This is a genomic window from Streptomyces sp. NPDC048671 (assembly GCF_055587045.1).
Genome location: NZ_JBVJHB010000019.1, coordinates 1 through 57,671, shown reverse-complemented (window position 1 = coordinate 57,671; position 57,671 = coordinate 1). Strand labels below are relative to the sequence as shown.

General features: G+C 71.6%; 40 protein-coding genes, 2 pseudogenes and 1 riboswitch (1 of these 43 running past the window's edge). Of the genes and pseudogenes, 22 read left to right on the top strand and 20 right to left on the bottom strand.

Annotated features, from left to right (window positions below):
- Window positions 1-657, top strand: partial view of a GMC oxidoreductase gene (locus tag ACZ6S6_RS32190; RefSeq protein WP_469708378.1) — the final stretch only. 987 nt of this gene lie to the left of the window's left edge; 657 of the gene's 1,644 nt are visible here — the last part of the coding sequence; its start codon lies beyond the left edge, outside the window; the stop codon is at window positions 655-657.
- Between the two features lie 106 nt (window positions 658-763).
- Here the strand turns inward: ACZ6S6_RS32190 and ACZ6S6_RS32185 are convergent, their stop codons facing one another.
- From ACZ6S6_RS32185 to ACZ6S6_RS32165, 5 genes are all read right to left on the bottom strand, one after another.
- Window positions 764-1,243 (bottom strand): carboxymuconolactone decarboxylase family protein, encoded by a 480-nt coding sequence (locus ACZ6S6_RS32185; RefSeq protein ID WP_362964748.1) that lies wholly within the window; start codon window positions 1,241-1,243, stop codon window positions 764-766.
- On the bottom strand, window positions 1,240-2,319 hold the full coding sequence (locus tag ACZ6S6_RS32180; RefSeq protein WP_362964750.1) for an NAD(P)H-dependent amine dehydrogenase family protein: 1,080 nt from the start codon (window positions 2,317-2,319) through the stop codon (window positions 1,240-1,242). Before ACZ6S6_RS32180 ends, ACZ6S6_RS32185 begins: the two co-directional genes overlap by 4 nt.
- Before the next feature lie 168 nt (window positions 2,320-2,487).
- Entirely contained in the window at window positions 2,488-3,420 is a 933-nt protein-coding gene (locus tag ACZ6S6_RS32175; protein ID WP_469708375.1) for a transglycosylase SLT domain-containing protein, read from the bottom strand.
- A gap of 3 nt (window positions 3,421-3,423) precedes the next feature.
- Window positions 3,424-3,612: riboswitch (cyclic di-AMP (ydaO/yuaA leader) on the bottom strand.
- Window positions 3,613-4,063: 451 nt separating this feature from the next.
- Window positions 4,064-4,612: a heme-binding beta-barrel domain-containing protein gene (locus tag ACZ6S6_RS32170; protein WP_469708374.1), complete on the bottom strand. Its 549-nt coding sequence runs from the start codon at window positions 4,610-4,612 to the stop codon at window positions 4,064-4,066.
- Window positions 4,613-4,751: 139 nt separating this feature from the next.
- Complete coding sequence (locus tag ACZ6S6_RS32165; protein WP_469708372.1) at window positions 4,752-5,837, bottom strand: GH25 family lysozyme; 1,086 nt, start codon at window positions 5,835-5,837, stop codon at window positions 4,752-4,754.
- Window positions 5,838-5,989: 152 nt separating this feature from the next.
- Between ACZ6S6_RS32165 and ACZ6S6_RS32160 the strand changes: the two genes are divergently transcribed.
- Both ACZ6S6_RS32160 and ACZ6S6_RS32155 read left to right on the top strand, forming a co-directional pair.
- Window positions 5,990-6,862 (top strand): peptidoglycan DD-metalloendopeptidase family protein, encoded by an 873-nt coding sequence (locus ACZ6S6_RS32160; protein WP_469708370.1) that lies wholly within the window; start codon window positions 5,990-5,992, stop codon window positions 6,860-6,862.
- A gap of 209 nt (window positions 6,863-7,071) precedes the next feature.
- Window positions 7,072-9,282, top strand: coding sequence for a HelD family protein (locus ACZ6S6_RS32155; protein WP_469708453.1), 2,211 nt, complete (start codon window positions 7,072-7,074; stop codon window positions 9,280-9,282).
- Between the two features lie 124 nt (window positions 9,283-9,406).
- On the opposite strand, the gene ACZ6S6_RS32150 is transcribed toward ACZ6S6_RS32155, so the two are convergent.
- Both ACZ6S6_RS32150 and ACZ6S6_RS32145 read right to left on the bottom strand, forming a co-directional pair.
- Complete coding sequence (locus ACZ6S6_RS32150) at window positions 9,407-10,342, bottom strand: M56 family metallopeptidase (protein ID WP_362956875.1); 936 nt, start codon at window positions 10,340-10,342, stop codon at window positions 9,407-9,409.
- Window positions 10,343-10,345: 3 nt separating this feature from the next.
- Window positions 10,346-10,777: a BlaI/MecI/CopY family transcriptional regulator gene (locus tag ACZ6S6_RS32145; protein ID WP_362956871.1), complete on the bottom strand. Its 432-nt coding sequence runs from the start codon at window positions 10,775-10,777 to the stop codon at window positions 10,346-10,348.
- A gap of 209 nt (window positions 10,778-10,986) precedes the next feature.
- On the opposite strand from ACZ6S6_RS32145, the gene ACZ6S6_RS32140 reads away from it, so the two are divergent.
- The 3 genes from ACZ6S6_RS32140 to ACZ6S6_RS32130 all read left to right on the top strand — a co-directional run bounded on the left by ACZ6S6_RS32140 (window position 10,987) and on the right by ACZ6S6_RS32130 (window position 12,719).
- Window positions 10,987-11,562: a TerD family protein gene (locus tag ACZ6S6_RS32140; RefSeq protein WP_362956868.1), complete on the top strand. Its 576-nt coding sequence runs from the start codon at window positions 10,987-10,989 to the stop codon at window positions 11,560-11,562.
- 46 nt (window positions 11,563-11,608) lie between these two features.
- Entirely contained in the window at window positions 11,609-12,190 is a 582-nt protein-coding gene (locus tag ACZ6S6_RS32135; protein WP_362956865.1) for a TerD family protein, read from the top strand.
- 73 nt (window positions 12,191-12,263) lie between these two features.
- Window positions 12,264-12,719, top strand: coding sequence for a tellurite resistance TerB family protein (locus ACZ6S6_RS32130; protein ID WP_362956862.1), 456 nt, complete (start codon window positions 12,264-12,266; stop codon window positions 12,717-12,719).
- A gap of 240 nt (window positions 12,720-12,959) precedes the next feature.
- On the opposite strand, the pseudogene ACZ6S6_RS32125 reads toward ACZ6S6_RS32130, so the two are convergent.
- Window positions 12,960-13,106, bottom strand: a pseudogene (locus ACZ6S6_RS32125) (acyltransferase family protein); the annotation flags it as partial.
- Between the two features lie 354 nt (window positions 13,107-13,460).
- On the opposite strand from ACZ6S6_RS32125, the gene ACZ6S6_RS32120 reads away from it, so the two are divergent.
- Entirely contained in the window at window positions 13,461-16,742 is a 3,282-nt protein-coding gene (locus ACZ6S6_RS32120; protein ID WP_469708451.1) for a GH92 family glycosyl hydrolase, read from the top strand.
- Between the two features lie 67 nt (window positions 16,743-16,809).
- Here the strand turns inward: ACZ6S6_RS32120 and katG are convergent, their stop codons facing one another.
- The gene (katG, locus tag ACZ6S6_RS32115) at window positions 16,810-19,038 is read right to left on the bottom strand and encodes a catalase/peroxidase HPI (protein ID WP_469708367.1); all 2,229 of its coding nucleotides are present in this window, start codon (window positions 19,036-19,038) and stop codon (window positions 16,810-16,812) included.
- Between the two features lie 339 nt (window positions 19,039-19,377).
- On the opposite strand from katG, the gene ACZ6S6_RS32110 reads away from it, so the two are divergent.
- Window positions 19,378-19,794: a Fur family transcriptional regulator gene (locus ACZ6S6_RS32110; protein WP_469708365.1), complete on the top strand. Its 417-nt coding sequence runs from the start codon at window positions 19,378-19,380 to the stop codon at window positions 19,792-19,794.
- 93 nt (window positions 19,795-19,887) lie between these two features.
- On the opposite strand, the gene asnB is transcribed toward ACZ6S6_RS32110, so the two are convergent.
- Entirely contained in the window at window positions 19,888-21,729 is a 1,842-nt protein-coding gene (asnB, locus tag ACZ6S6_RS32105; protein WP_469708363.1) for an asparagine synthase (glutamine-hydrolyzing), read from the bottom strand.
- Between the two features lie 530 nt (window positions 21,730-22,259).
- Between asnB and ACZ6S6_RS32100 the strand changes: the two genes are divergently transcribed.
- Genes ACZ6S6_RS32100 through ACZ6S6_RS32080 form a run of 5 tightly spaced genes read left to right on the top strand, consistent with a single transcriptional unit; the run spans window position 22,260 to window position 27,870 of the window.
- The gene (locus ACZ6S6_RS32100) at window positions 22,260-23,552 is read left to right on the top strand and encodes a helix-turn-helix domain-containing protein (RefSeq protein ID WP_469708361.1); all 1,293 of its coding nucleotides are present in this window, start codon (window positions 22,260-22,262) and stop codon (window positions 23,550-23,552) included.
- Window positions 23,553-23,566: 14 nt separating this feature from the next.
- Window positions 23,567-24,322, top strand: coding sequence for a toll/interleukin-1 receptor domain-containing protein (locus ACZ6S6_RS32095; protein ID WP_469708359.1), 756 nt, complete (start codon window positions 23,567-23,569; stop codon window positions 24,320-24,322).
- Window positions 24,319-26,319, top strand: coding sequence for a hypothetical protein (locus ACZ6S6_RS32090; RefSeq protein ID WP_469708357.1), 2,001 nt, complete (start codon window positions 24,319-24,321; stop codon window positions 26,317-26,319). Before ACZ6S6_RS32095 ends, ACZ6S6_RS32090 begins: the two co-directional genes overlap by 4 nt.
- A complete protein-coding gene (locus ACZ6S6_RS32085; protein ID WP_469708355.1) occupies window positions 26,316-27,425 on the top strand; it encodes a hypothetical protein in 1,110 nt (369 codons plus the stop codon). Before ACZ6S6_RS32090 ends, ACZ6S6_RS32085 begins: the two co-directional genes overlap by 4 nt.
- The gene (locus ACZ6S6_RS32080; RefSeq protein WP_469708353.1) at window positions 27,415-27,870 is read left to right on the top strand and encodes a hypothetical protein; all 456 of its coding nucleotides are present in this window, start codon (window positions 27,415-27,417) and stop codon (window positions 27,868-27,870) included. Before ACZ6S6_RS32085 ends, ACZ6S6_RS32080 begins: the two co-directional genes overlap by 11 nt.
- Before the next feature lie 4 nt (window positions 27,871-27,874).
- Here the strand turns inward: ACZ6S6_RS32080 and ACZ6S6_RS32075 are convergent, their stop codons facing one another.
- From ACZ6S6_RS32075 to ACZ6S6_RS32040, 8 genes are all read right to left on the bottom strand, one after another.
- Window positions 27,875-29,275, bottom strand: coding sequence for an MDR family MFS transporter (locus ACZ6S6_RS32075; protein ID WP_469708351.1), 1,401 nt, complete (start codon window positions 29,273-29,275; stop codon window positions 27,875-27,877).
- A complete protein-coding gene (locus ACZ6S6_RS32070; RefSeq protein ID WP_469708349.1) occupies window positions 29,272-39,249 on the bottom strand; it encodes an amino acid adenylation domain-containing protein in 9,978 nt (3,325 codons plus the stop codon). Before ACZ6S6_RS32070 ends, ACZ6S6_RS32075 begins: the two co-directional genes overlap by 4 nt.
- 1 nt (window position 39,250) lies before the next feature.
- Window positions 39,251-40,036: an ABC transporter ATP-binding protein gene (locus tag ACZ6S6_RS32065; protein WP_362956836.1), complete on the bottom strand. Its 786-nt coding sequence runs from the start codon at window positions 40,034-40,036 to the stop codon at window positions 39,251-39,253.
- Complete coding sequence (locus tag ACZ6S6_RS32060; RefSeq protein WP_469708449.1) at window positions 40,033-40,974, bottom strand: FecCD family ABC transporter permease; 942 nt, start codon at window positions 40,972-40,974, stop codon at window positions 40,033-40,035. The genes ACZ6S6_RS32065 and ACZ6S6_RS32060 overlap by 4 nt, the downstream gene beginning before the upstream one ends.
- Before the next feature lie 50 nt (window positions 40,975-41,024).
- A complete protein-coding gene (locus ACZ6S6_RS32055) occupies window positions 41,025-42,050 on the bottom strand; it encodes a FecCD family ABC transporter permease (protein ID WP_469708347.1) in 1,026 nt (341 codons plus the stop codon).
- Window positions 42,047-43,045 (bottom strand): ABC transporter substrate-binding protein, encoded by a 999-nt coding sequence (locus tag ACZ6S6_RS32050; RefSeq protein WP_362956830.1) that lies wholly within the window; start codon window positions 43,043-43,045, stop codon window positions 42,047-42,049. Before ACZ6S6_RS32050 ends, ACZ6S6_RS32055 begins: the two co-directional genes overlap by 4 nt.
- Window positions 43,046-43,148: 103 nt before the next feature.
- A complete protein-coding gene (locus tag ACZ6S6_RS32045; RefSeq protein ID WP_469708345.1) occupies window positions 43,149-44,000 on the bottom strand; it encodes a siderophore-interacting protein in 852 nt (283 codons plus the stop codon).
- Window positions 43,997-44,236, bottom strand: a complete 240-nt coding sequence (locus ACZ6S6_RS32040; protein WP_362956824.1) for a phosphopantetheine-binding protein — start codon at window positions 44,234-44,236, stop codon at window positions 43,997-43,999. The genes ACZ6S6_RS32045 and ACZ6S6_RS32040 overlap by 4 nt, the downstream gene beginning before the upstream one ends.
- A 329-nt stretch (window positions 44,237-44,565) precedes the next feature.
- On the opposite strand from ACZ6S6_RS32040, the gene ACZ6S6_RS32035 reads away from it, so the two are divergent.
- From ACZ6S6_RS32035 to ACZ6S6_RS32020, 4 genes are all read left to right on the top strand, one after another.
- The gene (locus tag ACZ6S6_RS32035) at window positions 44,566-45,396 is read left to right on the top strand and encodes a 2,3-dihydro-2,3-dihydroxybenzoate dehydrogenase (protein WP_362956821.1); all 831 of its coding nucleotides are present in this window, start codon (window positions 44,566-44,568) and stop codon (window positions 45,394-45,396) included.
- A 57-nt stretch (window positions 45,397-45,453) separates the two neighbouring features.
- Window positions 45,454-46,659 carry an isochorismate synthase DhbC gene (dhbC, locus tag ACZ6S6_RS32030; RefSeq protein ID WP_362956819.1) on the top strand — a complete coding sequence of 402 codons (1,206 nt, stop codon included), beginning with the start codon at window positions 45,454-45,456 and terminating at the stop codon, window positions 46,657-46,659.
- Complete coding sequence (locus tag ACZ6S6_RS32025) at window positions 46,656-48,281, top strand: (2,3-dihydroxybenzoyl)adenylate synthase (protein ID WP_469708342.1); 1,626 nt, start codon at window positions 46,656-46,658, stop codon at window positions 48,279-48,281. The genes dhbC and ACZ6S6_RS32025 overlap by 4 nt, the downstream gene beginning before the upstream one ends.
- Before the next feature lie 64 nt (window positions 48,282-48,345).
- Window positions 48,346-48,978, top strand: coding sequence for an isochorismatase family protein (locus ACZ6S6_RS32020; protein WP_469708340.1), 633 nt, complete (start codon window positions 48,346-48,348; stop codon window positions 48,976-48,978).
- A 29-nt stretch (window positions 48,979-49,007) separates the two neighbouring features.
- On the opposite strand, the gene ACZ6S6_RS32015 is transcribed toward ACZ6S6_RS32020, so the two are convergent.
- Entirely contained in the window at window positions 49,008-49,919 is a 912-nt protein-coding gene (locus ACZ6S6_RS32015) for an NADP-dependent oxidoreductase (RefSeq protein WP_469708447.1), read from the bottom strand.
- A 301-nt stretch (window positions 49,920-50,220) separates the two neighbouring features.
- Between ACZ6S6_RS32015 and ACZ6S6_RS32010 the strand changes: the two genes are divergently transcribed.
- The 5 genes and pseudogenes from ACZ6S6_RS32010 to ACZ6S6_RS31990 form a co-directional block, all read left to right on the top strand.
- Window positions 50,221-51,477 (top strand): ATP-grasp domain-containing protein, encoded by a 1,257-nt coding sequence (locus ACZ6S6_RS32010; protein ID WP_469708338.1) that lies wholly within the window; start codon window positions 50,221-50,223, stop codon window positions 51,475-51,477.
- Window positions 51,474-52,325: a Rossmann-like domain-containing protein gene (locus tag ACZ6S6_RS32005; RefSeq protein WP_469708336.1), complete on the top strand. Its 852-nt coding sequence runs from the start codon at window positions 51,474-51,476 to the stop codon at window positions 52,323-52,325. The genes ACZ6S6_RS32010 and ACZ6S6_RS32005 overlap by 4 nt, the downstream gene beginning before the upstream one ends.
- Window positions 52,322-53,410, top strand: coding sequence for a PLP-dependent cysteine synthase family protein (locus tag ACZ6S6_RS32000; protein ID WP_362956805.1), 1,089 nt, complete (start codon window positions 52,322-52,324; stop codon window positions 53,408-53,410). The genes ACZ6S6_RS32005 and ACZ6S6_RS32000 overlap by 4 nt, the downstream gene beginning before the upstream one ends.
- Window positions 53,407-54,465 carry an enolase C-terminal domain-like protein gene (locus ACZ6S6_RS31995; protein ID WP_469708333.1) on the top strand — a complete coding sequence of 353 codons (1,059 nt, stop codon included), beginning with the start codon at window positions 53,407-53,409 and terminating at the stop codon, window positions 54,463-54,465. Before ACZ6S6_RS32000 ends, ACZ6S6_RS31995 begins: the two co-directional genes overlap by 4 nt.
- Window positions 54,449-54,891, top strand: a pseudogene (locus tag ACZ6S6_RS31990) (MFS transporter); the annotation flags it as partial. The gene ACZ6S6_RS31995 and the pseudogene ACZ6S6_RS31990, both read left to right, overlap by 17 nt.
- A gap of 29 nt (window positions 54,892-54,920) precedes the next feature.
- On the opposite strand, the gene ACZ6S6_RS31985 reads toward ACZ6S6_RS31990, so the two are convergent.
- Window positions 54,921-57,158 carry a serine/threonine-protein kinase gene (locus ACZ6S6_RS31985; RefSeq protein WP_469708331.1) on the bottom strand — a complete coding sequence of 746 codons (2,238 nt, stop codon included), beginning with the start codon at window positions 57,156-57,158 and terminating at the stop codon, window positions 54,921-54,923.
- Between the last annotated feature and the right edge of the window lie 513 nt (window positions 57,159-57,671).

Sequence of the window (57,671 nt, the reverse complement as noted above, 5' to 3'; positions counted from 1 at the left end):
TTCTTCGCGGCCGGCAGCGTCGGCACGAGCAAACTGCTGACCGAGCTCAAGGCCACCGGCAGGCTCCCCGGCCTCAACGAGGAGATCGGCAAGGGCTGGGGCGACAACGGCAACGTCATGTGCGGGCGTGCCAACCACCTGTGGGACCCGACCGGCGCGGTCCAGTCGAGCATCCCCTGCGGCGGCATCGACAACTGGGACGCCGGTGGCGCCTTCGCCGAAGTCGCTCCACTGCCGACCGGGATCGAGACGTTCGCCTCGTTCTATCTGTCGATCACGAAGAACCCGAACCGCGCCCAGTTCTCCTGGAACGCCGCGACGGGCAAGGTCGACCTGAACTGGCAGGCCGCGTGGAAGCAGCCCTCCATCGACATGGCCAAAACGATCTTCGACAAGATCAACGCGAAGGAGGGGACGATCTACCGCACCGACCTCTTCGGTGTGTACAAGATCTGGGGCGACCATCTCACCTACCACCCGCTCGGCGGTGCGGTGCTGGACCGGGCCACCGACAACTACGGTCGCCTGCACGGGTATTCGGGCCTATACGTGATCGACGGCTCGCTGATCCCCGGCAACACCAGCGTCAACCCGTTCGTCACCATCACGGCACTCGCCGAACGGAACATCGAGAAGATCATCGCCACCGATCTGTGACAACGGCCCGAGCGGCAGGCCGGCCGGCAGGAGGCGGCGCACCAGCCTCCTACCGGGTGCGCCCCGGGCGCGGGCGGATGCGGACGGGCCCGGGGCATCCGGCAGCTCAGTGGCCGGGCAGCACGCACACGGCGTCGAGACCGAGTACGTGGTTGAGCCGGCCGAACGCCAGCCAGGAGCCGATGCTCATGCTCAGCTCGACGATCTCGCGCTGGCTGTAGTGCGCGGTCATCCGGGTCCAGAACTCCTCGTCCAGACCGTGGTGGTCCAGGGCGTACCGCTCGGCGTACTCCGCGGCCAGCCGGGTCCGGTCGTCGAAGGCCCCCGCGGTACGCCACTCGTTCACCGCGTCGGCGAACTCCTCCTCGACCTTTTCGCCGTCCCGTTCGGTGCGCCAGTCGAGGCAGAACAGACACCCGTTGATCTGCGCGATCCGCAGCCGGGCGGCCTCGAACTCACGCAGGCCCAGCGAGGTGTGCTGGTACACCGACAGGGAGAAGTTCGCGGCGGCCATCCCGATGCCCGGGACCATGTCGCCCCATACGTAGCCGATCGGTTCCTGGCCCTCGGGGATGTCGATGATCATGGCTGCTTCCTTCCGAGTCTGCCGGCTGCGGGGCGCAGGGGGACGTCGAGTGCGTCGTAGAGTCCGGGTTCCGCGTCCACCAGCCAGTCGATGGCGTTCACCAGCCGGCCGACCGCGGTGGCGTTGCCGCCCGCCGAGCGGTTCTCGCCCTCGTCGGTGGCCTCTACCGTGACCTCGATGCGCGGACGGCCCTCGATGATCACGCGGTGGGCACCGGCGCCGTCGGGCGGCGACGGCCAGTCCGGGGCGCAGGACGGGTGGATGCGGGTGATGTGCTCGATGACGATGCGGGGCTCACCCTCGACGATGCCCTGTACCTCGAAGCGGACCGCGCCCTGGGTGCCCGCCTCGAACTCGCCCATCGTCCGGGTGGTCACCGTCGTCTCCAGCGGCCGCCGGGCCATGGTCTCGCGGATGTCGTCGAGTTCCACGCCCAGGGCCCTGGCCATCAGCCGTATCTGTCCGCCCCACACCATCGTCGGGACGGAGGCCGCGAGCATCAGCGGCTCGTACTCCATGGGGTGTCCCATGCCGATCAGGTGGCGGACCGAGTCGGGCTGGTCGTAGGTGGAGTAGTCGAAGATCTCCTGGCAGCGGATCACGTCGACCGTGGTCCCGAGTCCGCTGATCAGCAGGGGCAGTACGTCGTTGCCCCAGCCGGGGTCGACGCCGGAGACGAACAGCGAGCCGCCGCCGTCGGCGACGGCGGCCAGGACCGGTTCGCGCAGCTCCGGCGGGGCGCCCCGCTGGTCGTAGAGCGCGTACAGGGCGGGCGTGACGACCACCGCGCCCGTCCGGACGGCCCTGGTGATGTCGGCCAGCGCCTCGTCGGGGCGGATGTCCCCGGAGGCCGCGTACACCACCGCGCCGGGAGCGGTGGCCAGCACCGCGTCGATGTCGTCGGTCGCCGCGACGCCCAGATCGCGGCCGGTCCCGGCGAGGTCGCCCGCGTCGCGGCCCACCTTGCCGGGATCATGAACAAGTACGTGCGCCAGCTTCAGGGCCGGATGGGCCTCGACGGCGCGGATGGCCGCGCGGCCGACATTGCCGGTACCCCAGACCACCGTGGAAATCATGCGGCGGAGGGTAGCGCGCGGGATGAAAGGTTCATAGTGCCATCGCCCACCCGGTTGGCGAGGGCGGCCGGGGCAGGCGCAAAGGGGTGGGAAGGAGCCGCTCGGCTCCTTCCCACCCCTGCGCCCGGCTCCTCCCGAGGGCGGAGGCGCGGTATGTCAGCAGGCCCGTCAGTAGGCCCCGAAGACGTTGTCGATCGAGCCGTACGTGGCCGCGGCGTAGTTGCACGCCGCGGTGATGTTGGCGACGGGGTCGAGGATGTCCATCGAGGTACCGGCCACGTGGTAGGCGTCGAAGGTGGGCTGGATCACCTGGAGGAGACCCTTGGACGGGGTGCCGGCGGCGGCGTTCGAGTCCCAGTTGTTGACGATCTGCGGGTTGCCCGAGGACTCGCGGATGACGTTGCGGTAGATGCCGTCGTAGCTCCCGGGGATGCCGTTCTGGGCCATCACGGCCAGCGACTCCTTGATCCAGCCGTCGAGGTCGGCGGTGTACGCCGTCGCGGCCTGTGCCGGGGCGGTGGCGGCGGTCTCCTCCGCGATGGGCGTGGCCGTCCGCTGGGAACGGTCGGCACGGTCGGTCCCCTCGGCCCGGTCGGACGACTGCGAGGCGTCGGCCGCGGACTCGGCCGAAGGCTCGGCTGCGGGCTTGGACTCAGCTGCGGGCTCGGACTCGGTCGCGGGCTTTGCCTTCGATTCGGCGGTGGGGGCCGCCTTGGGCGCGACGGCCGCGGACTTGGCGCCGATGGTCAGCTTGAGGCCCGGGTGAATCAGATCGGGGTTTCCACCGACCGCACTCCGGTTGTCCTTGTAGAGCTGCTCCCAGCCGCCGCTGAGCGAATACCCACGGGCGATCTTGGAAAGCGAATCACCGGAGATCACGGAATAGACGGTGGACTCCGCCTTGCTGACGGCAATTCCCTTGGCAGCAAGGGAAGTCGGGGCCGCCGCCTTTTCTGCGACGACAGCGTGTGCCGGTGCGGCAGAAGCCGATCCGGCCCCGATCAGGGGGAGCGCGAGAACGGCTCCGCCCGTGCTCACGGCGATGAAACCGCGGGTCAGGGAGGTGGACTTGGAACGACGGTGCTTACCCATGATGGGCATGGCTCTTTTCCTCTCCGCCGCCTGCGAGGTGAGCTGTCGGGTTCGGACTGGAGATGTCCGGCCGCACGTGATGGCGACTTCACCCCTAGCCGCTCCGGATACCGGACCGGCGGCAAACCTGGGTCCCCCGCTCCTGCCGTACGTGAGTGGGTCGGGTTACCGGACGGCGGCAGGATTCGGCGTTCCATCCGGATTGACGGTGACCGTAAGCGAGAAACACCGAGCGAAACAAGCCCTGAATTCGAGATCCCAATTGATTCGCAAGATCAATTAAAGGAAATGCTCACCATCAGACCTTCACGAGGAAGTCAACTTTCTTGGCACAACAGGGAACCGAAGCCGGACGCCCCGCGTCCGAGGCCGGAAGAGTGACGCTGACCACTGAGCCCGAAAAGGGTGATTTGCTCAACATTCATCACCTTTGGGCGACAAAAAAGGGACCCTTGATAGTAATTAGTAGCGAATCAGATTAATGGTTCAATCAGGACATCTTGACGACCTCCGCCAGGGCCCACCCCCGGCAGGAAGGTCGGATCGGTTCATCATTAATGATGGATCTAAATAGATGAACTATGGCGTGATGCGCCCGAGGACGCTCACGGCCCGGTTGCGGGACGTCCCGACACGGGCCGGCGGACACGGCCTAACTTCCGCCCTCGCGTCGGAGCCGCGCCGAAAGGTGGTGCTGGAGCGGCTGGCCGACGGCCGCGAGGTCATGGACGAATTCGAGCGTGCCGTCGTCCGTCAGGGTGTAGCGGCGACGGGTGGCGCTGACCTCCTTGGCGGTGGGAGCGAGAGCGACCTGATGAGTGGCGAGGTCGGCCGCGCCGTCGGCCGCACGGCCGGTCAGGATCTCGGCGATACCGGTGGGCTGGGTGATCAGCGCCTCGACGCGCCCGTCCGGCTGCATCCGCCACCAGCCGCTCTCCCGGGCCGACGGCCGCAGCGGGGCGCCTTCCGCGTCGATCAGCCAGGCGCGCGCCTCGTAGTGGAGGAAGGGCCGCCCGTCGTGACTGAAGGTCACCTCCTGCGCGTACCGGAACTCCTCGGCGAGCGTCGGATACTCACCGCGGCCCTGCCCGGTCCAGGTGCCCAGGAACCCGGTCAGCGGTGCGAGCAGCGCGTGCGGGGCAGGCGCTTCGTCCGGCCCATTCGCGTCGGGATACGGGTGCTTCCGGAGGGGGTCGAACATCTTGCGCGCTCCTGAGTCGGGGATGGTGCCGGTGATGGCGGCGGTGGCGATGGTGTCGGCTCGCAGCCTAGGGCCACGGGATGCGAGTGCGCCGCTTCCACGCCTTCACTCCATCTCGGATGCCCTGCGGGAGTGCGGGTCAGTTCCAGCGGTCCTGGTTGATGAAGTGGCTGAAGCCGCGCCAGGAGTTGGGTCCCATCTCGCCGTCGATGGGGCCGGTGTAGCCGTTCTGGGCGGCGAGTCGTTGGAGAGCGGCCCAGGTGTTCGTGCCGGGGACCCCGTCGATGGGTCCGGTGTAGCCCCAGTTCCGCAGGTTCCGCTGGAGCGCGGCATAGGTATTGGCTCCGGGGACCCCGTCGATCGGGCCGGTGTAACCCGACTCGATCCGCAGCCAGTTCTGCGTCCGCTGCCACATCACCGGACCGGGGACACCATCCTGCTCCGTCGACGACTTCGGCAGCCCACCACCGGACGGCGGCGGGCCGGTCGGCTCGGTGAGGTCGAACGCCCAGGAGCGGGCGCGGCTGAGGTCGACGGGGGACGCGCCGCCGGTGGAGCCCACGGACGTGTACTGATGGGCGGCCCAGTCGGGGTAGTGGCCGCCGAGGTCAGGTGCGCCGGGCCAGGTGCCGTCGTTGGCCCCCCAGGAGGCCGCCCACAGGTGGGCGCCGGCGGCGACGGTGGCGGTCCAGGTGCCCGCGCGCAGTGCGCCTGTGCTGATGTAGAACCAGGGCACGTAGCTTCCGACGCGTTCGCGTACCCGGTTGAACCAGGCGGACACATCGGCGTCGTTCCACAGACGGGTGGAGTCGTCGAGCACCTCGACGTCCAGCGCGAGCACGTCACCGACGCGGTAGTCGTGGAGGTGGTCCACGAAGTAGTCGGCCGCGGCGGTGGGGCTGAGGAAGTCTCCCGACATCCAGTAGTGGCCCACCCGCAGTCCCGCGGCGCGGGCGCCGTCGATGTGGCCGGGATACGAGGACGAGGTGTAGGGGCCCTCGGTGAGCTGGCATCCGCCGGCCTTGACGATGACGAACTGCCGTCCCTCCGCGGCGGCGCGGGCGTAGTCGATGCCGAGCTGGTTGTTCGAGACGTCCAGGCCCTCCAGGTCGGCCGCCTGGGCGCGGGGCGGGCCGGCGGCGGTCGCGGCACCGGCGGCCGTGAGTATCCCGGCCGGGGTCAGGGCCGTCGCCACGGCGGCGCGAATCAGGTCTCTCCTGCGCATGTTTCCTCCGGTTAGGGGGTGGGGCCCCAGCAGTGGACGTGCCGTGTGCCCGTCGGGGTGTGTCATGTGCTTATCAAAATCTATGCGCGTAGGTTACCGTGGCTCCGCCTCGCTCTGGCAAGTCAAGTCGTAGTAACGACAAGGGAGTTGACGTGCACAAGAACCAAGGGACCGATGACGGCCAGGGGGTTCGGCCGCGGATCGAGATGAGCCGGCGCACATTACTGCGGGGCTCGGTCACCACGCTGGGCCTGGCGGCCGGCGGCGTGCTGTTCTCGGGGAACGCCGCACAAGCGCTGGACATCTACAACCCGTTCAGCGGTTACCGGATCACGGGTACCTGGCAGGACCACCTCAACGACGGCTCGCTGGGCGGACTCGACTACGGGATGGGCGTCGGCACCGCGCTGCCGGCGGCGGGCGCCGGTGTCATCACGAACATCCCGGACAACGGTACCGGTGGGCACACGGTGACCATCACTCACAGCGACGGGTACCGGACGCAGTACATGCACCTGTCCCAGTTCTTGCTGGCCAACGGCACCTCGGTCGGCAAGGGAGGGATCGTCGGGTACTCCGGGGGCGCGGTCGGAGCCCCCGGCTCGGGAAGCTCCACCGGACCGCACGTGCACTGGCATCTGATCACGCCGGGCGGCACCCGGGTCAACCCGCTGGACTACCTGGGAGGAGGAGGCGGTGGTGGGCTGCCGAAGACGTCGACGGAACAGGATGGTGTCCCCGGTCCGGTGATGTGGCAGCGGACGCAGAACTGGCTGCGGATCGAGTCGGGTTACACCGGCCCGATCGACGGGGTCCCCGGAGCCAATACCTATGCCGCGCTCCAGCGGAACCTGCGGAACTGGGGCTACACCGGACCCATCGACGGGGTCCCCGGCACGAACACCTGGGCCGCTCTCCAACGACTCGCCGCCCAGAACGGCTACACCGGCCCCATCGACGGCGAGATGGGACCCAACTCCTGGCGCGGCTTCAGCCACTTCATCAACCAGGACCGCTGGAACTGACCCACGCCACAACCCGCGCGGAGCCGTCCGGAGCAGGGGGAACGGCCGTCCGGCGACACAAGAAATCCCCGGTCCGCAATTGCGGACCGGGGATTCTCCCGAGTATATTGAGTGTTTCTGTGCGCCCACAGAAAAGGCCCCTCACCGGGGGCCACTAAGCAAAACCATATCCGGCAGGAGCCATTTTGTCAACTCGGGAAAGCTCCGAATTGCAGAGGGAGCAGGAATTCATCGACCGGCTCTACGACCGTGTCGATGCGCTGCGCGGAGTAGCCGCCCAGCACGTCAAGGACGCGCTGACGCCGGTCGGAACCGGTCTGCAGGCCCGTCTCGAACGCGATGTGCTCGTCGCTGAACGCTCTGGACTGCTGGCTGCCCTGAATGCCGTGGACGGCTCGCTGTGTTTCGGCCGGATCGACCTCTCCAGCGGCACGGCGCACCATATCGGCCGGGTCGGAATCCGCGAGGACGACACCGCGCACACACCTCTGCTGATCGACTGGCGCGCACCGGTGGCCCGCCCCTTCTATCTCGCCACCGGTCACACGACCATGGGCCTGCGCCGGCGCCGGCACATCACCACCGAGGGCCGCGTCGTCACCGAGCTGCACGACGAGATCCTCGACCTCGGGGACCGGGAGCGCACCGGCTTCGAGGACCCGAGCGGCGACGCCGTGCTGCTCGCCGCCGTGAACTCCGCCCGCACCGGCCGCATGGGCGACATCGTGCGGACCATCCAGGCCGAGCAGGACCGCATCATCCGCGCCCCGCACCGCGGTGTTCTCGTCGTCGAGGGCGGGCCCGGCACCGGCAAGACAGCGGTGGCGCTGCACCGGGCGGCCTTCCTGCTGTACGAGCACCGCGAGCTGCTCGCCAAGCGCGCCGTCCTGATCGTGGGCCCCAACCCGGCCTTCCTGCGCTACATCGGCGAGGTGCTGCCCGCGCTCGGTGAGACCGGTGTCCTGCTCGCCACCCAGGCCGAGCTCTTCCCCGGGGTCCACGCCGACGGCACAGACACGGGCCGCGCCGCCGCCGTCAAGGGTGGTGAGGGGATGGCGGAGGCGCTCGCCCTCGCCGTCCGCGACCGGCAGCAGCTGCCCGAGCCCGGCGCCCCGCTGGTCATTCCGCACGACGACGGCGATCTCGTCGTCGACTGGGAGATCGCGTACGAGGCCCGGCAGGCGGCCCGCGACACCCGGCTCCCCCACAACCTCGCCCGCCCGCACTTCGCGTTCCGGATCATCGACGCCCTCACCTCGCAGCTCACCGAGCGCATCGGCGCCGACCCGCACGGCGGTCCCAACTTCCTAGGGCCCGACGACGTCGCCCAGCTCGGGCGGAACGTCGCCCTCAGCAAGGAGGTGCACGCCGCCGTCGACGAGCTGTGGCCGCCCCTCACCCCGGAGCGGTTCCTCACCGACTATCTGGCCGGCCCCGTGTACGTACCGGCCGAGGACGCCGAAGCCATCCGGCGTACGCCCGGCGAAGGGGCCTGGACGCCGGCCGACGTCCCGCTGCTCGACGAGGTGGCCGAACTCCTCGGGGTCGACGACAGCGCCGAGCGGGCCGCCGCCGAGGCCGAGCGCCAGGAGCGGATCGCGTACGCGCAGGGCGTTCTGGAGCTGTCGAGGGGTTCGGAGTCCTACGAGTTCGAGGACGAGGAGTCCGAGACGCTCGCCGCGCACGACATCATCGACGCCGAACGCATGGCGGAGCGGCAGGAGGAGGCCGATCACCGCAGCGCGGCGGAGCGCGCCGCCGCCGACCGGACCTGGGCGTTCGGCCACATCATCGTCGACGAGGCGCAGGAGTTGTCGCCGATGGCGTGGCGGCTGCTGATGCGCCGTTCGCCGACTCGCGCGATGACCCTGGTCGGGGACCCCGCGCAGACCTCCGAGGAGGCCGGCGTCGGCTCGTGGGAGAAGATCCTCGCGCCGTACGTCGGTGACCGCTTCGAACACACCACGCTCAAGGTCAACTACCGCACGCCTGCCGAGATCATGGAGCTGGCCGCCGGGGTCGTACGGGCCGTGGACCCCTCGTTCGAGCCGCCGGGCTCGGTGCGGTCCACCGGCGAGGTGCCGTGGACACGGGAGGCCGGGGAGGATCTGGCCGGTGCGGTGGCGCTGGCCGTCTCGGAGCTGACGCCCGACGAGGGGCGCCTCGCGGTGATCGCTCCGGCGGCGCTCCACGAGGAGATCGCGGCTCCGCTGGACGGAGTCACGGCCGGCGCCGAGCCCGATCTGGCCCGCCCGGTGGTACTGCTCGACCCGCGACAGGCCAAGGGGCTCGAATTCGACCATGTGCTGGTCGTGGAGCCCGCCCGGTTCGGGACCAGCGATCTGTACGTGGCGCTGACCCGTGCCACGCAGCGCCTGGGCATCGTCCACCGGGAGAAGCTGCCCGAGTCGCTGCGCTGACGGCATGCCGGGGAGGAGCGGACCGGCCTCCGGCGGGGTGCCGGTCGGCTTCGCGGTCGCCCACGTCCCGCGGCGGGTACCGGGGCTCCGCCGGGTCCTGTGGTCCGGGCGGAACCCCGGTCCACTACAGCGGCGTCGCCGCCGCTTCGAGTGCGACGAAGAGCGCGAAGGCCGCGTTCAGCGAGGACAGCGTGGACAGGGCTGTTCCCGCCGCCGCGACGAACGCCGCGATCCCCGTCGGGGTGTGAACCGGCGGCCAGCCCCGCTCCGGCGGCACAGGGCCCAGCAGCGCGGCGACCCGCCGGGGGACGGGGCCGGCCGCCGCGAAGGCCGGGACGGTCTCGGTGGCGGCCCGGTGCGAGATGATCGCCGCCTTGCCGACCGCACGGGCCGTGAGCCGCCGGTCCCCGGTGGTGACGGCCGCCTCCTCGTCGGCCCAGCGCTCCGTGCTGTAGGTGATGGCCGCGCGCAGCGGACGCAGCAGCGGGTTCGCGCACCCGGCCAGCTGAACGGCGAGCAGCAGCCGGTGGTGCCGGCCGGCGAGATGGGCCCGCTCGTGCGCGAGGAGCGCCCGCTGCTCGGCCGCCGTCAGACAGTCGAGCATCGCGGAGGAGACCATGATCCTGCCGGGCGAGCCCGGCAGGGCGTACGCGTACGGCACACCGTCGGGCAGCACGGCGACCTCGGCCGTCGTCGACAGCCCGGCCAGTGTCCGGTGCGCACGGGAACGGAAACGGCAGTGGCGCCATACGGTGGCCGCGCAGGCCACGGCCACGGCCGTGAGCGCGGCGATCGCCGTCTTGCCGGCGAACCTGTCGTGCGGAACGGCCTTCCTGACCTCGTCGTCCGACCAGCCGTCAGGGAGCGGGTTGCCGGGCAGCTGGGCGGTGCCGACCACCACCAGCAGACCGAGGCAGAGGGTGCTGCACGACGCCAGGATCACGGCGATGGTCGCGAGCAGACGGGCGGCGCTTCGCGGGTGCAGGTGCTGCTCCGCCAGGCGTGCGATGGGCAGCGCCGTGAGTGGCAGGACCAGGGGCAGACAGACGAAGACACCCATCGGTCAGCTCTCCGATTCGTCCGTGGGCCGGCCGGCCTGGCCGGGGCCGCTCTCGCTGAGCAGCGACCGCAGCAGATCCTCGTCGTCCGGCGACAGCGCGGAGACGAAGCTGGAGAGCACGGCGTCCCGGTCGTCCCGCTGGTCGAGGAGCCGGCGCATCCGAAAGGCGGTGAGACCCGCCCCGTTCGCCGTCGACTGCCACAGCACCGGGCGTCCCGAACCCGTACGGGTGACTGCCTGCTTGTCGAGCAGCCGGGTCAGGATCGTGATGACCGTGCTGTACGACAGACCACCGTCGAGACGCTCCTGCACCCAGGCCGCGGTGACGGGCTCGCTCGCCCCGCCCAGCACGGTCAGCACCTGGGTCTCCAGTTCGCCCTGCCCGCGCCTGCGGGCCCGCGGCTCCCCCGGCCGGCCGTCCTTCTCTCCACCCACGACGCGGCCCCTTTCACGCGGCTGCCCGGTCACTCGTTCACGTGCCGGGCGCCGGGGCATATTACCGGCGGCTCGGACGCCTCGTGAGCCCGTCGAAGCCCGGGGCCGCACCCCCGCACGCAAACTCTACAGTGCTGTAGATTTCAGGTGTTGTCATTCGGTGCCCGCACGGTCCCGCGTGGGCGCAACGATGCGTAGAGGGAGAAGACATGGGTGTGAGCCTCGCCAAGGGCGGAAACGTCTCACTGACCAAGGAGGCCCCCGGACTTACGGCGGTCCTCGTCGGACTGGGCTGGGACGTCCGCACGACCACCGGCACGGACTACGACCTGGACGCCAGTGCCCTGCTGTGCGACGAGGCCGGGAAGGTCCCCTCGAACGACCAGTTCGTCTTCTACAACAACCTGAAGAGCCCCGACGGTTCGGTCGAGCACACCGGCGACAACCTCACGGGCGAGGGCGAGGGGGACGACGAGATCGTCAAGGTCGATCTCGCCGCCGTGCCGGCCGAGGTCGCCAAGATCGTGTTCCCCGTCTCGATCCATGACGCGGAGAGCCGGGGCCAGAGCTTCGGGCAGGTCCGCAACGCCTACATCCGCGTGGTCAACCAGGCGGGCGGGGCCGAGATCGCCCGCTACGACCTCAGCGAGGACGCCTCCACCGAGACCGCCATGGTCTTCGGCGAGTTGTACCGCAACGGCGCCGAGTGGAAGTTCCGCGCCGTCGGACAGGGCTACGCCGCCGGACTCAGCGGTATCGTCGCCGACTTCGGCGTCAGCCTCTGACCCGGTCCGGGTCACCGTCGTACCGCACCCTGCCGAGAGTGGAGCCATGACCGTCAATCTGACCAAGGGCCAGCAGATCAGCCTCACCAAGACCGGCGGCGGGGAACTCACCGTCGTGCGCATGGGTCTGGGCTGGAAGTCCGCGCCCCGCAGGGGGTTCCTCGCCCGGCTGACCGCCCGTGAGATCGACCTCGACGCCTCCGCCGTCCTCTTCGCCGGCCAGGCCCCGCAGGACGTCGTCTTCTTCCAGCACCTGACCAGCGACGACGGATCGGTGCGGCACACCGGCGACAACCGGGTCGGCGGCGCGGGCGAGGGCGGCGACGACGAGTCGATCGTCGTCGACCTGCAGCGCGTCCCGGCGCACGTCGATCAGATCGTCTTCACCGTGAACTCGTTCACCGGCCAGACCTTCGAGGAGGTCGACAACGCCTTCTGCCGTCTGGTCGACGAGACGACCGGGCAGGAACTGGCGCGGTACACGCTGACCGGCGGCGGGCGCCACACCGCGCAGATCATGGCCAAGGTCCAGCGGTCCGGTGCGGGATGGCAGATGACGGCCATCGGCAGCCCGGCCGAGGGGCGCACCTTCCAGGACCTGATGCCGGCCGTCGCCGCGCATCTGTAGGCCTTCCCGCCAGCCCCTCTCTTCCGCACACCCGCCGGCACTCACCACTACGACCGACCCTGGAGTATTTCGCATGGCACTGTGGGACCGCATCAAGGAATCGGCCTCGACGATGCAGACGCAGCTCAACGCCAAGAAGAACGACCTCAAGAGCGGTGGCTTCCGCGACGCGAGCATGGCCATGTGCGCCCTTGTGGCCGCCGCCGACGGCTCCATCGACCCTGTCGAGCGGCAGCGGGTGGCCTCCCTGATCGCGGGGAACGAAGTCCTCCAGAACTTCCCCGCCGAGGATCTGCAGCGCCGGTTCAACGACTACTGCCAGCAGCTGACCTCCGACTTCGAGATCGGGAAGGTCAGCCTCCTCCAGACCGTCGGCAAGGTCGGCAAGAAGCCGACCGAGGCCCGCGCGGTCATCCAGATCGGCATCGTCATCGGCGGCGCCGACGGCAACTTCGACAACAGCGAGCGCGCCGTGGTCCGCGAAGCCTGCTTCGCGGCCGGCATCGCGCCGAACGAATTCGACCTGTAGGCCGTCGGGGGTTCCGGGCGTGCCGCGGTCAGTACGCGGCACGCCCACTCCGCTCCCGCCCCGATCCCGCGGAACGCGGCCGAGCCCTACCGTCCGCTCCCCCGTGACGACCCGGCGCGCGGCACCTCGGCGTCCGGCCGTGGCGCCTTGAAGGCCCACGCCATCTCCGGCTCCATCGCGAACCGGAAGATCCGCCGCACTGGTGGCGTACAGAGCACGGTGATCACCGCGGCGCCGGTCCAGCGCGGCGGCGAAGACCGGCACCGCCAGGATCCGGGCCTCCCGGCGTCGTACGAGCTGGAAGTGCTCGGGCCCGAGGACCAGGCCGAGTACGAAGAACGGCAGGAACTGCAGCACGCGTTGCGGGTCGCGGTCGTCCCCGATGTCACACGGCAGTCACTGATCCCCCGTCCCGTAAACCGGCGCCGTCCGCGAGACCGCCCAGCTCGCGGCGGCCGCGCGTGGGGTATGCGCCGTTCGTCCGAGTACCCCCTCCCCCACGGCCCGACCGGTGCGGACGGCGGGATTCCGGGAATCCTTGACACCCCGGAGCGGCAGGAGGAGCATCCTCACGTCGTTGACAACGTTGTCGGGGCGACGCCGTTCCGGAGTGGTCACGGCGGGCCCGCTCCCACCGCGTTGACCGTTCGTCATACACGAAGGGCAGGAACGGTGTCAGACACGCACAACCATCGGACGCACACCGGGCTCAGGGTCATCAGCTCCGTCGCGGTCGCCGCCATGGCCGCGCTGGGAACGGCCACCACAGCCGCCCCCGCCTCGGCGGCATCCCCGCACGGCACCGTCAAGAACCCCGTGTCGTACGTCGATCCGCTGATCGGCACGTCCAACGCGGGCAACACCTATCCGGGCGCGGTGCAGCCGTTCGGCATGCTGGCCTGGAGTCCGCAGAACTCGAAGGGGAAGCAGGTCTCGACGCCCGCTCCCGGCGGCTACCAGTACGACGCGACGAGGATCCGCGGCTTCAGCCTCACCCATCTCAACGGCGTCGGATGCTCCGGCGCCAACGGTGACATCCCGATCATGCCGTACGTGGGTGACGTCGACTCCTCGCCGAGCGCGGACACCACCGACGCGAAGTACGCCACCTCCTTCTCGCACGACGACGAGACCGCCTCGCCCGGCTACTACAAGGTCGGCCTGGCAAGCGGCGCGTCCGCGGCGCTCACCACCACCGCCCGCACCGGCTCGGGGAAGTTCGGCTTCCCGGCGGGCAAGCCGGCGAGCATGCTCTTCCGCACCTCGAACTCCGAGAGCGGCAGCACCGGCGCCACCGTGCGCATCGACAAGGCGGCCCGGACCGTGACGGGCTCCGTCACGGCGGGCAACTTCTGCGGTCCGCAGAGCGCGAACAACCGCAAGGACCTCTACACGCTCTACTTCACCGCACACTTCGACAAGGCGTTCGCGAAGACCGGCACCTGGACGGACGGCACGGTCAGGTCCGGCTCCACCACGGCCTCCGGCGGTACGGGGTACAGCTCGTCCGGCAACGCCGTGGAGGGCAAGGGCTCGGGCGCGTACATCACCTTCGCCGACGGGACCACCGAGGCCGGGGCCAAGGTCGCCGTCTCCTACGTCAGCCCGCAGAACGCCGAGGCCAACCTCCGGGCAGAGAACGGGCCCCGCGAGACCTTCGACTCCGTCAGGAACCGGGCCGCCCATGTCTGGAACAGGACGCTGAGGTCGGTCGAGGTGGGCGGCGGCACCGACGCCCAGCGCGCCACCTTCTACACCGCGCTCTACCACTCCATGCTGGAGCCCACCCTGACCAGCGACGTGGACGGCCGCTATCTCGGCGCCGACCGCGAGCCGCACCGGCTCGCCAAGGGCCAGAAGGCCCAGTACGGCACCTTCTCCGGATGGGACCAGTACCGCGCGCAGGTGCAGCTCATGACGCTGCTCAATCCGAGGGCGGGCAGCGACTACGCGCAGTCGCTGTACAACTATGCGGGGCAGCGCGGCGGCGAGTGGGACCGCTGGCTGCTGGAGAACGGCAAGACGAGCGTGATGTCGGGTGATCCGTCGGATGCGGCTCTCGCCGGGATCTACGCCTTCGGCGGCCATGACTTCGACGTCAAGGGCGCCCTGAAGTCACTCGTCAGGGCGGCCACCGTACCCACGGCGAACGACTCGGACAGCTCCGGCTGCAACGTCGAGTGCGTGGGCCAGCGGCCCGCGCTCGACAAGTATCTGGAGCTCGGGTACGTGCCGGCCGACAACTGCCACTGCTGGGGAGGCGCGGCCGAGACCCTGGAGGACGCGGCGGCCGACTACGGACTGTCCGAGCTGTCCCGGCAGACCGGGAGGACCGCCGACGCGAAGAGGTTCCTGGACCGCTCGGGCAACTGGACGAACGTCTTCGACGCCAACGCCACCCCGCAGGGCGGCTACATACGCGACCGCAAGGCCGACGGCACCTGGGCGGGCACCTTCACGCCGGGTACCGGCAGCGGTTTCGTCGAGGGGTCCAGCGCCCGGTACACCTGGATGGTGTACTCGGACGTGGCGGGCCTGGCCGGTGCGATGGGCGGTGACGACCGGGCGGTGGAGCGGCTGGACGCCTTCTTCCGCACGCCGGACGGGAAGTTCGACTTCTCGGCGAAGGACGACACGCGCTACGACGCGACCAACGAGCCGGACATCAACGCCCCTTACCTGTACGACTACCTGGGGGCTCCGTACAAGACGCAGGAGACGGTCCGCGCGGAGCTGGACCAGCTGTGGACCGACACCCCGGGCGGCATCCCCGGCAACGACGACGCGGGGACCATGTCGTCCTGGTACGTCTTCTCGGCGCTGGGCATGTACCCGCAGAACCCGAGCCGGGCCGATCTCACCCTCTCCGCTCCCCTGTTCCCGCACGCCGTGGTGCACACCGGGCACGGGAAGACGATCACGGTCGACGCACCCGCCGCTTCGGCGGACAACTCCTACATCCACGGTCTGAAGGTCAACGGCCGGACGTCCACGAAACCGTGGGTCCCCGCCTCGCTCGTCACCCGTGGCGGCACGCTGGACTACACCCTCGGCTCGACGGCGGACACCTCCTGGGGCACCGCGAAGGCCGACGCACCGCCGTCCTTCCCCGGCGGCGGCCTGAAGTACTTCACCGGGGCGACCCCGGATCAGCTGAAGGTCGAGCCGGGGTCCGGCAGCGCCGGGACGACCGTCAAGGTGCAGAGCCTCCAGACGGAGGCCACCACCGTTCACTGGACGGCGAAGGCGCCGGCCGGCGTCACCGTGAGTCCCGCGCAGGGCGACTTCACGGTCCCGGCACGCGGTTCGGCGAGCGCGAAGCTCACCGTGTCGGCCGCCGCGGACACGGCCGAGGGCCACTACACGGTCCCGGTGACACTGAGGTCGTCCACGGGAGAGGAGCTGCCGAAGACATCGGCCGCGGTGACCGTCGCCGAGCGGAACAGCATGCTGTGGAACCGCAACAGCACCGGCGTCTCCACCGACGACGACAATCCGCAGGCCGACTTCGACGGTGAGGGCTGGAGCTACTCGGCCAAGGCGCTCGCCGCGGCGGGCGCGGCACCGGGCGCAACGGTCTCCTCCGGCGGCTTCGACTTCGGCTGGCCCGAGGTGGGAGCGGGCGCCCCGGACAACATCGAGGTGGCCGGGACCGAACCACAGGTACTGGCGGTTCCGTCCGCATCCGGCGACACCGAGCTGAGCCTGCTGGGCAGTGCGGCCGAGGGCGAGGCCTCCGGTCGGGCCACCCTGACGTACACCGACGGCACCACGCAGCAGGCGGAGATCGGCTTCAGCGACTGGACGCTGGGCGGCGGCGCGCAGAAGCCGTCGTTCGGCAACACGGTCGCCGTCCACACCACGTACCGCGACGTCCAGGGCGGCGGTACGGACCCGGTGGGCACCGAGGTCTTCGCCACCGCCCCGACCGCGCTCCAGGCGGGGAAGCAGCTCGCGAGCGTGACCCTGCCGTCCACCACGGACGGCGGTGTGATCCACGTCTTCGCGGTGGCCACGGCCTGAGCCACCCGAGCGGAACGGGCCGTCGCGGCAAGGCGATCCCCTTGCCGCGGCGGCCCGTTCGTGGTGGTCAGACGAGGTCGAACCGGTCCAGGTTCATGACCTTGTCCCACGCCGCGACGAAGTCCTTCACGAACTTCTCCTTGGCGTCATCGCTCGCGTAGACCTCGGCGATCGCACGCAGCTCCGAGTTCGACCCGAAGACGAGGTCGGCGCGGCTGCCGGTCCACTTCACCGTGCCGGAGGCGTCGCGGCCCTCGAAGGTGGTGGCGTCCTCGGAGGCCGCCTTCCACGTCGTGCCCAGGTCGAGCAGGTTGACGAAGAAGTCGTTGGTCAGCACCCCGGGGGTGTCGGTGAGGACACCGAGCGAGGACTGCTGGTGGTTCGCGCCGAGCACCCGGAGCCCGCCGACGAGAACCGCCAGCTCGGGGGCGCTCAGGGTCAGCAGGTTCGCCCGGTCGAGCAGCAGGTACTCGGCCGGCAGCCGGTTGGCCTTGCCGAGGTAGTTGCGGAACCCGTCGGCGGCCGGCTCCAGCTCGACGAACGACTCCACATCGGTCTGTTCCTGCGACGCGTCGACACGTCCCGCCGCGAAGGGGACCTCCACGTCGAAGCCGGCGTCCTTGGCCGCCTTCTCGACACCTGCGGCACCGGCGATCACGATGAGGTCGGCGAGCGAGACCTGCTTGCCGCCGGACCCGGCCGAGTTGAAGGACTCCTGGATCCCCTGGAGGGTGCGCAGCGCCGCCGCCAGCCGGTCCGGGTCGTTGACCTCCCACGCGTTCTGCGGCTCCAGGCGGATGCGGGCGCCGTTGGCACCGCCGCGCTTGTCACTGCCGCGGAAGGAGGAGGCCGCCGCCCACGCGGTGGAGACGAGCTCGGAGACCGACAGGTCCGATTCGAGGATCCGGGTCTTGAGGGAGGCGACGTCCGCGGCGTCGACCGTCTCGTACGTCCGCTCCGGGAGCGGGTCCTGCCACACCAGCGTCTCGGCCGGGACCTCGGGACCGAGGTAGCGCACGGCGGGTCCCATGTCGCGGTGGGTCAGCTTGAACCAGGCGCGGGCGAAGGCGTCCGCGAACGCGTCGGGGTTCTGGTGGAAGCGCCGCGAGATCTCCTCGTACGCCGGGTCGAACCGGAGCGAGAGATCGGTCGTCAGCATGGTCGGGGCGTGGGTCTTCGACGCGTCGAACGCGTCGGGGACGGTGTTCGCACCGGCGCCGTCCTTCGGCCGCCACTGCTGTGCGCCCGCGGGGCTCCTGAACAGCTCCCACTCGTACCCGAAGAGGATGTCGAAGAAGCTGTTGTCCCAGGTGGTCGGGGTGTCGGTCCAGATGCCCTCAAGTCCGCTGGTGATCGCGTCGGCGCCCTTGCCGGTGCCGTGCGTGCTCTGCCAGCCGAGGCCCTGCCGCTCAAGCGGGGCGGCCTCCGGGTCCGGGCCGACGTTGTCCGCCGGGCCGGCGCCGTGGGTCTTGCCGAAGGTGTGGCCGCCGGCGATCAGGGCGACCGTCTCCTCGTCGTTCATCGCCATGCGGCGGAACGTCTCACGGATGTCGCGGGCCGCGGCGATCGGGTCCGGAGTGCCGTTGGGGCCTTCGGGGTTGACGTAGATGAGGCCCATCTGGACCGCGCCGAGCGGGTTCTCCAGCTCTCGGTCACCGGTGTAGCGGTCATCACCGAGCCAGGTGGTCTCGGGGCCCCAGTAGACGTCCTCGTCGGGCTCCCACACGTCCGCGCGGCCGCCGCCGAAGCCGAAGGTCTTGAAGCCCATCGACTCCAGGGCGACGTTGCCGGTGAGGACGATGAGGTCGGCCCACGAGAGGTTCTTGCCGTACTTCTTCTTGACGGGCCACAGCAGCCGGCGGGCCTTGTCGAGGCTCGCGTTGTCGGGCCAGCTGTTGAGCGGGGCGAAGCGCTGCTGGCCGGCTCCGGCGCCGCCGCGGCCGTCGCTGATCCGGTAGGTGCCGGCGCTGTGCCAGGCCATCCGGACCATGAAGGGGCCGTAGTTGCCGAAGTCGGCGGGCCACCAGTCCTGCGAGGTGGTGAGCACCTCGGCGATGTCCCGCTTCACGGCCGGCAGGTCGAGGGTCTTGAAGGCCTCGGCATAGTCGAACTCCTCGCCGAGGGGGTTGGCCACGGCGGGGTTCTTGGCGAGGATCTTCAGGTTGAGCCGCTCCGGCCACCACTGGCGGTTTCCGCCGCCCTGGGTCGGATGCGGGGCACGACCGTGCGCGACCGGGCAGCCGGAGGCCTCCTCCGTCTTCGGGTCGGTGACGATCGCGTCGTGGTTCTCAGTCATGGAAATCCTTCCGGACGGGGCGGATCACATTGCTTTGGAACTGAGGGTGGTGGAACTGAGGGTGGTGGAACTGAGGGTGAGGGGACCGAGGGTGACTGAACTGAAGATGGTGAAACTCGGGGGACGCAGCTCAGGGGATGCGGCTCGGGGCGGTGTCGTCACGGTCCGGGTGCCGGCGTGAGCGCACCCGTCTCCTGAAGCCACTCAATTTCCCCTGCTGTTGACCTGTCCCTTGGCTGCCAGCCGGAACCGATCCTACGATGGACCTAGTCCAAGTCAATACGGTAGACGGTTCTGCGCACATCATTCGTCGGACAACGCACAGTTAGGCTGGTGGGCATGAGTGACCTGCTGGAACGGCTTCGTGGACGTGGCTGGCGAATGACCGCACAGCGCCGGGTGGTTGCCGAGGTTCTCGCCGGCGAGCACGTCCACTTCACGGCGGACGAGGTACTCGAACGCGCCGCCGTCCTGCTGCCGGAGATCTCTCGCGCCACCGTCTACAACACCCTCGGCGAGCTGGTCTCGCTCGGCGAGGTGATCGAGGTGGGCACCGACGGCCGGGCCAGGCGCTACGACCCGAACGCACACCACCCGCACCAGCACCTGGTGTGCTCCGCATGCGGCACGATCCGGGACGTCCACCCCGACGCCGACCCGCTGGCCGGACTACCGCTCTCCGAGCGGTTCGGCTTCACCGTCTCCGAGGTCGAGGTGACCTACTGGGGCCTGTGCCCCGACTGCGCCGGCGGCTGATCCGGACAGCCCGGACAGCCCGGGACCTCCGAGGCGTTCGTGCCCCGGAGGTCCCTCGACGCGTTCACCGGCGCCGCGTCGGTGCGGAGCCGCTCAGGAGAGCGAGATCTCCGGCTTGTAGAGGTCGAGCCACAGCGCCAGGTCCAGCGTGCGCTCCAGGCCGCGCCGGGACGCCTGGGTGATCTGGGGTGCGTCGTGCCGGGCCGCGCGCGCGACCCGGTCGCGGTCGACGAGGTCGAAGACCGGATGTGAGGGCCGCGCCAGCAGGTCCTTGGCGTGACCCTGCAGCGCGAGCGCGTACTTGGGGTCCTGGGTGGAGGGATAGGGGCTCTTGACCCGGTCGTAGACCGACTTCGGCAGCACGTCCGCCGTCGCCTCGCGCAGCAGGGACTTCTCCCGGCCGTCGAAGGACTTGAGCGACCAGGGCGTGTTGTACACGTACTCGACGAGGCGGTGGTCGCAGAAGGGCACGCGCACTTCGAGGCCGACCGCCATGCTCGCCCGGTCCTTGCGGTCGAGCAGGACGCGCACGAAGCGCGTCAGGTGCAGATTGCAGATCTTGCGCATCCTGAACTCGAAATCGCTCTCGCCGTCCAGGCGTTGGACCCCGGCGACCGCGGTGTCGTAGCTGTCCTGGATGTACGACGGAAGATCGAGGGCGGCCGTCAGATCCGGCCTCAGCACATCGGAGTCGTCCCCGAAGTGCTGAGCGAAGCGCACAAGCCAGGGGAACGTGTTGGCGCGCCGCGCCTCCTCGTCGAAGAACTGCAGATACCCGCCGAAGACCTCGTCGGCCGACTCCCCCGAGAGCGCGACGGTCGAGTGCTCGCGGATGGACCGGAACAGGAGGTACAGCGAGGCGTCCATGTCTCCGAAGCCCATCGGGATGTCCCGGGCCCGGATCACCTGGGCCCGCACCTCGGGGTCGGCCAGCGCGTTCGAATCCAGCACGATGTCACGGTGGTCGGTGCCCGATGCCCGTGCGACGTCGTGCACGTACGGCGTGTCCGGGGTGGTGCGCAGCTCGTCGGCGACGAAGTTGTCCGCCTGGCCCAGGAAGTCGACCGCGAAGCTGCGCACCGTCTCGCCGTTCTCGGCCAGCTGGCGGGCGGCGATCGCCGTCATGGCGGAGGAGTCGAGACCGCCGGAGAGCAGTGTGCAGCGCGGTACGTCCGCGACCAGCTGGCGCCGGACGATGTCGTCGAGGAGTGACCGCACATGGGCGATGGAGTCGTCCTTGCTGTCCGTGTGCGGGCGGGTCTCCAGCTGCCAGTAGACGTGCCGGCGCAGTCCGTTGCGGTCGACCGTGACGACCGTGCCGGGCTCGACCTCGCGCATCCCCTCCCACACGGCGTGGCCGGGCGTCTTGACGAACGCGAAGAGTTCGCGCAGCCCGTCGAGACCGACGCGGGCGCGGGCCAGCGGGTTGGCCAGGATCGCCTTGGGCTCGGAGCCGAACAGGACGCCGTCCGGGGTCTCGTAGTAGTAGAAGGGCTTGATGCCCATCCGGTCGCGGATCATCACGAGCTTGTCGTGGCGCCCGTCCCACAGGGCGAACGCGTACATGCCGTTGAGCCGCTCGGCAACCGCTTCACCCCACTCCAGATACCCGCGAAGCACCACCTCGGTGTCGGAGTCGGTGGTGAACCGGTGACCACGACCGGTCAGTTCACGGCGCAGCTCGGTGAAGTTGTACGTCTCGCCCGAGTAGACGAGAGCGACCGGGCCCTGCGGTGTGTCGGCCGTCATCGGCTGGCGCCCGCCGGGCAGGTCGATGATCGCCAGCCGACGGTGCCCGAGGGCGGCCGGACCGTTGATCCATGTGCCGCGGTCGTCGGGGCCGCGGCAGGACATCGTCTCCGTCATCGCGTCCACGGTCGCGGACGCACTGTGCAAGTCGCGTTCGAAGGAGACCCAGCCGGTGATGCCACACATGCGCTACCTCCTGCGTGCTGTCGTCGGCCAGGGCCCGGGAACCACAGCTGAACAGCGGATTCGAGGTCTGCGCCACTCCTGGCCGAACTAGATGTACGGCGCAGTTACGTACCGAGAGTGCGTCCTGTCATTGCATACGGTCAATGTGGCCGTAACACCGCGAGGTCCGCCACCCACAGGCTTTCGGCCGCCCGCCGCACCGCGTGGGACCACGTCGGTACGGGCCGGGCCGCGCCCCGCCCGCTCGGGCGGGAGCCCGGGGCCGGCGGAGCGACACGTTCCGGCCACGGGCAAAGACTTACTCAATGTTGCGCATCACTCCAGGGACGCGGTGACGGGCCGCTCAGCGACGGGGCTGGGGCCTCGGGCCTGGCACGGGTACCCCACAACTCCCGCCTCCTGGGTATGGCCCGCCTCACCTGCGGAAAAGGAAACGGGAAACAGCACCGATCGCCTTGTCCGCCCGGCAGGGGTTGCCGCACTCTTCTGTGCGGGGCGCTTCGCCTGGACGGATGGTTATGGAGGTTCCCGTGCCCCAGCCGTCCCCCGAGTTCGGCGAGGACCTGAGGAGGCGTCGCCTGGACGCCGGACTCAGCCTCACAGCGCTATCTGCCGCCGTGCACTACAGCAAGGCGCAACTGAGCAAGGTCGAACGAGGTATCAAGGCGCCCAGCCGCGATCTCGTCCGGCTGTGCGACGCCGTCCTCCAGGCCGACGGTGCACTGAACGCTCTGGTCAGCACAGCCGGTGCCGGCACACCGATCGAACCGGCGCCGGGTGAAATCGATGAGGAGGAGTGGATGATGCAACTGTCACCGGACGGCCGGGGCTGGTTCCAGCCCGTTGGGCGGCGACAAGCGGTGAGCGCCGGCACCGCCTCGTTGATGAGACTCGGGATGGGCGGTCGGGGCCCGGTCGGACTGGCTTCGGGTGCGGGCATGCTCGATGCGTCCCGCTCCCTGTTCACTCACTACCGGCGGCTCGGCCAGAGCGTCGAACCCGGATTCCTGCTGCCTGGCCTGATCGCGCAGACGCACACGTTGCGGGAACTGTCCGCGCATTCCAACGGCAAGCCCCGTCTTGCGTTCCTGGAGCTCGCCTCCCGGTACGCCGAGTACGTCGGTTGGCTGGTGCAGGAGTCCGGGGACGAACAGGCCGCGCTGTGGTGGACTCAGCGCGCGGTGGACCTCGCGGCCGCGGGCGGTGACCCGGCACTGGCCGGCTACGCCCTGGTCCGCAGGGCGTTGATCACGCTCTACCAGGGTGACGCCGAGCAGACGGTGGCACTGGCCCAGCGGGCGCAGAACGGCACGCTTCCGCCGCGGATCCGCGGGCTGGCGGCGCAACGTGAAGCGCAAGGGCACGCGCTTGCGGGTAACCACCGTGCCTGCCTGCGTGCTCTGGACCGCGCCCGCGCCCTCCTCGCCCGCCAGGAGGGCGGCCCTGACGCAACCGTGATCGGCAGCATGCATCTGCCCGACTCGGTCGGCATGGTCACCGGCTGGTGCCTGGTCGATCTCGGCCGGCCTCGGGAGGCGGCCGAGGAACTGGACCGGCAGCTTTCCCTGGTCTCCGACGACGCGCTGCGAACGCAGGTGCGGTACGGCATTCGCCGGGCGCTCGCCTACGCGTCGGACGGGGAGATCGACCATGCCTGTGCGTTGACGGCACCCCTGCTCGACGGCGTGGCGGCAATCCGCTCCGCGACCATCACGATCGATCTCCATCGCCTCGCCCGCATCCTGGCCCGCCACCCCGATCACGACTCGGTACGCCGGCTGGGACCGCGGCTCGGCACGTTATCGCGCCTTCCCACTTCCTGAAGAGAGGCATCGTCATGACCGACGTTTTCATCAACTATCGCACAGGTGACGGCGAGAAGACCGCCACCCTGATCGACCAGGAACTCTCGCGCCGCTTCGGCAGTAGCCGGATCTTCAGAGCCTCGAAATCCATCGCGCCCGGCCAGGCCTACCCCGAGACCCTGTTGACCAAGCTGAGGCGCAGCACCGTACTCCTGGCCGTCATCGGCCCGGACTGGACGAATTTCCGGGACCGGCTGCGTGATCCGGAGGACTGGGTACGCAAAGAGCTCCTTGAGGCATTCGCATGCGAACTTCCGGTCGTCCCCGTACTGGAGGGCCGGAAGACCGGCCGACTGAACAAGAACGACCTGCCGGAGGAACTCGCCCGGCTCGTCGACCTCCAGTCCATCCCGTTCAGCACACACGACGCCGAGGCGGGGCTGAAGAAGCTGGGTGACGTGGTGGCCGACATGGTCCCCGGGCTGCGCGGCCTGGACCGGGACGCGGCCCCGTCGCTCGTGCCGGACTCCGTGGTCAATTCGATCGGGGATGTGAGCGGAACAGCCGTACAGAGCCGCGACTTCACCGGAGACGTCGGCGGCACCGTCATCAAGGGTGCCGGCGGACCCGTCCACACGGGCCAGGGTGACATCTACCAGAATTCCCGCCATGTGTCGGGCGGCCGGCAGTTCTCCGGTAACGGGATGACGTACTTCGAGGGCGACCACCACGGCGACATCCAGCACCGCTTCGGTGAACCGGACCGGCACGAGGACGACGGCCGGTGAGCGGGAGCGGCAGCACACGGGTCGAGGACGCCCGCGGCCCCATGCACACCGGCAGCGGCAACATGTACGTCACTGTCGGCTCTGACGTTCAGGGCTCGGACCGGCCCTCCTTCCGCCGGATCGCCGACGACCAGCTCGCGTGGCTGCGACGTGTGCTGGTCGACCCGGTCGGCATGGGAAGGGCCCGCGCCCGACTCGCCGACACCGGCACCGTGATCCTGGACGGCACGCCCGGGGCCGGCCGGACCTCCGCGGCCCGTGTGCTCCTGCGCGAATACCACCAGGACGCCGGTGTCTTCCACGAACTCCTGCCGGGCGAGGAGGGCGAGCTGTCCCTCAAGGACCCGGATCTGGTCGGGGCCGGTGACCGACTGCTGCTGGACCTGTCGGCGGATGCCGTTCGGTGGGCCACGGCCCAGGCCGATCTCTCCGCCCTCCGCAAGGCTGTGCACGAACAACACGCGCATCTCGTGGTCGTCATGTCCAACGGGGGCGTCCTCGACTCCGATCTTCAGCCCTACCGGGTCGAGATCGAGAGCCCGCCGGGCTCAAGTGTCTTCCGGCGGCATCTTCGTATGCATGGTGTGCCGAGCGAGCAGTATCTCCAACCCGATCCCACCGTGGATGAGTTCCTGGATGGCGAGCGACCGATGCGGGAGGTCGCGGACTTCGCGGACCTCGTACGCCGGGCCCGCGAAGCCGGCCGGCCGGGCGACAAGTTCGCGCAATGGTGCGCAACGGCCCGAAGGGCACGGGCCGACCGGCGGAAGGATGTCGCCACCCTCGTCGCCCGCTTGCGTGAGAGTCCTCAACGGGCCCTGTTGATCACCGTGGCCATGCTCCACGGCGCTCACGCCGATGTCATCCACCACACGGCCCAGCTCCTGCTGCGCACCACCGGGGCACCACTCGACGAAATGCCGCTGCTCCAGCGCAAGGACCTCGCCGAACGCCTGTCGGAGATCTCCGCGGATACGGGACCGGGCGGCCACGTGCGTTTCACGGAGCTGGACTACGACTCAGCCGTCCGCACCCACATCTGGGACCACATGCCGGATCTGCGGCAGCGTATGGGAACCTGGGCGGCTCGCAGCGTGGACGCGAACGGCCCGCACGTCACCCGGGAACTCCGCGACGGGCTGGTGACACAGCTGGCCGGCCAGTACCTGCGGACCGGCCACGGGGAAGGCCTGGCATCACTCGCCGAGGACTGGAGCTCCAGCACTGCGAGCCGGGCCGGGCTGGAGGCCGCCGTCCAGGCTCTCACCTGTGGCCTGGAAGATCCCGTACAGGGAAGGAACTTCCGCGAAAGGATCTATCAGTGGTGTGCCCACAGACGGCTCCAGGGGAATTTCGCCCAGGTCCTCGTCCAGGTCTGCGCCGATGTCATCGCATCGAGCCATCCCGATCAGGCCATGCTCCGGCTGTACTACCTGGCCTGTCGCGAGCACGACACGGGCCCCGCCCTCCAAGCACTGTGTGACCTGGTGGGGACCAGCCGCCGACTGCGCCGACGGCTACTGAACCGGCTCGCGCGCCATGAACTCTCGCCGGCGGAACTCGGGATCTTCCTGCGCGTCTGTGACCCGGAGCCGCTGACCGACCCGTACGGCAACGCGCGCGCACTCGTGGACGAGAGCGCCGTACAGAATTCCTTGACGGCTTGTTGGCAGGCCGTACTGAGCGGACAGCCACGGACCGCATGGCAGCCGCACGCGGAACGCTGGCTGCACAGGGCGGCCGTCACCGACCTCCGTGGCGGCATCCTGCTCGACGTCCTCGTCGGAGCCGCCGGCAGGTGCGACGACCGCCGAGGCGCGGTCTTCGCGGCGCTGTACGCGAGCGCCCGTGACGCCGAGCGCACCGCCCCGTTCCGGTCCGCATACGCCGCGGTAACCACCGACCTCCTTCTCCAGAAGATCTGCGCAGCTCAGGGCCTCGGTCCGCCGACCACACCGCCGCGGGCGGAATCATCAGCCAGGAGAACCGAAACGTGACGACCGGATGCAAGGCGACCACCGTCTTCCTCACCATCCTGAGCGGACTGCTGCTGACCATCGTGGGCCTGACACGGCAGTGGCCGACGCCGGTGTGGGCGACGCTTGTGCCCGTCCTCGTCGCCGCCCCGTTCGTGGCCTTCAGCCTCGCCGCACGGCGCCGCGGTCCCGCGCGGATCGCCTTCGAGGAACAGCTCACAGCGGCTCCCGTCGAGCGCACGGAACACCACGTCAGCCGCGTCGCGCTGCCCAGCAACTGGGCCGATTACGACTTCCTGATCTCCGCGACCGTCCGCTGGTACTCCCTCTACCCGTCCGACGGCGACCCTGTACTCAACCCGGCGGGCCTGGCCGTCGAAGCGGTGCTGGACCGTGCCCGTGCGATCACCGAGTTGCGTGAGCCGGGCAGGGCATCACTCGTCCAGCACGAGCTGAGCGGTGCGCTCAGCCGGATGCGTCCGGACAGCACCGGGCACCTCCAGGCGATGGCGGAGAACGTCACGCTCACCCTGAGGGAGAACGACCAGGAGCGCCTGGACAGACTCGCCGGGGTACGCAAGGACAAGGCGGTCTGGGAGCACCAGCGGAAGTACGAGCAGAGCAAGCGCAAGTACCTGGGCGAGGACGTACTCAAGGACACCGGCAGTGCGGTGGTCTGGTGGCTCGCCAAGAACGACGATCACGTGGAGAAGACCGTGGCCGACCTGGGCCTCCTTGCCCGGCTTGCGTCCGCGGCCAACGACACCGAAGTACCTGAACTCCTCCGCGACCTCATCCCAGCTCCGCGGGGAGAACAGGGCTCCTGGGAGCCGCCGCAGGGGCGGTACGCCCCCTTCGAGCCCGGACCGACGGCCGCGGACCACCTGTCCGACGCGCTGAACGCGCTGGACTTCCCCGAAGGGGACCCGCGGCGGGGAATGCTCGCCAAGCAACTGGCCGACGTCATCCGGACACAGGACCAGCACGAGACGGCCGATGACGTACTGCGCCGGTTCGACCCGCCGGCGACCTTCACCCCGGACGGCGCGGAGCCTGCGGACTCCCCCGACGCCGGGGCCGGCACGACGCCCGGGACCCCGCCCCGAGAGGAAGACGATGGACACTGAACTTGCCGCCCTCGCCGCGTCCGGAGCAACCACCTTGGTTTCGCTCATGGTCACCGACTCCTGGGCTCAAGTGCGTGAGCTCGTCGGACGGCTCGTCGCCCGTACCGCTTCGGGCAGCGAGACGGTCACCGTACTGGACACCGCACGGGCAAGACTGCTCGCAAGCCGCGCCGACGACGACGGCGGCGCGCGAACCACGCGGGAAGTCACGGACCAGTGGCACGTCCGCCTGCACCACCTCCTGCGGACCGGCGCCGTCACCGGCGACGGCGTGCGTGACCTGCTGGCCTCCCTTCAGCGGATCGCGGGCGCCTCGGAAGCCGGCCAGGTCACCGTGCACAACGACATCAGCGGCGTAGTTCACCACGGCCCGGTGATCCAGTCGGGCCGGATCACCGGGCTCACCTTCCACCACCACGATCGGACCGCGCCAGGGCAGGCCTGAAGCGTCATGCCCCCCTGGTCCGGGTCCGCGGCAGTCTCGTCGCCCCCGCGGCGGCGAACAGGCAGAAGCCGAGGACCCACCAGAAGGTGTCGCCGAAGGCCGCGGAGATGTCCGGGCCGCGGGCGGACAGCCGGTTCTGCAGGACCACGGCGAGGGCAGCGGTGCCGACCGAGCCGCCCACGGTGTTGAGCAGGTTGAGCGCCCCGGACGCACGCGGGAGTTGCTCGGGCTCGATGCGGCTGTAGACGATGTTCATCACGGGTGCGCCGACCATGGCCATCCCGACGCCGCGGAGCGCGAGCGACGCGGCGATCACGGTGTCCGGGAGATCGTGGCCGAGCTGGGTGAACGGGGCCGTGCCGAGGAGGATCAGCACGATGCCGGTGACCACCAGGGTTCTCGGCGCGACCTTGTTGATGGTGCGGTTGACCAGCACCGACCCGGCCGCCGCGCCGATCCCCTGGGGGGCGAGCAGCAGCCCCGCCTCCCAGGCCGACATCCCGCGGCCGGTCTGGAAGTACAGCGGCAGCAGGAACATCGTGCCGAACACCGACGCGCCCAGGACGAGCAGGGCGACGGCGGCGGCGCCGAAGGGGGGCCGGGCGAACAGCCGGGGGTCGACCAGCGGGGTGCCGCGGGTCCGCAGGCCGTGGACGGTGAAGGCGGCGAGCATCGCCAGCCCCACGGACACCCCGGCGGTGGCCGGGACCGTGCGGCCGTGGGCGACCTCGGTCAGGCCGAACACCAGCACGGCCAGGCCGGGTGAGAGCAGCAGGGCTCCGCGCAGGTCGAACGGCGTCCGCCGGTTCGACGGGGGTATCGCCGGCACGTAGCGGCGGGCGAGGAGTGCGGCGACCACCCCGATCGGCAGGTTGACCAGGAACAGCCACGGCCAGGGCGCCACCGAGAGGATGGAGCCGCCGGCGAGTGGGCCGAACACCGGTGACAGCAGCGGGACGACCGCGACGACGCTGATCACCCGACCGGTGCGCCCGGGGCCCGCGACGCGGGCCAGCAACGCCTGCCCGGTCGCGGGCAGCAGCCCGCCGCCGAGGCCCTGGATCACCCGGAACACGATGAGGCTGGTCACCGACCAGGCCGACGCGCACAGCACCGAGCCGAGCAGGAACACGCCCACGGCGGCGAGCCACGTCCGCCGGCCGCCGAAGCGGTCGGCCAGCCAGCCGGACGCGGGCACGGCGGCGACCACGGCCAGCAGGTAGGCGGTGGTGACCCACTGGATCTCGGCGACGGAGACGCCGAACTCGTCGGTCAGTCTCTCGATTCCGACGCTGACGATCGTGGCGTCCAGGGTGGCCATGAAGGTGCCGAGCACCAGGATGAACGCGATCCGCAGCAGGTGTCGGTCGACCCGCTCGTCCGGCGGCGCGGTGTTCGCGCTCATCGGCCCTCCAGGAGGTCGAGCACGTCGTTGTCGAGGTGCTTGTCCAGGGTGCGGAGCAGGTCGAGCAGCTCCTCGGCGAGTCCGTCGGCGGCTGTGCCGATCCGGTGGGCGAGCACACCTGTCCAGCCGTCGCCGTCCGGCATGACGGTCAGGGTCACCGGGTGGTGGGTGGCCTCGCGGAAGCGGGTTGCGACGACCGTGAGCCCGGGGGCGGGTTCACGGAGCCGGTCCGGGTCGACCGGGTAGTTCTCGAACACCACCAGGCTGTCGAAGAGCAGGCGCCGCCCGGTCAGCCGTTCCAGGTCGGACAGGGGGACGTGGTGGTGCTCGATCAACGCCCGCTGCCCGGACTGGAGTCGGGCGAGGGTGTCGGCGAGCGTGCCCTTGAGGCGTGCGCGTACGGGCACGGTGTTGGCCAGCAGGCCGATGATCTCCTCGACGCCCTCCAGCTCCGGGGGACGGCAGGACACCATGGCGCCGAAGCAGACGTCCGCCTGGCCGGACCGCCGCGCCAGCAGCACCGACCAGGCGCCCTGCACCAGCGTGTTCAGGGTCAGACCGCGCCGGGCGGCGAGGCGGGTGAGGTCCGCCACCAGTGCCGTGTCGAACGCGATGACCTCGGGCTCCTGCCAGGCCGGGCCGGGCCGGCCGCCTCCCAGGTAGTCGCCCTCGGGCAGACCGTCCAGTTCGGCCGCCCAGGCGCCGAGGTCGGGCTCGTGCTCGGCGCACCAGGTCAGGTAGCCGGCGAACGGAACCGGGTCGGGCAGCTCCGGGGCCTCGCCGCGCACCCTCGCCGTGTACAGCGCGAACAGTTCGGTGAGGATACGCGGGGCCGACCAGCCGTCGGACAGTACGTGATGGCTGGTCAGGACCAGGTCGGCGCGTTCGGGGCCGCACCGGATCACGGTCAGCCGCAGGAGCGGGCCGCGGGCGAGGTCGAACGGCTCGGCCAGGTCGGCCGCGAGCACCTCATCGGCCGGTCCCTCGCTCACGCGGAAGTCCGGCCGGGGCGATACGGGGATCACGGCCAGGCCGGCGGGGAACACGGCGCCCAGGTTCGGGTGGCGGGTCAGCAGGTCGGTGCCGGCGGCGCGCAGGGCGTCGATGTCGAGCGGGCCGGCGAGGGAGAACGCCGACTGCACGGTGTACGGGTCGGGGCGTTCGGTGCGCGAGTGCCGCAGCATCACCTCCTGCAACGGGGTCAACGGCCGCACGTCCGCGGCCGGGCTGTCGTGGTCGAGCCCGCTGATCTCCGGGGCGGCGGCGACGCGCAGGAGCGCGGTCCGCAGGCTCTCCCCCAGCTCCTCGGCCTCGGTGGCGGTGAACAGCGCGGACGGCCAGGTGATCCGGACCCCGAGCGCGTCGTCGCGTACCAGGGCGTTGACCATCAGGCTGTACGGCAGCGGCATGGCGTCGGAGCCGTTCGAGCCGAGCGGGTCGGCGTCCGGGGGTGCCTGCCACGGTGTCTCCCGGTCCGGGGCGCCCGGGTACCGGCCGAGGTAGTTCCAGGCGATCTCCGGTTCCACGGGGTCCAGCAGACCTGCCGTGGTGAGGATGCCGTGGCCGAGGCCGTCGCCCTGTGCGCGCAGCCGCTCCCCGACCGCCCTCACGTCGTCGCCCGCGTCGAGCCTGACGGGGTGGACGGCGGTGAACCAGCCGACGGTCTGGGACAGGTCGACCTGCCGCGGGCGGCCGTGGCTCTCCAGCGCGACCAGTACCTCCGGTGTCCCGCGCCAGTCGCGTACCGCCTGGGCGAGCGCCGTCAGCAGCACGGCGTCCGGTGTGGTGCGGTGGGCGGCCGGCAGGGTCGTGATCAGGGCTCGGGTCGATCCGGTGTCGAGCCGGATCTCGTGGTGCTTCGCGGTGGCCACGGTGTCGCGGGCGGGGTCGAGCGGCGGGGCGAGCGCCGGGGTGGCGTTCATCCGCTGCCAGTGCGGGAGTTCGGCCCGCCGGTCGGCCTCGCGCAGCGAACGCGCCCAGCCGAGGAACGACTGGCCGTGCCGGGTCAGCGACCCGCCGGAGTGGGCGTGCTCCAGGTCGTCCAGCAGGACGCGCCAGGACACCCCGTCGACGACCAGGTGGTGGGCGATCAGGACGAGCCGGCCCGGCCGGTCCGGCCCGGCGTCCACCCACACCGCGCGCAGCAGCGGGCCGGTGCGCGGGTCCATCGACTCCAGGGCCCCGGCGATCGCGGAGTCGACCGGGGCCCGCAGGTCGCCGGAGGCCCGTACGCGGGTCAGGACGTCGGCGGCGGTCACCGTGCCGGCCGGCGGGATGTGCAGCGTGTCGCCGGTCAAGTGGGCCCGCAGTACGTCGTGACGGGCCAGCAGCGCGTCGAGGACGGACCGCCAGGCCGTCTCGTCGCCGCCCGGCGGGACGCAGATCTCCACCCACTGGCAGAATCCGTCCGCGGCCGTCCCCGCGCGGCGCAGCAGGTCCCGCATGACGGGGGTCAGGGGGGCGTCCCCGGTCGCGGGTGCGTCACCGTCGTCGAGGGTGCGGGCCCGTGCGGCGATACCGGCGACCGTCTCTCCCTCGAACACGTCCTTCGCGGTCAGGCCGAGTCCCTGGCGCCGGGCCCGCGACACCACTTGCAGCGACACGATGCTGTCCCCGCCGATGGCGAAGAAGTTGTCGTCGGGGCCCATGTCGTCGGTGCCGAGGACGTCCCGGAACACGCCGAGCAGGACGGCTTCGGCGCCGGTGACGGGTTCGCGCCGGGCGGCGGTGGCGGTCCCGGGTGCCGGCAGGGCGGCGGAGTCGAGCTTGCCGCTGGGGCTCAGCGGCAGCCGGTCGATCGGCACGAGCGCCGTCGGCACCATGTGGTCGGGCAGTACCCCGGCCAGGTAGGCGCGGACCCGTGCGGTGTCGAGGTCGGCGTCGTCGGTCGGGATGACGTAGCCGATGAGCCTGCCCTCCCGCACGACGACGGCGCAGGCGCGCACGTCGGGGTGGCCGGTCAGGGTGGACTCGATCTCGCCCAGCTCGACGCGGAAGCCGCGGATCTTGATCTGGTGGTCGGCGCGGCCGAGGAACACCAGTTGTCCGTCGGGCCGCCACCGCACCAGGTCGCCGGTGCGGTACATCCGCTCGCCGGGCGGACCGAACGGGTCGGCCACGAACGTGGCGGCGGTCAGGCCGGGCCTGCCGAGGTAGCCGCGGGCCAGGCTCGGCCCGGCGAGGTACAGCTCGCCCGTCACACCGGTGCCGGCCGGCTGGAGTCCGCCGTCGAGAACGTAGGCGCGGACGTTGGGGTCGGGGCGGCCGATGGGCAGCGGTCCGGTGTCGTCCGGGTCGTACTGCCACGTGACGGAGTTGATGGTGACCTCGGTCGGACCGTAGGCGTTGAACAGTGCCCTGCGGCCCTGGCCCCAGCGCCGCGCCAGTTCGGGGTCGAGGCGCTCGGCGCCGACGACGAAGAACACGTCGGGGCCGACCGTACGGTCGTCGGGCATCGCGGCGAGGAACGACGGCAGCAGGTTCACGCCGGTCACCCGGTGCTCGGTGATGTAGTCGAGCAGTTCGTCGCCGGGGACGCGCACCTCGTCGGGGGCGATCACGGACGTGCCGCCGGAGAGCAGCGGCACCATGGTCTGCCAGAACGCGACGTCGAAGCTCGTCGAGGCGAAGTGCAGGTAGCGGTCGTGCTCGGTGACGCCGACGACCTCCTCCTGGAGCGCGATCAGGTCGGGCACGCCTCGGTGGGTCACCCCGACGCCCTTGGGCCGCCCGGTGGTTCCGGAGGTGTAGATGACGTAGGCGAGCGCGTCCTCGGTGAGCCGGGCGCGTGCCTCGGCCGGGTCGGTGTCCGGTACGGACGCGAGCGCGGCCGGGTCGTCCAGCCGCAGTACCGGGATGTCGCGGTCGACGGGCAGTTCGGCGCCGGTGGTCACGACCGCTGCCGGGGCGATGTCGTCGAACATGTAGGCGAGCCGCTCGCGCGGGTAGCTCGCGTCCATCGGTACGTACACCGCGCCGGCCTTGGCCACGCCGAAGAGCGCCACGGTCATCTCGATGTCGCGTCCGAGCAGAACGGCGACCGGGTCCTGGGGCCGTACCCCGCGCGCGATCAGCGCGTGGGCGAGGCGGTTGGCCTGCCGGTCCAGTTCGTCATAACTGAGGCTGCGGTCGCGGCAGACCAGGGCCTCGGCGCCGGGCTTGCGGCGCACCCGGGCGGCGAACTCGTCCAGCCAGTGGCCGCGGGCCCTGGCGGCTACGGTCTCGGTGCCGGTACGCAGCATCAGCGCCCGCTCGTCGGCATCGAGTGCGGGCAGCCGGAGCGCGGGCCGTGCCGGGTCGTCGACGATCTCCCGCAGGAGGTTGTGCAGCCAGCGGCCGTAGTCGCGCACGGTCTCCCCGGCGAAGGCGCGCGGCTGGTAGCCGAGGCCGATCGTGATCTCCTCGTCCGGGATCACGATGACGGTCAGGGCGTAGTGCGTGGCGTCGGTGATGTCCACCCCGGCCAGGTCGAGGCCGGGGGCGAGCGGGGTCCGCTTCCGGCTGGAGAGCGGGAAGTTCTCCATGACCAGCATCGTGTCGAACAGTTCGCCGACGCCCACGGCACGCTGGATGGCGGGCAGGCCGACGTGGTGGTGCTCGGCCAGTACGACGCTGTCGGCGTGCACCTGTGCCATGAGGTCCGCCGCGGTCCGGTCCTGGGTGTGCCGGACGCGTACCGGGATCGTGGTGCCGAGCTGGCCGATCATCGACTCGACGCCGTCGACCTCGGCGGGCCGCCCGGACACCGGGCAGCCGAACACGACGTCGCGGCGGCCGGTGAGCCTGCCCAGCAGCAGGCCCCACGCCGTCTGGAGCACGGTCGTCAGGGTGACGCCCTGTTCGCGGGCGAACGCGCGCAGCCGGTCGCTGAATTCGGGGCCCAGCGCGATGGTCTCGCGGCCGGGCCGCTCGACCCCGGTCTCGATGCTCGCGGGTGCCAGCCGTGTCGCGTCGTCGACGCCGGCGAGCGCGTCCCGCCACGCGTCAAGGGACGCCTCCCGGTCCCGGCCGGCCAGCCAGCGGAAGTACTCCGAGAGCGGTGGGGCGGCGGGTGCGGCGGGTCCGCCGCTCAGTTCGGCGTAGAGGGCGAGCAGGGTGCGGCCGACCAGCGGCATCGACCAGCCGTCGAGCAGGGCGTGGTGGTTGGTGATCACCAGCTTGTGCTCGGCGGGCCCGACACGGGACAGCAGGAAGCGGATCAGCGGCGGCCTGGACGGGTCGAAAGGCCGCTCCAGATCGGCGCGGGCCGCCTCGGTGAACCGGTCGTCCTGCCGCCATTCCAGGGCGGCTTCGGCGGGGATCACCTGGACCACGTCGTCCCCGGCGGTGCCCAGGTACACGCGCAGGGCGGGGTGGCGGCGCAGCAGTTCGCGGGCGGCCTCGGCCATCCGGTCCGGCTCCAGTTCACCGGCCAGGGTGGTCACGGCCTGGACGACGTAGACATCGGTGTCCTGGTCGTCGCGGACCAGGGTGTGGAAGGAGAGCCCGACCTGAAGGGGTGTGGCGGGCAGGATGTCGGTGATGGGGCCGGTGCGTTCGAACGCGTCGATGGCGGGCTGGTCGAGGTCGACCAGCGGCAGGTCCGACGGGGTGAGCCCGCCCGCCGTGTGGAGCGCGTGCGCGGTCAGCGCGTCCAGGGCGGCGGCCCAGGACTGCTGGAGGGCTGTCACGGCGTCGGCGCCGAGTACGCCGGTCGCGGCGGTCCACTCGACGGCGAGCCGGGGTGCGCCCTCCTCGTGGACGAAGCAGTTGAGGGCCAGGATCTGTTCCAGGGCCTTGGCACCGGGCTCGGTCACCGAGAAGGCGTCGCGCTCCGGCAGGCGCCAGCCGGTCGCGGACAACGGGGCGAACCGGCCCAGGTAGTTCAGCAGCACGTCCGGCGGCGGGGTGGCGGCGAGTCCGGGGCCGGCCACCGGGTCGAGGTGGCGCAGGACGCCGTAGCCGATCCCGTTGTCGGGGACGCCGCGCCGGGCCTCCTTGGCGGCGCGCAGCGCCTGCCCCACGTCGTCGGAGGCGGGAACACGTACCGGGTACTCGCTGGTGAACCAGCCGACGGTGCGGGCCAGGTCGAGGTGTTCGCGGCCGTGGCCCTCCATCGAGACGGTCAGCGCGTCGCCCGTCAGGCCCCAGCCGCGCAGGGCGAGCACGAGTGCGGCGAGCAGCACCTCGTCGGCACCGGCGCGGTACGCCGCGGGCAGGGTGGTCAGCAGCGCCTCGGTGGCCTCGGCGGAGGCCACGGTGACGGACCGGTGGGCGGTGGAGACGGTGTCCCGTGCCGGGTCCAGTGGCCGGGCGCCGAGCCGGGTCGCGGAGCCGAGCGCGGTCCGCCAGTGGTCGAGTTCGCCGCGCCGCTCGCCGGATTCCCCCTGGCCGGCGAGGAGCAGCGCGTGCCGTCGCCAGGACGAGCCGACCGGTTCGAGAGTGCCGCCCGTGCACGCCGTGTGGAGGTCGGGGAGCAGGATGCGCCAGGACACACCGTCCATGGCGAGGTGGTGCACGACGACGACCAGCCGGTCCGGCGTGTCGTCGCCGGTACGGAGCAGGGCCGTCCGCAACAGGTCGCCCGAGCCCGGGTCGAGTTCGCCGGCCAGCCGCCGGGCCAGGGCGCTCACGTCCTCGCCGCCGGCCTCGACGGCGACGGCCCGCACCGTGCCGCGGGGCAGGATCTCCAGGCCGTCGGCCACCCGCAGGCGCAGTGCGTCGTGGTGGTCGAGCACGGTCTGTACGCCTGTGACCAGGTCGCCGTGGTCGAGTTCACCGACGCTCAGGGCGGTCCACTGCGCGTATCCGGCGACGCCGCCGACGTCCGAATGCGGGTCGAGCAGGCCTCGGACGATCGGCGGCGCGGGTACCGGCCCGACCGGGTCGTCCGCCGCCTCGGGCGCCCTGGCCGGCAGTTCGGCGGCGGCCGCCAGCGCGGCGAAGCCGCGGCGTGCCAGCAGGTCCCGGGGGCGCAGCGCGAGGCCCGCCGCGCGCAGTCTGCTGCTGACGGTGATGGCGGTGATGCTGTCCCCGCCGAGGGCGAAGAAGTCGTCGTCCACGCCGACCCGTTCGACCTCCAGCACCTCGGCGAGGACCGCGCACAGCAGCCGCTCCCGCTCGGTGCCCGGCTCCCGGCCCCCGCCGCCGGGCAGGACCGGTGCGGGCAGTGCGGCGCGGTCGAGCTTGCCGTTGGGTGTGACCGGCAGCCGGTCCAGCACCACCACCGCCGCGGGCACCATGTGCTCGGGGAGCCGTCCGGCCAGCAGGGCACGTGCCCGGTCGCCGGTGAGGGAGGTGGAGACGATGTAGCCGACCAGCCGGGACGACCGCACCGCGGCGGCCGCCGCGGTGACCCCGGGCAGCGCGGCGAGCGCCGCCTCCACCTCGCCGGTCTCCACCCGGTGGCCGCGGATCTTGACCTGGCCGTCGCCCCGTCCGCGGTACTCCAGCCCGCGGCCGGGCACCCACCGGGCCAGGTCGCCGGTGCGGTACATGCGCTCGCCCGGCGCGCCGAACGGGTCGGCGACGAAGCGTTCGGCGGTCGCCCCGGGCATGCCGTGGTAGCCGCGGGCCAGGTGCGGGCCGGCCAGGTACAGTTCGCCCGCCGTGCCGTGCGCCGCCGGTTGCAGCGCGCTGTCCAGCACGTAGATCCGGGTGCCCGCGAGCGGGTGGCCGATCGTCGGCTCGTCGCCCTCGATCCGTGCGGTGGTGCTGTCGACGGTCGCCTCGGTCGGGCCGTAGATATTACGTGCGGTGACGCCCGACTCGGCGACCCGCCGCCACAGCGCGGGCGGGGTGGCCTCGCCGCCGAGGACCAGCAGCGTGGGCCGCCGGTCCAGGAGGCCCGCGTCGACCAGCGGCGCCGCCATCGACGGGGTGGTGTCCACGATGTCGATGCCGTCGCGGGCGTACGCGGTGAGCAGTGCGTCGGCGTCGCGGGCGGTCTCGGTGTCGTAGACGTGCAGTTCGTGCCCGCACAGCAGCCACACCAGGTGGTCGAACGCGGAGTCGAAGGCGAACGAGTAGGTGTGCGCGACGCGCAACCGCCTGCCCGAGGACCGTTCGGCCTCCGCGACGACCGTCGACCGCTGGTGGTGCAGGAGTGCGGCCAGGCCGCCGGCCCGGCCGAGGACGCCCTTGGGGCGGCCTGTCGACCCGGAGGTGTGGATGACGTAGGCGAGGTGCTCGGGGTGCCGGGGGCCGGCCAGTTCATCGGCTGTCAGGGGCGCGCCGGACAGTGGGGCGGCCTCGTCGAGCAGGGTGTTCCACGGCAGTCCGTCGGTCGCGCCGGCGGTCAGTACCAGCGCGGGGCGGGTGTCGTCGATCAGTTCGCGCAGCCGCTCGGGCGGGTGCGCGGCGTCCAGGGGCAGGAACGCGGCGCCCGCGTCCAGGACGGCCAGCAGGGCGACCACCGAGTCGGCGGAGCGCGGCAGCGCGAGCGCCACGACGTCGTCGGGTCCGATGCCGCGGGCCCGCAGCGCACGGGCCAGCCGGTGCACCCGGTCCGCCAGTTCCGCCGCGGTCAGCCGGTCGTCACCGCAGACCAGGGCGGTACGCCCGGGTTCGGCGGCGGTCATCGTGCCGAACGCGGCCGGTATGTCCACCGGGGTGCCGGGCAGGGCGGGCGGGGACCACTGGGCCAACAGCCGGTCCAGGTCGCCGGTCAGGGCGATCCGGCCGACGGGGTGGCCGTCGGTCAGTCCGGACAGCAGGGCCAGGAGCCCGGACAGCAGACTGTCGACCGCGGCCTGGTCCTTGGACCGGGCGTCGACCTCGAAGCCGAGCAGCAGTCCGCCGTCACGGGTGGGCAGGACGCTCAGGCCCATGTCCTCCGGCGGTCCGCCCGCGACGTTGCGCATCACGCCGGCGGCCCCGGCGAAGTCGATCGCCAGGTCGAACGCCTTGAGGTTGATCCCGCGTCCGTGCAGCAGCGCACCGGCGCCGGGCGCTGCGAGGTCCCGGGGGAGGTCCTCGCCCCGGTAGCGCTGGTGGTCGCGCATCTCGCGCATGGCGGAGGCGACCCGCCGGCTCAGCTCCCCGAGCCCGTCCCCGCCGCGCACGGTCACCCGCAGCGGCAGCACGTTGACGGCCATGGCGGGGGTGCGCAGCTCGGCCGAGCCCGCCCGGCACATCAGCGGCAGCGCGAACACCACGTCGGTGGAGCCCAGCATGCGGTGCAGGAAGGCGGCGTAGCAGGCGATCAGCGCCTCGCCCCAGGCGACGCCCTCCCGGCCGGCGAACGCGCGCAGCCTGGCCGTCTCCTCGGGTGTGACGACGGCGCGGGCGGTCAGGGTTCGGTCTGGGGCGCCGGTGGCGGTGCCGGGGTCGTCGAGGTGGCCGAGTTCGGGCAGCGGGGTGAACCGCTCGACCCAGTAGGCGCGGTCCTCGGCGAACCGGTCGCTCTCCCGGTAGGCCCGGTCGGCGGCGACGAGGTCCGCGAACCCGCCGAAGGCCGGCCGCGGCAGCTCGGTCCCGCGCACCAGGGCGGTGTAGCGGGCGGCCGTACGGCGGGCGAGCATCGCGGCGGTGTAGCCGTCGAAGACCAGGTGGTGGCCGAGCTGGGTGTACCAGACCTCGCGGTCGGACAGCCTGATGACGGTACGTGCGTACAGGACCCGGTCCACCATCCCCCGGCAGGTTTCGCCCGCCCGCGCCCGCTCGGCGTCGACGAGTGCCTGGGCCGCGGCCGCGGGGTCGGCCGCGCCGCTGACGTCGACGATCTCGGGCAGATCGACCGGCTCCTCGCTCACCGCCTGGCGTGGCCCGTCCGGGGTGTCGTACACCCGCAGCCGCAGGGTCTCGGCCTCCTCGGTGGTCGCCCGGACCGCCTCGGCCAGCGCGTCCGCGTCGACCGGCTCGGTGCCGGATATCTCCACCACGTCGCCGACCACGTAGTACGGCGAGCCGGGCTCCAGGCGTTGCGCGTTCCAGATTCCCAACTGGGCACTGGTCAGGGCGAGAAGGCCGTCCGGGGGCGCGCTTGCGGTGCTCAACTTACTCTCCTTGAAGTGTGGGTACGACCATCGGCGTGCCGGTCACGGGGTCGGGGATGATGACGCTCGGCAGGTCGAACACGTCCTTGATCAGCGCGGCGTCCACGATGTCCCCGGGGACGCCCTCCGCGACCACCCGGCCGTCCTTCATGGCGACCAGGTGGTCGGCGAACCGGCAGGCCTGGTTGATGTCGTGCAGGACGGCGACCACCGTGCGGCCCTCGTTGCGCAGCCGGGCCAGCAGGGCGAGCAACTGGTACTGGTGGGTGATGTCGAGGAACGACGTCGGCTCGTCGAGCAGCAGACAGGACGTCTGCTGGGCGAGCACCATGGCCATCCAGACCCGTTGCCGCTGTCCGCCGGACAGCTCCTGCACCGGCCGGCCGGCCAGGTCCGCGACGCCGGCGGCGGCCATCGCCACGTTGACGGCCTCCTCGTCGTCCGCGGACCACAGGGCCAGCATCGACTGGTGCGGGAACCTTCCCCGCCCCACGAGCTGGCGGACCTTGATGTCGTCGGGTGCCAGCGGGTCCTGCGGCAGGAAGCCGAGCTGTCTGGCCAGTGCCTTGGTCGCGTAGCCGCCGATGTCGCGGCCGTCGAGTTCCACCTGGCCCGAGTCCGGGCGCAGCAGCCGGACCAGTGCGCTCAACAGGGTTGATTTTCCACAGGCGTTGGGGCCCACGATGGCGGTGAACGCGCCGTCGGGGATGTCGAGGCTCAGCCGTGTGGACACGACGCGGTCTCCGTAGCGCAGGGTGATCTCCCGCGCCGTCAGGCGTGCGGTCACGCGCGCCTCACCTCCTTGGTCAGCAGCCAGATCAGATAGCAGCCGCCGATCGCGGTGCTCACCACGCCGACGGGCAGCGCGACGGGCGCCAGCAGCATCTGGGCGATCAGGTCGGCGCCCTGGAGGAGCACCGCCCCGGCGAGCGCGGCCGGGAGCAGCGGTACTCCGGCGGCGCCCGCGAGCCTGCGGCCGATCTGCGGGGCGGCCAGGGCGATGAACGCGATGGGCCCGGCCACCGCGGTCACGGTGGCGGTGCAGCCGACGCCGACCAGCACCATCAGCAGGCGGAGCCGGCCGAGCCCGACCCCGGTGGTCACCGCGATCGCGTCGCCGAGCGAGGCCTGGTGCATGGCGTGCGACCGTGCGGTCATCAGGGCCAGCAGCACGGCGATCAGCGTGAACGGGATCCCCAGGTCGGACCAGCCGACGCCGTTGAGCGAGCCCGCGCTCCAGCCGACGGCGGCGATCGCCACCTCCAGCTCGGCGCGCAGCACGATCCAGGAGTTGATCGCGGTCACCATCGCGTTGAACGCGATTCCGATGACCACCAACCGCAGCCCGGAGAAGCCGCTCCGGAACGACAGCAGGTAGATGGCCGCCGCGACGAGCAGCCCGCCGAGCACCGAGCCGGTGGCCAGTTGCGCGGACGTGCCCGACAGTACGGTCATGGCGACCAGGGCACCGGTGTAGGCGCCCGCGTCGAGGCCGATGACGTCCGGACTGCCCATCGGATTGCGGGTGAGGTTCTGGAAGATCGCCCCCGCCACACCGAGCGCGGCGCCGAAGACCAGCCCGGCCAGTACCCGCGGCAGCCGCCAGTCCCGGATCACCACGGAGTGGTCCGCCCCGGTCAGCACGGCGAACACCTTGCCCGGGGAGGACCATGACGCCCCGTAGCACAGTCCGAGCAGGCCCAGGGCGAGCATCAGGGTCACCATCACGGCGACGAGCACCACCGTGCGGCGTTCGGCCCTCAGTCCGAGCGCGTTCACAGCGACCCCGCCCCGTGGCGGCGCACGGCCCAGATCAGCATGGGGCCGCCGAGGAAGGCGGTCACGATGGCCACCGGCACCTCGCCGGTGGGCAGGAGCACCCGCGAGCAGATGTCGGCGACCAGCAGCAGGACCGGGCCCAGCACCATCGTGTAGAGAATCAGCCATGGCACCGAGCCCGCCGCCGGCCTGCGGACCAGGTGCGGAATGATCAGCCCGACGAACAGGATCGGCCCGGCCACCGCCGTCGCCGCCCCGCTGAGCACGGTGATCAGCACCAGGGCCACGGCCCGTACCCGGCCCACGCCGGCGCCCAGCGTGTGCGCCACGCTCTCGCCGAGCATCAGGGCGTTGAGCGCCCGGCTCAGCAGCAGCGCGCCGAGCAGGGACACTCCAATCGCGGTCAACGGCAGTGCCAGGGGCGCCTGTTCGCGGCCCGCCAGCGATCCGACCGACCAGAACCGGTAGCTGTCGAAGGTGTTCGGGAGCATCAGCCGCATGCCCAGCGCGACACCGCCCAGTACCGCGGTCAGAGCCACTCCGGTGAGCACCAGGCGCAGTGGTGAGCGCTGCCCGACCGCGGCGACCAGCAGCGCCGCGAGCACGGAGCCGGTGATCGCGAAGCCGAGTTCGCCGGCCTGGCCGGTGGCCAGGCCGAGCGCCGAGCCGACGGTGACGGCGAACCCGGCGCCCGCGGTGACCCCGAGGATGCCGGGCTCGGCCAACGGGTTGCGGGCCAGCGTCTGGATCAGCGCGCCGGACACCGCGAGCGCGGCGCCCACCGCGACGGCCAGCAGCGCGCGCGGCGCCCGGATGTCCCGCACGATCACGTGGTCGTCGTCGGTGCCCCGGAAGTCGAGCAGGGCCCGCACTGCTTCGCCGGGCGGAACGTGGCGGGCCCCGACGCCCATACTGAGTACGGCGACCACTGCCAGCAGCACCAGTGCGCCGACGAGCAGACCGATCTGCGGCACGGCCCGCCCGGATCTCGCCGCCCCGGACGCGCGGCCCGCGACGGTCACCGGTTCAGCAGCGGAGCGAGCGACGTGTCGATCGCATCCAGGGTCTTCACGGCCTCCCCGTAGGTCGCGGCCTCGGTGTAGCGGAACGGGAAGGCCTTCTTGGCCTTGACGGCGGGCAGGTTCTTCCAGAGCTTCGAGTCCAGGACGTACTGGACGGGCTTGGGGATGCTGCCGTCGGCGTTGACCGAATAGGTCATGACGTCGGCCTCGCGGAACGCGGCCGGGAGCTCCTCGATGGACGGGTACTCGCTGACCGACTGCGAGCCGGGGCCGGACTTCTTGACCTTGCCGTAGTACTTCGCGCCGATGTCGACGGCGATGTTGGTGCCCCACGAACCGTCGAACTCGCGCTGGAAGGTGCCCTTGGCGGCGTCACCGTACGCGCCGACGTGGCCCAGCTTGAGCTGGGGCAGCACGTCCTTGTACTTCTTGGCGAGCGCGGCGGCCTTCTCCTCGTACGTGTTCTTCGCGACGTCGAACTGCTTGAGGGCGCCCGCGGCGTCGGACTGCTTGCGGGACAGCTCGCGCCAGGCGGACGGCACGGTCGGGCCGATCGCCACGACCGGGGCGATGGACTCCAGGCGCTTGATGTCGATGTCGCCCAGCACCGGGGCGGGGACCCCGATGATGATCAGATCGGGCTCGGCCTCGGCGACGGCCTCGTAGTTGGTCTCGGCCGCCTGCTCGCCCGCCACCTTGGGGAGCTTCTTGTACGTGGCCAGGTCGTCCTTGGTCATCATCGGCTCGCCGCGCTGCCACGACGAGATCCCGACCAGCGGTGCGTCGGCCTCGATCATGGCGGGCACGGCATAGCCGGTGGCGACGACCCGCTTCGGGTCGGCCGGGATGGTGATCTTGCCGTTGTCCGCGGCGAACACCCGGGTCCTCCCCTCCTTCGAGGTGTCCGACCCGCCCTCGGAGGACGATCCGCACGCGGCCAGGAGGAGGGTCAGCGACACTGCGCCGACGAGGCCGGACGATCTGCGTATGGACATGCGATGCTCCTTGTTACTTAGGTAAGGCTTACCTTAGTTGATGATCTTCCGGCAGGACAACCAGGCCGGCCGCCGTCACGCCCGCCCCCGTCCGGCCGATCGGTCAGTGCTCGTCCTCGTCGAAGTCGGCGACGCCGCACTTCCAGTAGCCGGTGATGTCGTGGTCGGCCTTCTCCAGCCGCAGCTCGTCACGGACCCAGCGGCGCAGTGGCTTGATCTGGCCCGCCTCCCCCGCGACCCACACGTACACCCGCTCGCCATCGGGTACGGTCACCGCGGTCACGGCCCGCGCCAGCGCGTCGCCGGCTCCCGCCGGCAGCTCGCCGCGGTGCAGCCAGCGCACCTCGAAGCCCTCGGGCGCCGACAGCTCGATCTCCTGTGCGGCGTCGGCGACTTCGATGAACGCCCACCCCTTCGCACTCCTCGGGAACTCCTCCAGCCGGCGCGCGATCGCGGGGAGGGCCGTGATGTCACCGGCGAGCAGGTACCGGTCGTAGGAGTCCGGGACGATCAGCCCGCCGGGCGGCCCCGCGACATGTATGAGGTCGCCCGGCCGGGCCGCATGTGCCCAGTCCGAGGCGAGGCCGCCGTCGTGGGGGGCGATGTCGATGTCGATCTCGCCCGCGACCGGGTCGTAGCGGCGCACGGTGTACTCGCGCGAGACGAGCGCCGGGCGCGGCCAGCGCAACATCGTCCCGTTCGGCTCGGGCAGCCGCAGCGTGCCGTCGGGATCCGGGAAGATCAGTTTCACGTGCTCGTCCGGCGAGTGGGCCTCGAACCCCTCGGCACCCGGCCCGCCCAGGGTCACCCGCAGCAGGCCGGTACCGACCATGGCGGTGCGTACGACCTCGGTCACTCGGATGCCGATCGGGTATCCCACCTTCTCGGCGTGCGGGCCCGTCCGGACCTCCGCGATCCGGTCCAGGTGCCGGTGGCGGTGGTCGACCCTGCTCATGCGTCACGGCCCGTCAGCAGCGTGGTCCAGTGGGCAAGTTCGGGCTGCTCGGCGAGGTCGGGAAACTCCAGCGCGGCCGCTCCCGCGGCCCGCCAGCGCTCGACCAGGGCCATGATCCGCATGGAGTCCAGGCCGAGGTCGACCAGATTCTCCCCGGGCGCGATCTCGGCGGGGTCGCAGTCGAGCATTTCCGCGACATCGGCGCGGACCCGTTCGGGCGACATGGTCTGGTTCATCGGACGACTCCTGCGGGACGGGCGCCGACAGCGCGGTGAGCGCGTCGGCGGCGGTGGTTACGACGCGACGGGCGGCGTACACGTACACCCGGTCATGGCGTTCACGGGGGAATTCAGCGGCCCCGTCGACCTTAAGGTCAGGCAAGGCTAACCTAACCCTTGAGCGCCGGACACGGAAACGCGGCCTCGACCCCACGCGCCACCCGAACCCACCCCCTCACCCGTGACGGTCCGTCACATCGCCGCACACCCACACGCGTCGGCCCCTCGCGCCGATCGACCGCATAAGTTAGGTTACCCTTACCTAACCAACTCGTAGGAGGCGGCTCATGCATGAGCACATACCGGGCAGAAGTGGTGAGTTCGACGGCCGCACCGCCCTGGTTACCGGTGCCGCACAGGGCATCGGGGCGGCCGTCGCCGAACTGCTCGCCGGCCTCGGCGCCCGGGTGGCCGCCACCGACCGTGCACAGGACGGCGTGGACGCCCTGGCCGCGCGGTGGAATCGACGGCAGACGGAGAACCCGGAGAGCGAGCGTTCGGCGGGCCGTCTGGAGCCGTACGTCATGGACGTCACCCAACGGCCCTCGGTGCAGCGCACCGTGGCGCGCGTCGAGCGCGAACTCGGCCCCGTGGACGTGCTCGTGAACGTCGCCGGCATCCTGCGTACCGGCCCCGCCACCGAACTCTCTTCCGAGGACTGGGCGGAGACCTTCGCGGTGAACACGGACGGTGTCTTCCATGTCTCGCGGACCGTCGCACCGCTGATGGCCCAAAGGGGCAACGGCTGTGTCATCACCGTCGGTTCCAACGCCGCCGGCATCCCCCGCACCGGCATGGCCGCCTACGCGGCGTCGAAGGCGGCTGCCGCCATGTTCACCCGATGCCTGGGCCTCGAACTCGCCCGCAGCGGCGTCCGCTGCAATGTCGTCGCACCCGGGTCCACCGACACGGCGATGCAACGCGCCCTGTGGACCGACTCCGGCGCCGAACAGCGTGTCATCGACGGGGACCCGGCGACCTACCGCACCGGCATACCGCTGGGCCGGATCGCCGCCCCCGAGGACATCGCGGACGCCGTCGCGTTCCTCGCCTCCGACCGGGCCCGCCACATCACCATGCAGGAGCTGTACGTCGACGGCGGCGCGACCCCGCGCTGAACCGCGCTCAGCTCTTCCGTACACCCCCACTGACGGAACACCGAGAATGGAGTCCCTGTGCCGACGGCATCCCAGGTCGCCACGCACGTACCCGCGGCCGGTCCGGCCCACCCGGCCGTAGGCGCGGCCACCTCGCTGCTGGACGGCTACAGACCCGGCGACCGCTTCCTCGCCACTCCTGGCCGCACCCTGCTGGCACACGGCGCGGCACGCCCCGTACCGCACGACGCGCGGCCCCTGGACGAGCGGGTGACCGCCACCCTGGCCGAGGCCCGCACGGCCGGGCAGGAAACGCCCGTGGTCATCGGCGCCATCCCGTTCGACCACGAGGCACCGGCCGCCCTGAGTGTGCCGGCGGCGCTGCGCATCGCGCCACCGCTCGCCTCCGATCCGCTGATCGCGCTGCCCGTCGGCGTGTCCGGCTCCGCGGACTGGCGGATACGCCCGGTGCCCGGACCCGAGGTCTACGGAGCGGGCGTCGCCTCGGCGGTGGAGCGCATGTGGCGCGGGGAGTTCAGCAAGGTGGTGCTCGCCCGCACCCTCGAACTCACCTCCTCCGACCCGCTGGACCTGCCCGCGATGCTCCAGCGCCTGGCCCGCCGCGACCCCGTCGGCTACACCTTCGCGGTGCCGGCCGGGGCCGGCCGCACCCTCATCGGCGCCAGTCCCGAACTGCTGGTCTCCCGGCAGGGGCAGCAGGTCGTCGCCAATCCGCTCGCCGGGTCCACCCCGCGCAGCGGCGACCTCGCCGAGGACGTCCGCCGTGCCGCCACGCTGCTGGAGTCCGTGAAGGACCTGCACGAGCACGCCGTCGTCGTGGACGCCGTCCACCAGGCCCTGGCCCCGCACTGCACCGAACTGACCGTCCCCGCCCGGCCCACGCTGATCCGCACCGCCACCATGTGGCACCTGTCAACCACGGTGACCGGCACGCTCGCCTCCCCCGACATCTCGGCACTGGCCCTCGCCTGCGCCCTGCATCCGACCCCCGCCGTGTGCGGCACCCCCACCACGACGGCACGTCAGGTGATCGCGGAGACCGAGCCGTTCGACCGCGGCTTCTTCACCGGAGTGGTGGGCTGGGGCGACGCCCGGGGCGACGGCGAGTGGGTCGTCACGATCCGCTGCGCCGAGGCCGAGGAGCGCACACTGCGCCTCTACGCGGGCGCCGGCATCGTGGCGGCGTCCGAGCCCGAGGCGGAGACCGCCGAGACGGCGGCCAAGTTCCGTACCTTCCTCAGCGCCGTGGGGGCCGAGCTGTGAGCCCGGCCGACGCACCCACCTGGCCGTCCGATTTCGCCGAACGGTACCGGCGTGCGGGCTGGTGGCGCGGAGAGACGTTCGGCTCGATGCTCCGCGAGCGCGCCGAGGCGCACCCGGACCGGATCGCCGTGGTCGATCCGGTCGCGGGAACGCGGTGGAGCTACGCGGAGCTGGACCGGCGCGCCGACCGGCTCGCCGCGGGTCTCCTTGCCCGGAACATCACCAAGGGCGACCGGGTGGTGGTGCAACTGCCCAATACCGCCGAGTTCTTCGAGGTCGTCTTCGCACTGTTCCGGATCGGCGCACTGCCCGTCTTCGCGCTGCCGGCCCACCGCGAGACGGAGATCTCGTACTTCTGCGAGTTCACCGAGGCGGTCGCGTACGTCATCGCGGCGGAACACGACGGCTACGACTACCGCGCGCTGGCGGCGAAGGCCCGAGCCGGTGCGGGCACACTGCGGCACGTGTTCGTCGCGGCCGGGCACCCGGGCGAGTTCGAGGCGCTGCGCGACGTGGCGCAGGACCCGGTCGGCCACGACGCGCCGTGCCCGGACGACCTGGCCTTCCTCCAGCTCTCCGGCGGCAGCACCGGCGTACCGAAGCTGATCCCCCGCACCCACGACGACTACATCTACTCGCTGCGCGGCTCCAACGAGATCTGCGGGGTCGACGAGGAGAGCGTCTACCTCTGCGCACTGCCCGCAGCCCACAACTTCCCGCTCTCCTCCCCCGGTTCGCTCGGCACGCTCTACGCCGGCGGGCGCGTGGTGCTGTGCCCCCACCCCTCCCCCGAGGCCGCCTTCCCGCTGATCGAGCGGGAGGGGGTCACCCTCACCGGGCTCGTCCCGCCGCTGGCCCTGCTGTGGACCCGGGCGGCCACCACCACCGTGCACGACCTCAGCAGCCTGGACGTCCTGCTGGTGGGTGGCGCCAAGTTCAGCGAGGAGGCGGCGCGGCGGGTCCGGCCGGCGCTCGGCTGCACCCTGCAACAGGTCTTCGGGATGGCCGAGGGGCTGGTCAACTACACCCGGCTGGACGACCCCGTCGAGACGATCGTCACCACCCAGGGGCGGCCCATCTCGCCGGACGACGAGATCCTGGTCGTCGACGACGAGGACCGCGAGGTCGCACCGGGCGGGACGGGCCACCTGCTGACGCGGGGGCCCTACACGATCCGCGGCTACTGGCGGGCCCCGGAGCACAACGTCCGCGCATTCACCGAGGACGGCTTCTACCGCACGGGCGACGTCGTCCGCGTCACCGGGAGCGGGCATATCGTCGTCGAGGGGCGCGCCAAGGACCAGATCAACCGGGGCGGCGAGAAGATCGCCGCCGAGGAGGTGGAGAACCACATCCTCGCCCACCCGTCCGTGCACGACGCCAACGTGGTGGCCGAGCCAGACCCGTATCTGGGCGAACGCGTCTGCGCCTACGTGATCCCGCACCCGGGCGCGGGTCCGCTGAAGCCGGTGGACATCAAGCGGTTCGTACGGGAACGGGGCCTGGCCGCGTACAAGGTGCCGGACCGGGTCGAATTCGTGGAGACCTTCCCGCAGACCGGCGTCGGGAAGATCTCCAAGAAGGACCTGCGGACCGCCGCGGCCGCCTCCCCGACCGTCTGAACCCTGCCGGGCCCGCCGCCGCACCGGCCGGCTCTCCCTCAACCCTGAACGGAACTCCAGCACCATGGCCCTGCCCGCCATTGCCCCGTACCCCATGCCGACCGCCGGCGAACTGCCCGCCAACCGGGTCGAGTGGACCGTCGACCCCGCGCGTGCGGTACTCCTCGTCCACGATCTGCAGAACTACTTCCTCTCGGCCTACGACCGCCGTTCCGCACCGATTCCCGAACTGCTGTCGCATGTGGCCGAGTTGAAGAAGGAAGCGGCACGCATGGGCGTGCCGGTGCTCTATACCGCGCAGCCCGGCGGCCAGAGTCCCGGTGAGCGCGGCCTGCAGCAGGACTTCTGGGGTCCGGGCCTGCCGGACGACCCGCACGCCGCCGCCATCGCGGACGAGGTCGCGCCCGACGGGGCCGACACGGTGCTCACCAAGTGGAAGTACAGCGGCTTCGTGCGCACCGATCTCCTGGAGCGGCTGCGCGAACAGGGCCGGGACCAGATCGTCATCACCGGTGTCTACGCCCACATCGGCGTCCTCATGACCGCGTGCGACGCCTGGATGCAGGACATCCAGGCGTTCGTGGTGGCCGACGCGGTGGCCGACTTCTCCGCCGAGGACCATGCGATGGCACTGCGCTGGGCGGCCGGCAAGTGCGCCGTCGTCACCAGCACCCGAGCCGTCTTCGATGGGAGCTGACCGGGCGGCTCCGGGGCCTCTCGTGCGGATCAGGCCGGAGCGCCGACCACCAGCACGAGCTTCCCGCGCACCTGACCGTCCTCGCCGGCCCGGTGCGCCGCCGCGACCTCGGTGAGCGGGAAGGTCCGCGCGACCGGGAGCGAGAAGCGCCCGGACTCGATCAACTCCCCGATCCCGCCGAGCGCGTGGACCGCACGGCCGGCGTCCCCGCTGCTGAACCGCACCCCGTGCTCCCGCGCGCCGGCGAAGTCCGCGATCGTCACGACCTGTCCGGGGCCGCCGGCGAGCTCGATGAGCTCGGGCAGGACGCCGCGCCCGGCGACGTCGAGCGCGAGGCCGACGCCGCCGGGCGCGAGGGCGCGAACCCGCTCGACGAGCCCCTCGCCGTACGCGACGGGCTCGGCCCCCAGCGAGCGGAGGTACGCGTGGTTCGCCGGACCGGCGGTGCCGATCACGCGCGCACCGCGCACCACGGCGAGCTGCACCGCAGCGCTGCCGACGCTTCCGGAGGCGCCGCTGATGAGCAGCGTGCCGCTGCTCCCGACGCCGAGCTGGTCGAGCGCGCGCGTGGCCGTCTCGACGGCGGCCGGCAGCGCGGCAGCGCCGGGGAAGCCGAGCGACGGCGGGACCGGCGCGTAGGTGGACAGCACCGCCAGCTCGGCCTGGGCCATTCCCTCGGCCGAGAAGCCGAACACGCGATCGCCGACGGCCACGTCCGCGACGCCCTCGCCGAGCTCGTCGACGTGGCCCGCCGCCTCGTAGCCCATGGTCTGCGGGAGTTCCGGGTCCATCAGGCCCTGGCGCTTCTTCCAGTCGCTCGGGTTGACGCCGGCCGCGCGCACCGCGATCCGGACCTGGCCGGGACCCGGATGCGGATCGGGGAGATCGACGAGCTCAAGGACCTCCGGGCCTCCGAACCGGCTGAAACGGACTGCCTTCATCATGCTCCGATCTCGGCTCAGCGGGTGTCGCGGCTTCCTCGGCCGGACCCCCGCGGCCGGGACTGCTCCTGCCGGAGTCCGCCCGTCTCCGCGAGGGCAACCGTCAACGTACCCGATCACGCCCCGCGGTCAGTGAACCGTCAGAACCGCGCCGGGGCCGGCCGGCGCCAGGGCGGCACGGAAGTGGTAAATGAAAATGATTATCGATACCGTATGCGGTGTGCAGCGTCCGGCATTCCCTTCCGAGGGTGCTCCGGGCTGCCGCCATGCCGTCTGAACCAAGCGCGTGAAAAGGGGAGTTGTGGGTCATCTGCTGATGGTCGAGAGCTGGGTCGGGTCAATGAGCAGGCTGCTGCCGCGGGCGATCCGGCAGGGCGGGCACGAGTTCACATTCCTCACCAGGGACCTGCGCCACTACCTCCGCTCGGCACCCGAGGGTGCGGCGCACCCGCTGCTCGGCGCCCGCCATGTCATCACCGCCGACACGAACGACGCGGACGCCCTGCTCCCGCTGATCGAGCGGCTGCACGAGGTGCTGCGCTTCGACGGTGTACTCACGTCCTGCGACTACTACCTGCCGACGGCGGCCCGGATCGCCGGGCGTCTGGGCCTGCCGGGCCCGGCCCCGGACGCGGTCGCGAACGCCTGCCGCAAGGACGCCACCCGCCGGGTCCTCGCCGCCGCCGGAGTTCCCGGGCCGCGCTTCGCCGTGCACGAGGAGGGGGCCGCCCTCGCGCGGGCCGCGCGGGAGATCGGCTACCCGCTGGTGGTCAAGCCCGTCGACCTGTGCGCGGGGATGTACGTGCGACGCGTGGACGACGAGGCCCAACTGGCTTCCGCCGTAGAGGCGTTGACCTCGTTCCCGGTCAACGCCCGCGGGCAGCGGCGGGATCCCGCCGTCCTGCTGGAGGAGCTGCTGGACGGCCCCGAGGTGAGCGTCGAGACGGTGTCGCACCGAGGCGCGGTCCAGGTGGTGGGGGTGACCGACAAGAGCATCGGCGGGTCGCCCGCGTTCATCGAGACCGGGCACATGTTCCCGGCCGCCCTGCCGGCCGCGGACACCGAGGCCGCCGAGCAGACCGCCCTCGCCGCGCTCAAGGCCCTCGGCCTCACCGACGGCGTCGTGGCGCACACCGAGGTCAAGCTGACCTCCGCCGGTCCGCGCGTGGTCGAGGTGAACCCCCGGCCCGCCGGGAACCGCATCACCGAGCTGGTCCGCCACGTGACCGGCATCGACCTGGCCGCGTGCTTCGTGGAGGTGTCCCTCGGCCGTGAGCCCGATGTACGGGGCTGCCGCACCGGGCTGCGCAGCGCGGCCATCGGCTTCCTCGTGCCGGAGACCTCGGGCACGCTCTCGTCGCTGGACGGTGACGGACTCCGGGACGCGCCGGGTGTCCTGGAGGTGCGGCTCGCCGAGCCGGGCGCACAGGTGAGGGCGGCGGGCAGCAACAACGAGTACCTCGGGCACATCATGACGGGCGACGCCGAGGGACCGGGCGCTCGCGGCCGTGCCGAGGCACTGCTCGATGAGCTGCGCTCCGCGATGGTGATCCGATGACCGCCGCGACCCGCACGGCGGCGTCCGCGACATACGCGTCGTACGAGGAGCTCGTGGCGCACGCCCGCGCAGGCGGGCTGGGGCCGGATCCGGCCTCGGAACGCATCTCCGTCGCCTTCACCACGCGGCAGGCCGTACGGCACGCCGGCCGGGGCACCGGATACCGCAATGAGGTGCTCAGCCTCCGGCTGGCCGGGGCCGTCGGATCGTGCGCGGTCGAGCCCGGGGCACTGCCCGACGGCGCGGTCGAGGACTGCGTGGGCACCGACGTGGCCCGGCTGCTGGAGCATCCCCTGCTCCCGGTGCGCGTGGCCGCGCTGGACGCCTATCTGATGCACCTCACCCCGCACACTCCGGAGAACGGGGCGCGGCCCGTACCGCTGCCCGCCGGGACGTCGCTGGAGAAGTCCCGGCGCCGGGCGAACGCCGTCGTCGAGCTGCTCGATCTGCCGCCGGGGGCGACCGTGCTGGTGGTCGGGGTCGTCAACTCGCTTCTGGAGGGGCTGCGTTCGCGCGGACTGCGCTACGTGCCCTGCGACCTCAAGGGCGGACTGACCGAGTGGGGCGATGCCGTCGTCACCGACGCGCTCGCCGCGGCCGGCCGCTGTGACGCCCTGCTCGTGTCCGGGATGACGCTGGGCAACGGGGCTTTCGAGCCGCTGCGGCAGCACGCTTCTTCGCACGGCGTGCAGTTGGTGATGTTCGCCCAGACCGGCAGCGCCGTCCTGCCCCGGTTCCTGGGCCACGGGGTGAGCGCGGTGTGCGCCGAGCCGTACCCCTTCTTCTGGCTCGACGGCGGTCCCGGCACCGTGCACCGCTACGGTCCGTATCCGCGAGACGGCCGATGACCACGACAGCGGTACGCCGCACGGCCAGCCCGGAGCTGCTCACCCTGCTCGGCCGCACCCCTCTGGTCCGTGTCACCACCGACCTGCCCGGCCCGCACCCCGGTTTCTGGGCCAAGCTCGAAGGCCTCGCGGCGGGCGGCATGAAGGCGCGGGCCGCCGTGTCGATGCTGTTGGGCGCCCACGAACGCGGCGAACTGATGCCCGGCGCACCGGTGGTGGAGTCCACCTCCGGGACGCTCGGCATCGGACTCGCCTTCGCGGGACAGGCCCTCGGCCACCCCGTCGTGCTGGTCGGCGACGCCGAACTGGAGCCTTCTATACGGCAGTTGCTGCTCGCTCATGGCGTGCGGCTGGAGATCGTGGACCGCCCGGTGGCCCGGGGCGGCTGGCAGGCCGCGCGGCTGGACCGGGTACGGGAGCTGCTCGCCGTCCTGCCCGGAGCGTACTGGCCGGACCAGTACAACAACCCCGACAACAAGGCCGGTTACGCCGCGCTGGCCGCCGAACTCATCGCCCGTCTCGACCACCTGGACGTCCTGGTGTGCAGCGTCGGCACCGGCGGCCACAGCGCCGGCATCATCGGTCCGCTGCGCCGGCGCTGGCCCGCGCTGCGGCTGATCGGGGTCGACGCGACCGGTTCGACCATCTTCGGCCAGCCCGCCCGGCCGAGGCTGATGCGCGGACTGGGCAGCAGCGTCCACCCGCGCAACGTCGCCTACGACGCCTTCGACGAGGTCCACTGGGTCGGCCCGGCCGAGGCCGTGGACAGCTGCCGCCGGCTGGCCCGCGGCAGCTTCGTCAGCGGCGGCTGGAGCACCGGGGCCGCCGCCCGCGTCGCCGCGTGGGCCGCCCGCGTCCACCCCGGCGCGGTCGTCGCCACCGTCTTCCCGGACGGCCCGCACCGCTACCTCGGCACGGTCTACGACGACGATTTCACCACGGCCCACGGCCTCGACCCCGCCACGGCGGCCACCCGCCCCGTCCGGATCCCGCACGCCCGAGCGGCCGAGGCGAGGGGCTGGGTGCGCTGCACCCGCGTCCGCGACCCGCTGAAGGCCGCACCCCACCCGGAAAGGAACCCGTGAAGACCGGCCTGCGCACCGTGCGGCTCGAACTCGCCGAGCCGCTGCGCATCTCCCGCTCCACCATGTCCGCCCGTGACGCCCTGTGGCTGGCCGTCGAACACGACGGCGCCGTCGGCCACGGCGAGGCTGTCACCAGCGTCTTCTACCGGCTCGACACCAAGACGCTGGAACGGCTCCTCACCGCCGTCGGCAGAGACCTGGTCCGCTTCACCGATCCCGAGAGCGCCCTGGAGGCGCTGTGGGCGGGTGAGCTGGCCGGCCCCGGCACTCCCCCGGCCGTGACCGCCGCCGCCGAGGCCGCGCTGCTCGATCTCGTCGGCAAACGGGCGGGCAGCCCCGTCCACCGTCTGCTCGGCGCCGGGGGTCCTCCGATCGCGGCCACCGCCCGCACCATCGGCATCACCTCTCTCACGGACGCGGCGGCTCAGGCCCGTCGTCTCGCGGCGAGCGGCTTCGAGGTCATCAAGGTCAAGGCGGGCAGCACCGACCCCGAGGACGATGTGGAACGGGTCCGCGTCATCCGCGACATCGCTCCCCGGGCCCGCATCCTGCTGGACCCCAACGGCGCCTGGACGCGGGCGCGGGCCGAGGCCCTGCTGCCCCGGTACGCCGACCTCGGCGTCGAGGCCGTGGAACAACCCCTCGCCCCCGGCGACCCCGAGGCCCTGGGCGCGCTGGCGGAGCGCTCGCCGCTGCCGGTCATCGCGGACGAGGACGCCGTCGGCCTGGAGGACGTACGCCGTCTGGCCGGACGCGTCCAGGGCGTCAACGTCAAGCTCGCCAAGTGCGGCGGGGTGCGTGCCGCTCTGCGCATCGCGGAGGCGATCGACGGCAGTGGCACGGAGCTGATGCTGGGCTGCCTCACCGCCAGCAGCCTCGGCCTCGCACCGGCCGTGCACCTGGCCGGCCGGGCCCGCTGGACCGACCTCGACGGACATCTGCTGCTCGCCCGCGACCCGTGGACCGGCATCGGCGGCGAGAACGGCGTCGTACACGCAAGTGGCCTGCCAGGTCTGGGCGTTCAGGAGGTGGGGGCGTATGAGGACGTGGCGTGAGATGCGCGGCTTCCCGCTCGCGGTCCAGCTCCTGCTGGTCAACCAGCTCGGCGTCAACACCGGGTTCTACCTCCTCATCCCCTACCCCGCCACGCATCTCAGCGAGAACCTGGGCCTGTCGGCGGCCCTCGTCGGCATCGTCCTCGGCGTGCGCAACCTCAGCCAGCACGGGCTGTTCATCATCGGCTGCTCCGCCTCCGACCGGCTCGGCGCACGCGGTGTCATCATCGCCGGCTGCGCCCTGCGCACCGCCGGGTTCGGGCTGTTCGCACTCGGCGGCAACCTGACCGTGCTGCTCGCCGCGTCCGTCGTCAGCGGGCTCGCCGGGGCGCTGTTCAACCCCGCCGTGCGCACCTACATCTCCCAGGAGTCGGCCGAGGCAGGGCCGAGGCGTTCGCCCTGTTGCCAAGGAAGGCGGGCAGCGGGCGGCGGGCGGCTGACGGGTGCCGTCGTGGTCAGCCCGACTTCGGCGGCTTCTGCGCGTCGAAGGCGAAGAGGGTGTTCTTGTCCGCGGCCACGATCACCGCACGCCCCGCGACGGTCACGCGCGGGCCGGCACCCTGCTCGCCCGTCAGCCCATCGGCCTGCGGGTCCGTTGTCCACAGGGGTCTGCCGTCGTGCGGCGACAGCGCGACCACCCGGCCGGTGGCCGAGCTGAAGTACAGCGCGCCGGCTCCCGCAACGGGGCCCGACGCACCCTCCACGCCCATCTGCCGCGACCACTTCTTCCGGCCGGTCGCGGGGTCGAGCGCCGTGACGAGACCGGTCTGGCTGCTCACGTAGACGGTGCCGTCCGCCATGCCGGGCGTCCCCGAGTACGTCTTGGCCAGCCGGGAGTATGTGACCTTCCGCGAGGCCGGGTCGACCCGAGCCACCCCGTCGTAGCCGGTCAACGCCGTGCCCTCCTTGTGCTCCTGAAGGAGTACGAGCCTGCCGTCGGCGACGCCTGTCGGCACGGCGGGGCCGTCGACCGCGATGGGCCTGCCCAGTGTCCCCGAGGCGCGGTCGACCGTGTACAGCGTGGGGTGGCGCACCTCTGAGGCGTCCACCTCCGCATGCGTCGCGCACATCGCGAGGAGCTGTGGGCCCACCGGAACGGGAGCGCACTGCGTGCCCGCGGGGAACGAAGCCGTCCAGACGACGTCACCGCTGTGCGCGTCCCGGGCCTCGAAGCGGGAGTTGGAGGCGTCGACCGTCACGACGGCGGAACCGACCACGAGGGCGTCCCGAGTGCGACCCGTGACGGCCGTCGACTGGGCGCCGGACGGCACGGACCACAGCTCACGGCCGCTGTTCGCGTCGATGGCCACCACCTCACTGGGAGGGTCCTGCGGGGCGTCCTCGGCGGCGAAGCGGTAACCGAGCACCGTGTCGTCGGTGGCCCCCACCAGGTGCATGCCCTGGACGGGGACGCCCGGACTCTTCGCCGTCCACACCCGCGATCCGTCCCCCGCCCTGATACGGGTCGCGACAACACCTCCGCCCCCGCAGAACAGCGCGTCGCCGCGCGCGACGCAACGCAGCTCGTCGGGGATGTCCGCGCGACCACCCGGCACGGTCGTGCGCCACGGCTCGAAGCCGTCCGGAAGTGCGGCGCCCGGCGCCGCGACGCTGCTGCCCTTGTCGCCGTCGCTGTCGCCGCCGACGCCGCCCGCCTGCAGCGCGGCGACTCCCCCGCCGATCGCCGCCACCGCGACCGCGGCCGCGAGCACGGGACGCCATCGGCGACTCAGACGGCGGCCGATGGCGGTGCTCCCCGTGCCGGGACCGTCCGGGGCGGTGGTCGGGGCGTTCGGCGCCCGGGTGCCACGCGTCGAGAGGTGATGCTGGGTGATCATGTCGCGGGTGCGGCCCGCGCCGGCCCCGTTCGCCTCGGTGCCGCCGAGGTCGGCCGGCAGGTCCCGCAGCAGGACGAGGAGTTCGTCCGCCGAGGGGCGCCGCTCGGGCTCCTTGTCCAGGCACGACTCGACGACAGCCCGCAAGGCCACCGGCACGGCGCCCAGCGACGGCTCCTCGTGCACCACCTGGTACGCCGTCATGTACGGGCTGTCCGCGTCGAAGGGCCCGTGGCCCGTCGCCGAGTACACCAGAAGCGTCCCCAGCGAGAAGACATCGGACCGCGGCCCCACACCACGCGGCGCCTGCAACTGCTCCGGCGACATGAAGGGCGGCGTACCGATGACCCGCCCCGTCATCGTCAGCGTCTGCTGGTCCACGGCGCGCGAAATACCGAAGTCGATGACGCGCGGGCCCTCGGGCGAGAGCACGACGTTCGAGGGCTTCAGGTCACGGTGGACGACCCCCACCCGGTGGATGTCGCGCAGCGCCTCGGCCAGCCCGATCGCGAGCCTCCGCAGCTCCGCCCCGTTCAGCGGGCCCTTCATGGTGATGCGCTGGGCGAGCGTGTGGCCCTCGATATAGGTCGTCGCCATCCACGGCTGGTCGGCCTCGGGGGCGGCGTCGACCACGGCAGCGGTGAACGCGCCGCTCACCCGCCTCGCGGCCGCCACCTCCTGCCGGAAGCGGATGCGGAACTCGTCGTCCCCCGCGTACTGCTGGTGGATCAGTTTGATCGCGACAGGCCGCCCCGAACTCGTACGGGCCAGAAAGACCGTGCCCATGCCACCCGAGCCGAGCCGAGCCTCAAGCGGATAACCGCCGATCTCGACCGGATCACCTCCGCGCAGCGACACCGACACCCTTCCCGACCTCCCGTCCCCCGTGCACCTGTGCCGCCACGGGCCTGCGTACCTGTCCTGCACACAAACTAGCCGCAGGGCGGTACGGCAGAGCAAAGCGGGTGACGAACAGGGAGCCCGGGGCCGCTCTCGTGCAGTACGTGGTGCAGCCCCGCCGGAGGACCGCGGCGGGGCTGCACCGCGCCGTGAAACCCCGCACGGTGGGGCCCGTCGACATACACAGACCCCCGCCGGCACGGGCCGGCGGGGTTTGGCGCGGCCGGCTTCGGCGGTCAGGAGTGTGCGGACTGCCGCGCTCGGCTCCCTCATCCACGACCGGCCTCCCGGCCCACGGGCTTGCGGAGCGCGAGGCAACGCGAGGACGCGGTTGCGTTCGGCGTCGGCGGACGGCCCAGCCCATCGGAAACTGCTAAGAAGTCATCTCATTTGGGTGACTCGGTATTCTGTGCATCATGGTGGGGATCATTGAGCAGCTGGTGCCGGACGAGTTGTGGGAGTTGTTCCAGC

Coding starts and splice junctions, on each gene's coding strand:
- ACZ6S6_RS32180 (WP_362964750.1), bottom strand. CDS start 2,319: ATGATTTCCACGGTGGTCTGGGGTACCGGCAATGTCGGCCGCGCGGCC.
- ACZ6S6_RS32005 (WP_469708336.1), top strand. CDS start 51,474: ATGACCGCCGCGACCCGCACGGCGGCGTCCGCGACATACGCGTCGTAC.
- ACZ6S6_RS32020 (WP_469708340.1), top strand. CDS start 48,346: ATGGCCCTGCCCGCCATTGCCCCGTACCCCATGCCGACCGCCGGCGAA.
- ACZ6S6_RS32015 (WP_469708447.1), bottom strand. CDS start 49,919: ATGAAGGCAGTCCGTTTCAGCCGGTTCGGAGGCCCGGAGGTCCTTGAG.
- ACZ6S6_RS32170 (WP_469708374.1), bottom strand. CDS start 4,612: ATGTTCGACCCCCTCCGGAAGCACCCGTATCCCGACGCGAATGGGCCG.
- ACZ6S6_RS32060 (WP_469708449.1), bottom strand. CDS start 40,974: ATGGTGACCCTGATGCTCGCCCTGGGCCTGCTCGGACTGTGCTACGGG.
- ACZ6S6_RS32080 (WP_469708353.1), top strand. CDS start 27,415: ATGGACACTGAACTTGCCGCCCTCGCCGCGTCCGGAGCAACCACCTTG.
- asnB (WP_469708363.1), bottom strand. CDS start 21,729: ATGTGTGGCATCACCGGCTGGGTCTCCTTCGAACGCGACTTGCACAGT.
- ACZ6S6_RS32135 (WP_362956865.1), top strand. CDS start 11,609: ATGACCGTCAATCTGACCAAGGGCCAGCAGATCAGCCTCACCAAGACC.
- ACZ6S6_RS32185 (WP_362964748.1), bottom strand. CDS start 1,243: ATGATCATCGACATCCCCGAGGGCCAGGAACCGATCGGCTACGTATGG.
- katG (WP_469708367.1), bottom strand. CDS start 19,038: ATGACTGAGAACCACGACGCGATCGTCACCGACCCGAAGACGGAGGAG.
- ACZ6S6_RS32040 (WP_362956824.1), bottom strand. CDS start 44,236: ATGAACCAGACCATGTCGCCCGAACGGGTCCGCGCCGATGTCGCGGAA.
- ACZ6S6_RS32175 (WP_469708375.1), bottom strand. CDS start 3,420: ATGCCCATCATGGGTAAGCACCGTCGTTCCAAGTCCACCTCCCTGACC.
- ACZ6S6_RS32165 (WP_469708372.1), bottom strand. CDS start 5,837: ATGCGCAGGAGAGACCTGATTCGCGCCGCCGTGGCGACGGCCCTGACC.
- ACZ6S6_RS32140 (WP_362956868.1), top strand. CDS start 10,987: ATGGGTGTGAGCCTCGCCAAGGGCGGAAACGTCTCACTGACCAAGGAG.
- ACZ6S6_RS32130 (WP_362956862.1), top strand. CDS start 12,264: ATGGCACTGTGGGACCGCATCAAGGAATCGGCCTCGACGATGCAGACG.
- ACZ6S6_RS32035 (WP_362956821.1), top strand. CDS start 44,566: ATGCATGAGCACATACCGGGCAGAAGTGGTGAGTTCGACGGCCGCACC.
- ACZ6S6_RS32045 (WP_469708345.1), bottom strand. CDS start 44,000: ATGAGCAGGGTCGACCACCGCCACCGGCACCTGGACCGGATCGCGGAG.
- ACZ6S6_RS32110 (WP_469708365.1), top strand. CDS start 19,378: ATGAGTGACCTGCTGGAACGGCTTCGTGGACGTGGCTGGCGAATGACC.
- ACZ6S6_RS32050 (WP_362956830.1), bottom strand. CDS start 43,045: ATGTCCATACGCAGATCGTCCGGCCTCGTCGGCGCAGTGTCGCTGACC.
- ACZ6S6_RS32075 (WP_469708351.1), bottom strand. CDS start 29,275: ATGAGCGCGAACACCGCGCCGCCGGACGAGCGGGTCGACCGACACCTG.
- ACZ6S6_RS32095 (WP_469708359.1), top strand. CDS start 23,567: ATGACCGACGTTTTCATCAACTATCGCACAGGTGACGGCGAGAAGACC.
- ACZ6S6_RS32000 (WP_362956805.1), top strand. CDS start 52,322: ATGACCACGACAGCGGTACGCCGCACGGCCAGCCCGGAGCTGCTCACC.
- ACZ6S6_RS32150 (WP_362956875.1), bottom strand. CDS start 10,342: ATGGGTGTCTTCGTCTGTCTGCCCCTGGTCCTGCCACTCACGGCGCTG.
- ACZ6S6_RS32120 (WP_469708451.1), top strand. CDS start 13,461: ATGGCCGCGCTGGGAACGGCCACCACAGCCGCCCCCGCCTCGGCGGCA.